The 56,755-nt window shown below is 71.5% G+C and carries 50 protein-coding genes and 2 tRNA genes; 34 read left to right on the top strand and 18 right to left on the bottom strand.

Annotated features, from left to right (window positions below; genetic code table 11):
• On the top strand, positions 1-1,589 hold a 1,589-nt coding region (locus LQ326_RS30545), incomplete at its 5' end, for a hypothetical protein (RefSeq protein WP_308402053.1).
• Here the strand turns inward: LQ326_RS30545 and LQ326_RS30550 are convergent.
• Both LQ326_RS30550 and LQ326_RS30555 read right to left on the bottom strand, forming a co-directional pair.
• Entirely contained in the window at positions 1,553-3,211 is a 1,659-nt protein-coding gene (locus LQ326_RS30550) for a serine/threonine-protein kinase (protein WP_234542282.1), read from the bottom strand. The genes LQ326_RS30545 and LQ326_RS30550 overlap by 37 nt on opposite strands.
• Positions 3,212-3,375: 164 nt before the next feature.
• Entirely contained in the window at positions 3,376-3,924 is a 549-nt protein-coding gene (locus LQ326_RS30555; RefSeq protein ID WP_181803462.1) for a helix-turn-helix domain-containing protein, read from the bottom strand.
• Positions 3,925-4,109: 185 nt separating this feature from the next.
• Between LQ326_RS30555 and LQ326_RS30560 the strand changes: the two genes are divergently transcribed.
• A tRNA-Ala gene (locus tag LQ326_RS30560) sits at positions 4,110-4,182 on the top strand.
• A 142-nt stretch (positions 4,183-4,324) separates the two neighbouring features.
• On the opposite strand, the gene LQ326_RS30565 is transcribed toward LQ326_RS30560, so the two are convergent.
• Entirely contained in the window at positions 4,325-5,026 is a 702-nt protein-coding gene (locus LQ326_RS30565) for a DUF5324 family protein (RefSeq protein WP_234542283.1), read from the bottom strand.
• Positions 5,027-5,314: 288 nt separating this feature from the next.
• On the opposite strand from LQ326_RS30565, the gene LQ326_RS30570 reads away from it, so the two are divergent.
• Both LQ326_RS30570 and LQ326_RS30575 read left to right on the top strand, forming a co-directional pair.
• A complete protein-coding gene (locus LQ326_RS30570) occupies positions 5,315-5,848 on the top strand; it encodes a peptidylprolyl isomerase (protein WP_234542284.1) in 534 nt (177 codons plus the stop codon).
• 98 nt (positions 5,849-5,946) lie between these two features.
• Entirely contained in the window at positions 5,947-6,846 is a 900-nt protein-coding gene (locus LQ326_RS30575; RefSeq protein ID WP_234542285.1) for a rhomboid family intramembrane serine protease, read from the top strand.
• Positions 6,847-7,099: 253 nt separating this feature from the next.
• On the opposite strand, the gene crgA is transcribed toward LQ326_RS30575, so the two are convergent.
• Positions 7,100-7,354 (bottom strand): cell division protein CrgA, encoded by a 255-nt coding sequence (gene crgA / locus LQ326_RS30580; protein WP_089100431.1) that lies wholly within the window; start codon positions 7,352-7,354, stop codon positions 7,100-7,102.
• Positions 7,355-7,507: 153 nt separating this feature from the next.
• On the opposite strand from crgA, the gene LQ326_RS30585 reads away from it, so the two are divergent.
• The 6 genes from LQ326_RS30585 to LQ326_RS30610 are packed head-to-tail and all read left to right on the top strand — an operon-like array spanning position 7,508 to position 11,695.
• On the top strand, positions 7,508-8,296 hold the full coding sequence (locus LQ326_RS30585; RefSeq protein WP_234542286.1) for a DUF881 domain-containing protein: 789 nt from the start codon (positions 7,508-7,510) through the stop codon (positions 8,294-8,296).
• A 27-nt stretch (positions 8,297-8,323) separates the two neighbouring features.
• A complete protein-coding gene (locus LQ326_RS30590) occupies positions 8,324-9,013 on the top strand; it encodes a class E sortase (RefSeq protein WP_234542287.1) in 690 nt (229 codons plus the stop codon).
• 52 nt (positions 9,014-9,065) lie between these two features.
• Complete coding sequence (locus LQ326_RS30595) at positions 9,066-9,227, top strand: hypothetical protein (protein WP_099930115.1); 162 nt, start codon at positions 9,066-9,068, stop codon at positions 9,225-9,227.
• On the top strand, positions 9,224-9,862 hold the full coding sequence (locus LQ326_RS30600) for an aminodeoxychorismate/anthranilate synthase component II (protein WP_181803456.1): 639 nt from the start codon (positions 9,224-9,226) through the stop codon (positions 9,860-9,862). Before LQ326_RS30595 ends, LQ326_RS30600 begins: the two co-directional genes overlap by 4 nt.
• Positions 9,859-10,926 carry a class E sortase gene (locus LQ326_RS30605; RefSeq protein ID WP_234542288.1) on the top strand — a complete coding sequence of 356 codons (1,068 nt, stop codon included), beginning with the start codon at positions 9,859-9,861 and terminating at the stop codon, positions 10,924-10,926. The genes LQ326_RS30600 and LQ326_RS30605 overlap by 4 nt, the downstream gene beginning before the upstream one ends.
• Before the next feature lie 19 nt (positions 10,927-10,945).
• Positions 10,946-11,695, top strand: coding sequence for a class E sortase (locus LQ326_RS30610; protein ID WP_234542289.1), 750 nt, complete (start codon positions 10,946-10,948; stop codon positions 11,693-11,695).
• Positions 11,696-11,785: 90 nt separating this feature from the next.
• Here LQ326_RS30610 and LQ326_RS30615 read toward each other — a convergent pair whose 3' ends face one another.
• The 7 genes from LQ326_RS30615 to LQ326_RS30645 form a co-directional block, all read right to left on the bottom strand.
• Positions 11,786-12,805: a restriction endonuclease gene (locus LQ326_RS30615; RefSeq protein ID WP_234542290.1), complete on the bottom strand. Its 1,020-nt coding sequence runs from the start codon at positions 12,803-12,805 to the stop codon at positions 11,786-11,788.
• Between the two features lie 228 nt (positions 12,806-13,033).
• Complete coding sequence (gene pknB / locus LQ326_RS30620) at positions 13,034-15,013, bottom strand: Stk1 family PASTA domain-containing Ser/Thr kinase (RefSeq protein WP_234542291.1); 1,980 nt, start codon at positions 15,011-15,013, stop codon at positions 13,034-13,036.
• Positions 15,014-15,182: 169 nt separating this feature from the next.
• A complete protein-coding gene (locus LQ326_RS30625; RefSeq protein ID WP_234542292.1) occupies positions 15,183-16,667 on the bottom strand; it encodes a peptidoglycan D,D-transpeptidase FtsI family protein in 1,485 nt (494 codons plus the stop codon).
• The gene (locus LQ326_RS30630; protein ID WP_234542293.1) at positions 16,664-18,106 is read right to left on the bottom strand and encodes an FtsW/RodA/SpoVE family cell cycle protein; all 1,443 of its coding nucleotides are present in this window, start codon (positions 18,104-18,106) and stop codon (positions 16,664-16,666) included. Before LQ326_RS30630 ends, LQ326_RS30625 begins: the two co-directional genes overlap by 4 nt.
• Before the next feature lie 27 nt (positions 18,107-18,133).
• Positions 18,134-19,711, bottom strand: a complete 1,578-nt coding sequence (locus LQ326_RS30635) for a Stp1/IreP family PP2C-type Ser/Thr phosphatase (protein WP_234542370.1) — start codon at positions 19,709-19,711, stop codon at positions 18,134-18,136.
• A gap of 98 nt (positions 19,712-19,809) precedes the next feature.
• Entirely contained in the window at positions 19,810-20,331 is a 522-nt protein-coding gene (locus LQ326_RS30640; RefSeq protein WP_234542294.1) for an FHA domain-containing protein FhaB/FipA, read from the bottom strand.
• Between the two features lie 10 nt (positions 20,332-20,341).
• Positions 20,342-21,211 (bottom strand): FHA domain-containing protein, encoded by an 870-nt coding sequence (locus LQ326_RS30645; RefSeq protein WP_234542295.1) that lies wholly within the window; start codon positions 21,209-21,211, stop codon positions 20,342-20,344.
• 413 nt (positions 21,212-21,624) lie between these two features.
• Between LQ326_RS30645 and LQ326_RS30650 the strand changes: the two genes are divergently transcribed.
• The 5 genes from LQ326_RS30650 to LQ326_RS30670 all read left to right on the top strand — a co-directional run bounded on the left by LQ326_RS30650 (position 21,625) and on the right by LQ326_RS30670 (position 24,888).
• Positions 21,625-21,708: transfer RNA gene (locus LQ326_RS30650), tRNA-Leu, on the top strand.
• Between the two features lie 387 nt (positions 21,709-22,095).
• On the top strand, positions 22,096-22,836 hold the full coding sequence (locus LQ326_RS30655) for an SDR family oxidoreductase (RefSeq protein WP_234542296.1): 741 nt from the start codon (positions 22,096-22,098) through the stop codon (positions 22,834-22,836).
• Positions 22,837-22,892: 56 nt separating this feature from the next.
• On the top strand, positions 22,893-23,792 hold the full coding sequence (locus LQ326_RS30660; RefSeq protein ID WP_234542297.1) for an SDR family oxidoreductase: 900 nt from the start codon (positions 22,893-22,895) through the stop codon (positions 23,790-23,792).
• A gap of 69 nt (positions 23,793-23,861) precedes the next feature.
• Positions 23,862-24,197 carry a YybH family protein gene (locus LQ326_RS30665; protein ID WP_234542298.1) on the top strand — a complete coding sequence of 112 codons (336 nt, stop codon included), beginning with the start codon at positions 23,862-23,864 and terminating at the stop codon, positions 24,195-24,197.
• A 64-nt stretch (positions 24,198-24,261) separates the two neighbouring features.
• A complete protein-coding gene (locus LQ326_RS30670) occupies positions 24,262-24,888 on the top strand; it encodes a TetR/AcrR family transcriptional regulator (RefSeq protein WP_234542299.1) in 627 nt (208 codons plus the stop codon).
• 95 nt (positions 24,889-24,983) lie between these two features.
• On the opposite strand, the gene LQ326_RS30675 is transcribed toward LQ326_RS30670, so the two are convergent.
• The gene (locus LQ326_RS30675; protein ID WP_234542300.1) at positions 24,984-25,880 is read right to left on the bottom strand and encodes a helix-turn-helix transcriptional regulator; all 897 of its coding nucleotides are present in this window, start codon (positions 25,878-25,880) and stop codon (positions 24,984-24,986) included.
• A gap of 130 nt (positions 25,881-26,010) precedes the next feature.
• Between LQ326_RS30675 and LQ326_RS30680 the strand changes: the two genes are divergently transcribed.
• The 5 genes from LQ326_RS30680 (at position 26,011) to LQ326_RS30700 (ending at position 30,764) form a co-directional block, all read left to right on the top strand.
• The gene (locus LQ326_RS30680) at positions 26,011-26,934 is read left to right on the top strand and encodes an SDR family NAD(P)-dependent oxidoreductase (RefSeq protein WP_234542301.1); all 924 of its coding nucleotides are present in this window, start codon (positions 26,011-26,013) and stop codon (positions 26,932-26,934) included.
• Positions 26,935-27,024: 90 nt separating this feature from the next.
• Entirely contained in the window at positions 27,025-27,900 is an 876-nt protein-coding gene (locus LQ326_RS30685; protein WP_234542302.1) for an NAD(P)-dependent oxidoreductase, read from the top strand.
• 84 nt (positions 27,901-27,984) lie between these two features.
• Positions 27,985-29,448, top strand: a complete 1,464-nt coding sequence (locus tag LQ326_RS30690; protein ID WP_234542303.1) for a DUF2252 domain-containing protein — start codon at positions 27,985-27,987, stop codon at positions 29,446-29,448.
• Between the two features lie 124 nt (positions 29,449-29,572).
• Positions 29,573-30,385 (top strand): hypothetical protein, encoded by an 813-nt coding sequence (locus tag LQ326_RS30695; RefSeq protein WP_234542304.1) that lies wholly within the window; start codon positions 29,573-29,575, stop codon positions 30,383-30,385.
• A 49-nt stretch (positions 30,386-30,434) separates the two neighbouring features.
• The gene (locus LQ326_RS30700) at positions 30,435-30,764 is read left to right on the top strand and encodes a rhodanese-like domain-containing protein (protein ID WP_234542371.1); all 330 of its coding nucleotides are present in this window, start codon (positions 30,435-30,437) and stop codon (positions 30,762-30,764) included.
• Positions 30,765-31,061: 297 nt separating this feature from the next.
• On the opposite strand, the gene LQ326_RS30705 is transcribed toward LQ326_RS30700, so the two are convergent.
• Complete coding sequence (locus LQ326_RS30705; RefSeq protein ID WP_234542305.1) at positions 31,062-32,207, bottom strand: acyl-CoA dehydrogenase family protein; 1,146 nt, start codon at positions 32,205-32,207, stop codon at positions 31,062-31,064.
• 160 nt (positions 32,208-32,367) lie between these two features.
• On the opposite strand from LQ326_RS30705, the gene pepN reads away from it, so the two are divergent.
• The 4 genes from pepN (at position 32,368) to LQ326_RS30725 (ending at position 37,954) form a co-directional block, all read left to right on the top strand.
• A complete protein-coding gene (gene pepN / locus LQ326_RS30710) occupies positions 32,368-34,803 on the top strand; it encodes an aminopeptidase N (protein WP_234542306.1) in 2,436 nt (811 codons plus the stop codon).
• 390 nt (positions 34,804-35,193) lie between these two features.
• Positions 35,194-36,015 (top strand): DUF5819 family protein, encoded by an 822-nt coding sequence (locus LQ326_RS30715; RefSeq protein ID WP_234542307.1) that lies wholly within the window; start codon positions 35,194-35,196, stop codon positions 36,013-36,015.
• Positions 36,012-37,223, top strand: a complete 1,212-nt coding sequence (locus LQ326_RS30720; protein WP_234542308.1) for an HTTM domain-containing protein — start codon at positions 36,012-36,014, stop codon at positions 37,221-37,223. Before LQ326_RS30715 ends, LQ326_RS30720 begins: the two co-directional genes overlap by 4 nt.
• A complete protein-coding gene (locus LQ326_RS30725) occupies positions 37,220-37,954 on the top strand; it encodes a TrmH family RNA methyltransferase (RefSeq protein WP_234542309.1) in 735 nt (244 codons plus the stop codon). The genes LQ326_RS30720 and LQ326_RS30725 overlap by 4 nt, the downstream gene beginning before the upstream one ends.
• A gap of 276 nt (positions 37,955-38,230) precedes the next feature.
• Here the strand turns inward: LQ326_RS30725 and paaN are convergent, their stop codons facing one another.
• Positions 38,231-39,937 (bottom strand): phenylacetic acid degradation protein PaaN, encoded by a 1,707-nt coding sequence (gene paaN / locus LQ326_RS30730; protein WP_234542310.1) that lies wholly within the window; start codon positions 39,935-39,937, stop codon positions 38,231-38,233.
• 148 nt (positions 39,938-40,085) lie between these two features.
• Here paaN and LQ326_RS30735 point away from each other — a divergent pair, with 148 nt between their 5' ends.
• Together LQ326_RS30735 and LQ326_RS30740 are read left to right on the top strand one after the other, a co-directional pair.
• Positions 40,086-41,600, top strand: coding sequence for a 3-hydroxyacyl-CoA dehydrogenase (locus LQ326_RS30735; RefSeq protein WP_234542311.1), 1,515 nt, complete (start codon positions 40,086-40,088; stop codon positions 41,598-41,600).
• Positions 41,597-42,184, top strand: coding sequence for a TetR/AcrR family transcriptional regulator (locus LQ326_RS30740; protein ID WP_234542312.1), 588 nt, complete (start codon positions 41,597-41,599; stop codon positions 42,182-42,184). The genes LQ326_RS30735 and LQ326_RS30740 overlap by 4 nt, the downstream gene beginning before the upstream one ends.
• A 1-nt stretch (position 42,185) precedes the next feature.
• Here LQ326_RS30740 and LQ326_RS30745 read toward each other — a convergent pair whose 3' ends face one another.
• Positions 42,186-42,686 (bottom strand): Lrp/AsnC family transcriptional regulator, encoded by a 501-nt coding sequence (locus tag LQ326_RS30745; protein WP_372496996.1) that lies wholly within the window; start codon positions 42,684-42,686, stop codon positions 42,186-42,188.
• Positions 42,687-42,859: 173 nt separating this feature from the next.
• Between LQ326_RS30745 and pdhA the strand changes: the two genes are divergently transcribed.
• From pdhA to LQ326_RS30775, 6 genes are all read left to right on the top strand, one after another.
• Entirely contained in the window at positions 42,860-44,005 is a 1,146-nt protein-coding gene (gene pdhA, locus LQ326_RS30750; protein WP_234542313.1) for a pyruvate dehydrogenase (acetyl-transferring) E1 component subunit alpha, read from the top strand.
• A complete protein-coding gene (locus LQ326_RS30755; protein WP_234542314.1) occupies positions 44,002-45,006 on the top strand; it encodes an alpha-ketoacid dehydrogenase subunit beta in 1,005 nt (334 codons plus the stop codon). Before pdhA ends, LQ326_RS30755 begins: the two co-directional genes overlap by 4 nt.
• Positions 45,006-46,346 carry a dihydrolipoamide acetyltransferase family protein gene (locus tag LQ326_RS30760; RefSeq protein WP_234542315.1) on the top strand — a complete coding sequence of 447 codons (1,341 nt, stop codon included), beginning with the start codon at positions 45,006-45,008 and terminating at the stop codon, positions 46,344-46,346. The genes LQ326_RS30755 and LQ326_RS30760 overlap by 1 nt, the downstream gene beginning before the upstream one ends.
• A gap of 196 nt (positions 46,347-46,542) precedes the next feature.
• The gene (locus LQ326_RS30765; protein WP_234542316.1) at positions 46,543-47,532 is read left to right on the top strand and encodes an NTP transferase domain-containing protein; all 990 of its coding nucleotides are present in this window, start codon (positions 46,543-46,545) and stop codon (positions 47,530-47,532) included.
• A complete protein-coding gene (locus tag LQ326_RS30770; RefSeq protein WP_234542317.1) occupies positions 47,529-48,899 on the top strand; it encodes a molybdopterin molybdotransferase MoeA in 1,371 nt (456 codons plus the stop codon). The genes LQ326_RS30765 and LQ326_RS30770 overlap by 4 nt, the downstream gene beginning before the upstream one ends.
• 138 nt (positions 48,900-49,037) lie before the next feature.
• The gene (locus tag LQ326_RS30775) at positions 49,038-50,018 is read left to right on the top strand and encodes an NAD(P)H-quinone oxidoreductase (protein WP_234542318.1); all 981 of its coding nucleotides are present in this window, start codon (positions 49,038-49,040) and stop codon (positions 50,016-50,018) included.
• Positions 50,019-50,237: 219 nt separating this feature from the next.
• Here LQ326_RS30775 and LQ326_RS30780 read toward each other — a convergent pair whose 3' ends face one another.
• Positions 50,238-50,921, bottom strand: coding sequence for a hypothetical protein (locus LQ326_RS30780; protein ID WP_234542319.1), 684 nt, complete (start codon positions 50,919-50,921; stop codon positions 50,238-50,240).
• Between the two features lie 190 nt (positions 50,922-51,111).
• Between LQ326_RS30780 and LQ326_RS30785 the strand changes: the two genes are divergently transcribed.
• Positions 51,112-51,651, top strand: coding sequence for a bacterial proteasome activator family protein (locus LQ326_RS30785; RefSeq protein ID WP_268207761.1), 540 nt, complete (start codon positions 51,112-51,114; stop codon positions 51,649-51,651).
• 106 nt (positions 51,652-51,757) lie between these two features.
• Here the strand turns inward: LQ326_RS30785 and LQ326_RS30790 are convergent, their stop codons facing one another.
• Positions 51,758-53,410 carry a protein kinase domain-containing protein gene (locus tag LQ326_RS30790; RefSeq protein WP_234542320.1) on the bottom strand — a complete coding sequence of 551 codons (1,653 nt, stop codon included), beginning with the start codon at positions 53,408-53,410 and terminating at the stop codon, positions 51,758-51,760.
• A 318-nt stretch (positions 53,411-53,728) separates the two neighbouring features.
• On the opposite strand from LQ326_RS30790, the gene LQ326_RS30795 reads away from it, so the two are divergent.
• Positions 53,729-55,309, top strand: coding sequence for a protein kinase domain-containing protein (locus LQ326_RS30795; protein WP_234542321.1), 1,581 nt, complete (start codon positions 53,729-53,731; stop codon positions 55,307-55,309).
• Positions 55,310-55,379: 70 nt separating this feature from the next.
• On the opposite strand, the gene LQ326_RS30800 is transcribed toward LQ326_RS30795, so the two are convergent.
• On the bottom strand, positions 55,380-56,426 hold the full coding sequence (locus tag LQ326_RS30800; protein ID WP_234542322.1) for a phosphotransferase: 1,047 nt from the start codon (positions 56,424-56,426) through the stop codon (positions 55,380-55,382).
• Between the last annotated feature and the right edge of the window lie 329 nt (positions 56,427-56,755).

A 56,755-nucleotide genomic window follows, 5' to 3' on the forward strand; every position in this document is an offset into this window, starting at 1 on the left:
GGGTGTTCGGGGTGTTCGGGGTGTTCGGGGTGTTCGGGGCGTTCGGGGTGTTCGGGGCGTTCGGGGTGTTCGGGGTGTTCGGGGCGTTCGGGGGGTTCTGGGAGTTCTGGGAGTTCTGGTGGCGTTCCGGGGGCGGGGGGCCGTGGTGCGAGGGAGGCGTTTCGGACGGTCGTACGGATCGCCGGGTGGCGCACGGGCGCGCGGGGCAGTATGGGGCCGGCCGGTCCGGGACCCGGGCGGCCGGCGGACGACGGCTGGGGGCGCGTGTGACACGGCGGTGGTGTACTACAGCGGCACGGCGGGGCCTCGGCGGGACGGCCGCCCTCGTACTGGCGGCGCTGCTGACGGTACTGTCGCCCGCCTCCGCCTCCGCGGCCGCCGCTGACAGCGGCAGCGGATACGCCTTCGCTCCCGACACCCGTACGGTCACCGGAGCCACGGGCTCCACGGACGCGGTACCCCTGGAGCCCGGCACGACCTACCGCAGCACCCTCCCGGACAAGGGCTCGCGGTACTTCCGCCTCGAACTCGCCGCCGACACCACGGCCTACGTCCCCGTCACCGCCGTTCCGCCCGCCGACGCCACCGTCTCCGCCAGCGACGGCATCGAGGTCTCGATCGAGGACGCCAACGGCACCGCCTGCGACTACGACACCGCCCGCTTCGGCGCCGGGCTCAGCCCCCGGCCGGTCACGGCGGTGGGCCGGCGGGACGCGGGCAAGGCGCTGTGCAAGGACGCCGGCACCTACTACGTCGTCGTCGAGCGGGCCGTGTCCGGCTCGACGACCACCTCTCCGGGCAGTTGGGACCTGGAGATCGCCCCCGTCACCGAACCGGCCCTGACCGAGGCAGGGGCCAGCACCGCCCCCGGGACCTGGAACTCCGCGTCACCCGAACCGCTCACCTCGGCCCCCCGCCACCGCACCGCGGGCGCCGGCTTCGCCACGGCCACCCCGCTGGACCAGGGCGTCTGGCAGACCGACATCACGCCCGGCCAGACCCTCTACTACGCCGTCCCGGTCGGCTGGGGCCAGCAGTTGCACGCCACCGTCGACCTCGGCAGCACCAGCGGCGACAGCCGCGGCTACGTCAGCGCCGCACTCAACCTCTCCCTCTACAACCCCGTCCGCGGCTACGTCGACGACGTCTCCCTCGGCTACGACGGCACCCAGAAGTCGTCCTCCCTCGACCCCCTGCCACCCGTGGCGTACGCCAACCGGTACGCCACGGGTGGCACGGAGGGCTCCGTCCGCTTCGCCGGCGCCTACTACCTCGTCGTCCACCTCACCGGGCAGACCGCGGACACCTTCGGGAAGGGGCCGTACGGCGTCACGCTCCGGGTCCGCGTCGACGGCACCCCGAACTCCGGCCCCGCGTACGCCGGTTCGCCGGTCCCGAAGGGCGTCTTCGACGTGTCCTCGGCTCGGGGAGGCCTCGGGGGCGCGGCCGGCGACGACGACACGGCGATGCGGGCGCTCGCGGCCGGCGGCATCGGCACGGGCACGGCCCTGCTGCTCGTCCTGGGCGGGTGGACCCTGACCGCCCGGCGCGCTCAGATGCGGGCCAACGCCCAGAAGCCGACGGCGTAACAGGCCAGCGCGAGAAGGACGATGGGCACGGCCGCCCTGGCGGGCGGACCTGGCCGAGGCGCTCGCCGCCGACGCCGGCCGTGGGTGCGGACCGACGGCGGCGGGGCCTGCGGATCCCGTGCGGTGTAGGTGGCGGTGGTGCCGGTGTCCGGCTGGGCCGGAGGCAGCGGCTGCGCGGGGGGCCACGGGGTGTGGGGCTGCGGCACGACCGGGACGGCCTGCTGCCGGGCGTACGGGGGATACGGCGATGCCGGCTCGGGCGGCACCGCGGCGGGAGCCGGGGGGACCGGCGCCTGGGGCGGCGGGAGCCGGAAACTGCCGGTCTCGGACATGGAGACGGGCGCCGACGAGGTTCCGCCGCTGGTGCCGCTGGTGCCGCTGGTGCCGCTGGTGCCGCTGGTGCGGCCGGTGCGGCCGGTGCCGTCGTCGGCGTCGGCGGCGGAGACCGCCGGGAACCCGTCGGCGCCACCGGTCCCGGGCCCCGGGGCCACCGGACCCGCACCTTGGCCCGCCATCGCCCCCGCCCCCGCCCCCGCCCCCGTCCCTGCCGTACCTGCGGATTCCCCCACCCATTCCCCGGCAGATTCCCCGGCCGGCTCCTGGCCCGGAGCAGCCCCGGCCGCCCGCACCCCCGTGGAAATCGCCGCGCTGCCCGCACTCGGCGTTCCCGCTCCCGGTGCCGGCCCCGCCCCCGGCGCACCGGGCTCTCCTGAGGTCCGCGTATCGACCCCGGAAGCCGCCCGCACCGGGCCCTCCGGCCCGAAACCCGGTGGCAGAGGCCCCAGTTGGTCGAAGATCTCGATCAAGTCGTGGTCGGCGTCCGTCTCCGGGAGGAGTTCCCTGGCCTGGGCGATGGCCTTGCGGGCTCCGACAGCCGTACGGAAGCGGGCCCGGGGGTCCGGCTGGAGGAGGCTGGCCACCACCTCCCAGAGCGGGTCCGGGATGCCCTTGGGCGCTCCCGGGGTGCCGTGTTCGGCGAAGTACTGGACGAGCGCCTTGGCGTCGGGCTTGGCGCCTTCCAGGAGATACAGGGCGACCAGGCCGACGGCGAACAGGTCGGCCGTGAAGTCGGGCTCGGCGCCCAGGAGTTGTTCAGGAGCGAGGTAACCCGGCGTACCGACCACGAGGTTGGTCTCGGTCAGCCGGGCCTCGCCGAGCCGCATGGCGATGCCGAAGTCGGACAGGCGCAGCCGGGGACGGCCGGTGCCGGTCGCCTCCAGCAGGATGTTCGCGGGCTTGATGTCCCGGTGGACCACGTCCTCGGCGTGCACCGCGGCGAGGCCGGAGAGCAACTGGTCGAGGAGCGTGCAGACGAACAGCGGGGGCAGGGGACCGTAGTCCCCGACGAGGTGGACCAGCGAGCCGCCGGCGACCAGGTCCATCGTGAACAGGACCTTGTCGTCGTCGGCGGCCCAGCTGGCCGGAGCCAGCACATGGGGGTGATCGATGCGCAGCGCCTGCTCCCGCACGAAGCGCAGCAGCGCGTGGGCGTCGCTCTGCTGGAGCACCTTGGCCGCCACATAGCGCCGCCGCCGGTGGTCCCAGGCACGCCAGACGGCGCCCACTCCGCCATGACCGATCGGGTCGGCCAGTTCGTACCGGCCCGCGAAGACCTCACCCATGACTGCCCGTACCCCTCCCCCTTGGGTCCCCCCTGCCACCCCCTTGCCTGTTACCCCCCTTGCTTCCCCCGGATGAGCGATACGACCCCTCTCGCGTGCCCCCGTCTGCCAGGGCCCTGCCCCGCCCGGTTCACCGGACCCCCTCCGGTGTGCCGGGCCGTGGCTCAGCTCTGGTGCGACTGGTAGTGCGTGACCGCGTCCGAGGTGCGGCCGGCACCGTAGACCCGGAGGAACTCCGCCAGCTCCGGGTGGGTCGGAGCGAGCGTGTCGGCCGCGTCGATGATGTCACCGGCGGCGGCCACCGACCGCAGCAGTGACTGGATCTCGCGGACCACCCGCTTGACCGTCGGAGCGCCCGAACCGCTCGTCGTCTGCGTGGTGTTGCTGAGCACCGAGCCCCCCTGGGACTTCTTGATCTCGTCCATGCGTTCGGTCGCCTCGGCCGCGCTCACGCTGCCGTCCGCGACCTGCTGTGCCAGGTCCTGCAGCAACTGCACCCGCTGGACCACGGCCGGGTTGCCGATCTTCGCCCGCTGGCCGCTCATCAGCTGCGACAGCATGGGCGCGGACAGCCCGAGGACCGCCGCGAGACGTGCCTGGTTGAGCCCCAGATCGTCGATGAGCTTACGGAAGAGCGCCCCCAACGGCTCTCCGTACCAGTTCCGCTGCAGCTCCCGCGCTCTGGCGGTGGCTTCCTGCTGTGCGGCGTCCATTGCGTCTCCCCATCGCTTCCCCAAAAAATCCACGGTTCGCTACAGCGAACCCCGTCGAGCATCTTACGGAGAGTGGTCATCTGCGGGGACCCCCAATCTTTTTGTGAGGTAAGGGGGGTGACCCGGTACTCTGGTCTGCGGCACCGACCGTGCGGACCTTTCGCTCGGCCGGCCGCTTCCCGTACGGGGCCTTAGCTCAGTTGGTAGAGCGCCGTCTTTGCATGGCGGATGTCAGGGGTTCGACTCCCCTAGGCTCCACAAAAAACCCCTCTGACCTGCGTAATCGCAGTCAGAGGGGTTACTTGTCCGCCCTAGCGGCCGTCTGGTTTCACGTGAAACGAGGCCGAGGGGCGAGAGGCGGTGGACCGAAGGCCCGCCCGGTTCAGCAGTTTTTTTCGTCTCAGCTGTTCTTCTCGTCCCGGGACCGGGAACCCTGCTCCTCCGCTTCCTTGGCCTGCACCTGCGGGTCAAGGGGCGAGCTGCCGTCCACCGAACTCAGACGGCCCGGATCCGGGACCTCCGTGGCGGCCGAAGGCTCCACCAGCCAGTCGGGGTTGGCCTGCTTGTCCCACCACTTCCAGGCGGCGAAGGCCGCGCCGGCCACCACACCGGCCGCGGCGATTGCCTTGAACGCACGGCCGCACGCCGAACGCCGCTGATTCCGGCGCGCCAGCCTCTCGATGTCCTCGGCCGACACATTGCCACGCAGCGCCGCCAGCACGGCAGCACCCCGGGCGGCGGCCTCCTCGCGGACCGGACCGGCCGCGGCCACCGCCTGCTCGATCCTCGGACGCGAGTAGTCGGCGGCCTGCCGGGCCGCCTTACGGGTCAGATCGGCGGCGTCGTGCGCGGCGTGGTCCACCATCGGCGGCACATGGGTGCGAGCCTGCTCCAAGCGCGGCACGAGGCGGGCGTCGTACTGGACGCGGGCCTGCTCGGCGGCCTGCGACACCACGGGCGCGAGCCGTACGCGTGCCTCCTGCGCGTAGTACGCGGCACGCTCCTTGGCCGTGTCGGCGTAGGGCGCCACCGCTTCCGCGGCGTGCCGCACGCTGTCCTTCGCCGAACTGGTCGCGGCGCGCACGCTGTTTTTGCGGGTCACGGGTTTCCTCCTCCTCGGTGGCGTACGGTATTTCGACTTTCCACCCTTTTACGGATCATGCCTGTCCGCGGGCCGAGCGGCGCGCGAAGAACGGCATACGGGTGCGAAAGGAGCCAAGAAGGGCCTGTCCACGACCATGCCACGGATCGCCACCGCGCGCCCCACAGGGCAGAGGGTTCCGCAAGCGATTCGTGAGGATCCGGCTCCGGAAACCCCTGGCGGCCGTCGTACCTGCCGTACCGTGCAAGGATCGGGGCACTGAAATTCGAGCACGACGGAAGGCGGACCGTGGCCGAGCAGCTCTACGCCACTCTGAAGACCAGCCTCGGTGACATCGAGGTCCGGCTCTTCCCGAACCACGCGCCCAAGACGGTCAGGAACTTCGTCGAACTGGCGCAGGGTGAGCGTGAGTGGACCCACCCCGCCACCGGCGCCGTCTCCACCGACCCGCTGTACGACGGCACGGTCTTCCACCGCGTGATCAGCGGCTTCATGATCCAGGGCGGCGACCCGCTCGGCACCGGCATCGGCGGCCCCGGCTACAAGTTCGAGGACGAGTTCCACCCCGACCTGCGCTTCGACCGCCCCTACCTGCTCGCCATGGCCAACGCCGGCCCCCGCACCAACGGCTCCCAGTTCTTCATCACGGTCAACCCCGCCCCCCACCTCAACCGCAAGCACACCATCTTCGGCGAGGTCGTCGACCCGGCCGGCCAGAAGGTCGTGGACAGCATCGCCGCCGTCCCCGTCAGCGGCCCCAACAAGCGGCCCGTGACCGACGTCGTCATCCAGACGATCGTCGTCGCCAGGCGCGCCGGCTGACCGGCCCGAAGACGAAGCACCCGAAGGGAACCAAACGCCCCGCTCGTCCGTAAGGATGGTCGGGGCGGAACACTGCCCACGACAAGCGAGGGGACCCCATGGAGGACCAGGCGACAGGCAGCGCGCGCGACGCCCACAGCCTGCCCAAGTGCTACCGGCACCCGGACCGGGAGACCGGCGTGCGCTGCACCCGCTGTGAACGCCCCATCTGCCCGGAGTGCATGGTCAGCGCCTCCGTCGGCTTCCAGTGCCCCGAATGCGTCCGCGGCACCACCGAAGGCCACAGCGGCCCGCCCCCCGCCGCCTCCCGGCCCCGCACCCTCGCCGGCGGCACCATGACCGCCGACCCCCGACTGCTGACCAAGATCCTGATCGGCGTCAACATCGCCGTCTTCGTCGCCCAGCTGTCCGTCGGAGACGACTTCACCAGCCGGTTCGAGCTGTTCGGCCAGGCCTGGATCACGCAGAACGGCGGGGTCGAGGGCGTCGCGCAGGGGCAGTACTACCGGCTGCTGACCGCGATGTTCCTGCACGACCCCTCGAACTACATGCACATTGCGTTCAACATGCTGAGCCTGTGGTGGATCGGCGGCCCCCTGGAGGCCGCCCTCGGCCGCGCCCGTTACCTGGCGCTGTACTTCGTCTCCGGTCTGGCCGGCAGCGCGCTCACCTATCTGCTCGCCAACCCCGCCAGCCCCTCGCTCGGCGCCTCCGGCGCGATCTTCGGCCTCTTCGGCGCGACCGCGGTCCTCATCCGCCGCCTCAACTACGACATGCGGCCGATCATCGCCCTGCTGGTGATCAACCTCATCTTCACCTTCAGCGGCGGCATCGCCTGGCAGGCCCACATCGGCGGCCTGGTCGCCGGTGTCATCACCGGCTACGCGATGGTGCACGCCCCGCGCGAGCGGCGGAACCTGATCCAGTACGGCACGTGTGCGCTGGTGCTGGTCGCGGCCGTGGTGATCACGGTCATCCGGACCGCTCAGCTCACCTGAGCCCGATCACGGCGGCGCACCGCACTGATACCGAACCGTTGTCCACAGTTCTGTGCGATCTTGTGCACAACGTGCGTGCACAACTGTGCCCCCTCCTACTCACCTGTGTTGCCGCAGGTCAGAGAGGGGGCGCAGTCGGTGTTGTGGTAGTCGTACCGGCGTCAACACTCGACGGGTTATCCACAGATCGTCGTCTTTTCCCCAGGTCCATGCACAGGCCTGTGGATAACTCAGCGGATAACCCTGGGCAGAGCTACTTCCACTGGGTGGAGACGCCGAAGCCGGCCGCGATGAAGCCGAAGCCCACGACGATGTTCCAGTTGTCGAGGCTGTCGATCGGCAGTGAACCGTCGGTCACATAGAAGACGACGATCCAGGCCAGTCCGATGAGGAACATGGCCAGCATCACCGGCGCGACCCAGCCGCGGCTGTTGAGCTTGATGGCGGTCGCCTGCTTCGCCGGGGGCGGCGTGTAGTCGGCCTTCTTGCGGATACGTGACTTCGGCACGAGGGTCTCTCCTGTCGATGCGCTGCGTGGCCGCGCAGGTAACTGGGTCGGGCTCGGGGCAGCGTACAAGGGGACAGATAAGGTCACGCTGAGCGCTCCCCCGGGCGTCCGTTAGCGTAGTGCTTCCGCGGCGCCGAAGGAGATAAGGGTACGTTGAGCAATTCTGCCGACTCCCAGGGGACCGGATCAACGGGTGCCGGCCCAGCCCGCAAGAACGGCTTCCGGCCGGTGCGGGTTCTCACCGTGGGCGTCTTCGCCCTCGCGGGACTCCTCTTCTTCACCAGCTTCAACACGGCCAAGGGCACCGACATCCGCTCGGACGACAACCTGCTGAAGCTCTCCGACCTGATCCAGGAGCGCAGCCGCAAGAACAAGGACCTGGACGAGTCGAACGCGAGCACCCGGGACCAGAACGAGAAGCTCGCCGAGCGCGACGACGGCTCCAGCAAGGCCCAGGACGACAAGCTCACCGGCCTGGAGAAGGACGCGGGCACCCAGAAGCTCACCGGCAAGGCGATCACCGTCACGCTCAACGACGCCCCGCCGAACGCCACGGCCAAGCTGCCCGGCTACCCCGAGCCGCAGCCGGACTACCTGGTCATCCACCAGCAGGACCTGCAGGCCGTGGTGAACGCCCTGTGGCAGGGCGGCGCCCAGGGCATCAAGGTCATGGACCAGCGGCTGATCTCCACCAGCGCCGTGCGCTGTGTCGGCAACACGCTGATCCTGCAGGGCCGGGTCTACTCACCGCCGTACAAGATCCAGGCGATCGGCGACCCGGCGAAGATGCAGAAGTCGCTCGCGGACTCCGAGGCCATCCAGAACTACATGGTGTACGTGAACGTGTACGGGCTCGGCTGGAAAGTGACCGAGGACGGGACGGTGACTCTGCCGGGCTACTCGGGCACAGTGGATCTGCACTACGCCAAGCCCGTGGGGTAAGCAGCTCGTCACTTTCTGGAGCCGCCGGTGCGCGTGATCGTCAGAACCGTCAGCGAGCTCTGCATCACCGTCGGCACGCTCATCGTGCTCTTCGTCGCGTACGTGCTGTTCTGGACCGGTGTGAAGGCCGACACCGTGATGCACGACCAGATCGACCAGCTGCAGCGGCAGTGGTCGGCGAAGGCCACGGTGCACCCCACCACCGCGCGGGCGACCGCCGCGGCCCCGGCCGAGCCCGCCGCGTACCACTACGGCAAGGCCTTCGCGATCATGTACATCCCCCGGTTCGGTTTCACGTGGAACAAACCGGTCCTGGAGGGCACCGGCACCGACGTGCTGAAGAAGGGCCTCGCCCACTACGCGCGGACCGCCGGGCTTGGCCAGGTGGGCAACTTCGCGGTCGCCGGCCACCGGCGCACCTACGGTGATCCGTTCCTCGACTTCCCGGAGCTGCGCGAGGGCGATGCGATCGTCCTGACGGACGGGACGACCTGGTTCACGTATCGGATCGACAAAGGCCCTTACAAAACAGTTCCGACGGACGTTGAAGTGATCGACCCTGTGCCACGTAAGTCGGGGTATACGCGCCCGGGCCGCTATCTCACGCTGACCACGTGCGATCCGGAGTGGGGGCACAGCCATCGGCTGATCGTCTGGGCGCACTTGGACTCCACACAGCCTGTGGAGTCAGGCAGACCCAAGGCGCTGCGCCGTTAGTCTGGTGCAGTACGGCGGGATTCTGGTGCCGTGGTGAGACGGAAGGGACGGCATGTACGGCTGGATCTGGCGGCATCTGCCGGGGAACGCGTGGGTGAAGGCGCTGATCTCACTCCTGCTGGTCCTGGCCGTGGTCTACGTCCTCTTCCAGTACGTCTTCCCCTGGGCCGAGCCGCTGCTGCCCTTCAACGATGTGACGGTGGACAACCAGTGAGCGCGCGGATTCTCGTCGTCGACAACTACGACAGCTTCGTCTTCAACCTGGTCCAGTACCTGTACCAGCTGGGTGCCGAGTGCGAGGTGCTGCGCAACGACGAGGTGTCGACGGCGCACGCCCAGGACGGCTTCGACGGCGTGCTGCTGTCGCCGGGTCCGGGAACGCCGGAGGAGGCCGGAGTCTGCGTGGACATGGTGCGGCACTGTGCCGCGACCGGTGTCCCGGTCTTCGGCGTCTGTCTCGGCATGCAGTCGATGCAGGTGGCGTACGGCGGTGTGGTGGACCGGGCGCCGGAGTTGCTGCACGGCAAGACCTCGCTGGTCGAGCACGGCGGCAAGGGTGTCTTCGCGGGGCTGCCCTCGCCTTTCACGGCGACCCGGTACCACTCGCTCGCCGCCGAGCCGGCGACGGTCCCGGCCGAGCTGGAGGTGACCGCCCGTACCCGCGACGGGATCATCATGGGGCTCAGGCACCGTGAACTCCCGGTGGAGGGCGTGCAGTTCCATCCCGAGTCGGTGCTGACCGAGCACGGACACCGGATGCTGGCCAACTGGCTGGTCGAGTGCGGTGACGAGGGGGCCGTGGGGCGGTCGGCGGGGCTCGCCCCGGTGGTGGGCAGGGCCTCGGCGTGACCGCGCTGCGCCCCGAGCACGAGACCGGTGCCTCGTACGGGGATCAGCCGTACGGGGGGTCGAGCGCGCTCGGGGAGACGGCGTTTCTCCCGCCGGTCGACGATCGGACGGCGTATGTGCCGCCGATCGACGAGGAGACCGTGGCGCTGCGGATCCCCGACCCGCCGCCCATATCGGCTTCTGCGGGCACGGCAGCCCCTTCTGGCACCGGACGGGCCCTGGGCGGCCGAGCGGCCCGCAGAAGGGCCGCCAAGCGGCGCGGTGGGCGGCACGGTGGCGCACCGGAGGCGGTGTCCCCGGAGGCGGTGTCGGAGGCGGTGTCTCAGGGGAGCGGCGCTCCGGGGCGGTCGCTCTCCCGGGTCGAGGCCCGGCGGCAGGCACGGTTGCGCAAGCCGAGCCCGGCCGTCGTGGCGAGCCGGGCGATAGGTGAGGTGTTCATCACCACCGGCGTGCTGATGCTGCTGTTCGTCACCTACCAGTTGTGGTGGACGAACGTCCGCGCCCATGCCCAGGCCGGCAAGGAGGCCAGCAGCCTCCAGCAGGACTGGGCGAGCGGCAAGCGCGCCCCCGGTGTGTTCGAGCCCGGTCAGGGCTTCGCCATCCTGCACATCCCCAAGCTGGACGTGGTGGCGCCGATCGCCGAGGGCGTCAGCAACGCCAAGGTCCTCGACAAGGGCATGGTGGGGCACTACGGCGAGGGTCCGCTGAAGACCGCGATGCCGCAGGACAGGACCGGCAACTTCGGTCTGGCCGCGCACCGCAACACGCACGGCGAGCCGTTCCGGTACATCAACAAGCTGGTGGCCGGTGACGCGGTGGTCGTCGAGACGCAGGACGAGTACTACGTGTACAAGGTGACGTCGATGCTGCCGGTGACGTCGCCGAGCAATGTGAGCGTGCTGGACCCGGTCCCGAAGGGATCCGGCTTCACCGGGCCGGGCCGCTACATCACTCTCACCACCTGCACGCCGGAGTTCACCAGCAAGTACCGGTTGATCGTGTGGGGCAAGATGGTCGAGGAACGCCCGCGCAGCAAGGGCAAGCCAGACGCGCTCGTCGAGTAAGGGCAGAGGCAGAGGAACAGTGGCAGCGACCGCCGACGACACCGAACAGCAGACCGACGCGCCGGACGCGGCGTCCGTACCGGGGCGGCGGCCGATCGGCCGGATCGCGATGGCGGTCAGCGTTCTGGGTGAACTCCTGATCACGGCGGGTCTGGTGCTCGGCCTGTTCGTCGTCTACTCGCTGTGGTGGACGAACGTCGTCGCGGACCGCAAGGCCGACCGGGAGGGCGAGAAGGTCCGGGACACCTGGGCTCGGCAGGACACCGGCCCGGGCGCGCTGAACACGAAGAACGGCATCGGCTTCCTGCACGTGCCGTCGATGAAGAACGGCGAGGTCCTGGTCGAGAAGGGCACGTCGACGGACGTCCTGAACAACGGCGTGGCCGGCTACTACACGGACCCGGCCAAGGCCATGCTCCCCACCACCGGCAAGACCGGCAACTTCACCCTCGCCGCCCACCGCGACGGCCATGGCGCGAAGTTCCACAACATCGACAAGGTGAAGGTGGGCGACCCGGTCGTCTTCGAGACCCGGGACGACTGGTACGTCTACAAGGTCTACGACATCCTCCCCGAGACCTCGAAGTACAACGTCAAGGTCCTCTCCCAGATCCCCAAGGAGTCCGGCAAGACCAAGCCGGGCCACTACATCACCCTGACGACGTGCACGCCGGTGTACACGAGCCGCTACCGGTACGTCGTGTGGGGTGAGCTGGTGCGGGTGCAGAAGGTGGACGGCAAGCGGACGCTGCCGAAGGAACTGGGCTGACTGAGCTCCTTGCGGGAGCTCAGGCGCCTAGCATGACGAAGGCCCGAAGCCGCAACCATCTCTTGCGGCTTCGGGCCTTGTGGCGCAGGTTTACCTCAGGCCCTTGAGAGGCGCTCCCGCGCTCCATGCCTCCAAGTCGTGGCGGTCCACCATGACGACCCCGCTCAGTTTGGCGATGGCCTGGGCTTCGGTGCTGAAGTTGCACGTGGCCACGAAGAGGGCGATATCCACTCGATCGACTGCTCGTGCGGCGCCGGCGAACTTCTGCATGTCGGCGCTGCGGATGGATCGTCGGCTCGTGTGGTTCTTGCACTGTACGGCCACGGTGCGTCCCTCGGCGGTGCGTGCCGTGATGTCGATGCCCCGGTCTTTGTGTGCCTGTCGCACGACGACGTCCATGCAGCCGTCGCGGCGCAGGAGATCGGCGACGTGTCGTTCGAGTGCCTGCCAGGTCATGCCTTTGAGTTCCGCGGAGACTTCTGGGGCGCGTCCTTCCTCCAGGAAGCTGACGCGCCGGTGGTGCTGGCACAGCCTTCGTTCCACGTGCTCGATGTCCTGTCGGAGTTCGATGAGCTCGTGGCGGTGTTCGCCGGCTGAGGCGATGAGGGCGTTGAACATCGGGACGACGGTCTTGCCGAGGATGTGGGTGATGCGCCGGTCGATGCGGTCGTTGAGATCCGAGGGCTCGGCCGGGGCGGAGTTTTCCACAGGCTGTGTCCGGGCCAGGTACTCCATATCGAGTAGGTACACACGCACCTGACGTGCGACTTCGCTGTCTCGGAGCAGCATGGCGACGTTGAGGACGGCTCGACGGGAGAGGAGGGCGAGGGACCTTGTGCGTGACTGGATCCCACTGAGTTCCTTGAAGGAAGTCAGTTCTGAACCTGTCAACACGCGGTAGCCGCTGGCTTCGAGTTCTTCCCGGTGATCATGGATCAGAGATGAGATGGCGGTGAGCCCTACCTCGAAGTACGCCGCCACCATCGCCGTAGTCACATGCATCCCGTCCGGCAGCAGCGACAGTGCCTTCACCCTGTCGAGCACGTCCGTCCGGTCCAGCACACTGTCGCGCAGGCTCTTCGATTCCAGCAGCGCCGATTCGTTGATCACGTTCTGCCCCTTCGTTCGTGGCGTGGCCGTACGACCAGGGAAGAGCTCCGATACCCCACCCCACCGAATCAACGAGTCGTCACATATGAAGGCACGATCGACACAGGAGCAGATGTTCACAGGCGGCGTGTCCTGCGCGGGAGTATGAAGCACTCGGCCCCGCCGAGCCGAAGCCTGGCGGGGCCGAGGAGAGGTTGGCGCCCCCCTTTTGCCGTGGCGCGCGGGATGTCAGCCGGTGGCACCGCCGAAGAAATTGGTGCCGCCGTTGTTGCCGTTGCCGCCGCCCACCGTGGTGAGGGTGATCTGCGTGCTGCCGGGGTCGGTGACGCCGGTGTTGGGCTGTGGGTCCTCGTTGGTGACCAGGGCGTTGTCGCCGGAGTCGCCGTTGATCTGGATGTTGGTGAAGCCGGCCGCCTGCAGGATCTGCCTGGCCTGCTTGACGGTCTGGCCCCGCACCTCCGGCACGGCGGTCTGCTGCTGGGCCTTGCCGATCTGGATGTTCACCGTGGAGTTCTTGTCGACCTGAGTGCCCTTTTGCGGGTCGGTCGAGATGACCTTGCCGACCAGGTTCGGGTCAGTGGTGTCGACCTCGGTGCAGTTGCCGGTCAGGTTGTTGGCCGTCATCTGCGCCTTGGCCGCGTCACAGGTCTGGCCGGTGACGTCGGGGACCGTGGACTTCTCCTGGGCCTTGGCGACGGTGAGGGTGATCGTGGAGCCCTTCTGGACTTCCGCGCCGAGGGACGGATTCTGGTCCAGGACGGTGCCCGGGTCCTCACCGGAGACCTGCTGCTTCGTCTTGACGACGAAGTTGTACTTGTCGCCCTCAAGCGTGGTCTTGGCGTCGTCGATGTTCTGGCCGACGACGCTCGGTACGACGACCTTCGGGGCACCCGTGGAGACCACCAGGTTGACCGTGGAGTCCTTCTTGACCTCGGTCTTGTAGGTCGGGTCCTGGGAGCAGACGCTGCCCTTGGGCTGGTTGTCGCAGGTCTTCTGCGTGAAGGCCAGCTTGAGGCCGATGTTGTCGGCCATCTGGGTGGCCGTCGCCTTGGTCTGCCCGACGAAGTTCGGGGTGCTGACCGTGTCGTTCCCGGCCCCGCCCCCGCCGAACGCCCACTTCCCGATCAGGATCGCGCCGACGAGCACCAGGATGCCCGCGACCACGAGCAGGATCGTGGAGGTGTTGTTCTTCTTCGGCTGCTGGCGGCGGCGGTCCGGGCGTTCGTCGTAGCCGTAGCCGCCGTCGTCGGGGTTCATCGGGGGGAGCATGGTGGTGGCGCCGGCGTCGGAGCGCAGGGCCGTGGTCGGCATGTCGTCCGGGTAGCCGCCGTAGCCGACGGAGCCCATCGCCGCGGTGGCCGCGACGGGCTGGCCGTCCAGGCACGCCTCGATGTCGGCGCGCATCTCGTCGGCCGACTGGTAGCGGTAGTTCGGGTCCTTGACCAGGGCCTTGAGGACGATCGCGTCCATCTCCGGCGTGATCTCGTGGTCGAAGACCGAGGGCGGCTGGGGTTCCTCGCGGACGTGCTGGTAGGCCACGGCGACGGGAGAGTCGCCGACGAACGGCGGGCGTACCGTCAGCAGCTCGTACAGCAGGCAACCGGTCGAATAGAGATCGGACCGCGCGTCGACCTGCTCGCCCTTGGCCTGCTCCGGGGAGAGGTACTGGGCGGTGCCGATGACGGCCGCCGTCTGGGTCATGGTCATGCCGGCGTCGCCCATGGCGCGGGCGATGCCGAAGTCCATGACCTTGACCTGACCGTTGCGCGTCAGCATGACGTTCGCCGGTTTGATGTCCCGGTGGACGATGCCGCTGCGGTGGGCGTACTCCAGGCCCTGGAGGATGCCGATGGTCATCTCCATCGACCGCTCGGGCAGGAGCTTGCGGCCGGAATGGAGGAGTTCGCGCAGCGTCGAGCCGTCCACGTACTCCATGACGATGTACGGGATCGAGACCCCGTCGATGTAGTCCTCGCCCGTGTCGTAGACCGCGACGATCGCGGGATGGTTGAGCGAGGCGGCCGACTGGGCCTCCCGGCGGAACCGGGCCTGGAAGGACGGGTCACGCGCGAGGTCCGCGCGCAGCGTCTTCACCGCCACCGTGCGGCCGAGCCGCGTGTCATGCGCGAGGTAGACCTCCGCCATGCCACCACGGCCGAGCACGTGGCCCAGCTCGTACCGGCCGCCGAGGCGACGCGGCTCTTCCATAGTTCCCTACCAGCCCTCTCCGTCGGTCCCGACCGGCACGGTTGTGCGGTCGGAGGCTGCCGTCCGGGCCTACCGTACCCGGCTGTGTTTGTGTGACCTGGCCAAGCCCGTAACCCGATACCGGACCGGTATCGCAACGTGCACCGATGTGAAAGGGACGTGAGCGGGGTCACTTCTTGGAGTTGATGACTGCCTCCATCACGCTCTTCGCGATCGGGGCCGCGAGGCCACCGCCGGAGATGTCGTCACGGTTGGCCTGGTCGTCCTCGATCACGACGGCGACAGCGACCGGCTTGCTGCCGTCGGGGAGCTTGGCGTACGAGATGAACCAGGCGTAGGGGTTCGCGCTGTTCTCCACGCCGTGCTGGGCGGTACCGGTCTTGCCGCCGACGGTGACGCCGTTGATCTGCGCGTTCTTGCCCGTGCCGTCCTGGACGACGGTCTCCATCATGGACTGGAGGATCTGGGCGTTGGCGGAGCTGAGCGGCTGGCTCATCTCCTCGGGGTCGGTCTGCGAGACCGTGTCGAGGTTCGACGACTGCAGCTTGTCGATCATGTACGGCTTCATCAGCTTGCCGTCGTTGGCGACCGCGGAGGCGACCATGGCCATCTGGAGCGGGGTCGCGGCGGTGTTGAACTGGCCGATCGAGGACAGCGCGGTCTGCGACTGGTTCATGTTGTCGGAGAAGACCGAGGCGCTGGAGCGGACCGGGGTGAACTGCTCGGAGTCGAAGCCGAACTTCTTGGCCTCGGCGAGCATCTTGTCGTTGCCGAGGTCGGCACCGATCTTGCCGAAGACGGTGTTGCAGGAGTAGCGCAGCGCGATCCGCATGGTCGCGTTCTTGCAGGGGATGCTGCCCTCGTTCTTCAGCTCGGTGGTGGTGCCGGGCATGACGTAGGGCAGCGGGGAGTCGGTGTTCTCGTCGGCCGACTTGTACAGCCCGTTCTCCAGGGCGGCCGCGGCGGTGACCACCTTGAAGGTGGAGCCCGGCGGGTAGGTCTCGCGCAGCGCCCGGTTCAGCATCGGGTCGTTCGGGTTGTATTTCTTCTGCAGCTTCTTCCAGGCCTCGGCGTCGGTGTTCGAGGTGCCGGCGAAGGCGGAGGGGTCGTACGACGGGTAGGAGGCGAGGGCCAGGATCTTGCCCGTGGAGGGTTCCAGGGCGACGACCGCGCCCTTGCCGCCCTGTGCCTTCAGGCCGTTGTACGCGGCCTTCTGCGCGGCCGCGCTGAGGGTGGTGACGACGTTGCCGCCCTGCTTCTGCTTGCCCGTGATCATGTCGAGGGTGTTGCGGAAGAAGAGCCGGTCGTCGTTGCCGGTGAGGATGCCGTCTTCCAGGGACTCCAGCTGGTTGGCGCCGAAGGCCTGGGAGGCGTATCCGGTGACCGGTGACCACATGGGGCCGTTCTTGTACGTGCGCTTGTACTTCAGGTCGTTGAGACCGGAGGAGCGGGGCGCGGTGGAGCCGGTGATCGGGTTGCCGTCGACGATTATGTCGCCGCGCGGGGTGGAGTAGCGGGCGATCGTGACGCGGCGGTTGGCGGGGTCCTCGCGGAGGGTGTCGGCCTTGACGTACTGGAGCCAGTTGTCGCGCAGCAGGAGGCTGAGGACCAGGAGGCCGCAGAAGATCGCGATCCGGCGCAGGGGCTTGTTCATGAGGGGCGGACCACCTGGGTCATCTCGGCGTCGGGGTTGCCGGCGGGAGCCGGGGCCGGGCGGCGGGCGGTGTCGCTGATGCGGATCAGGATGCCGATGAGCGCCCAGTTGGCGATCACGGAGGAACCGCCGTACGCGAGGAACGGCATCGTCATACCGGTCAGCGGGATGAGCCCCATCACACCGCCGGCGACGACGAAGACCTGGAGGGCGAAGGCGCCGGACAGGCCGACGGCGAGCAGCTTTCCGAAGGGGTCCCGGGCGGCGAGGGCGGTGCGTACGCCGCGCTCCGCGATCAGCCCGTAGATCAGCAGGATCGCCATGATGCCGGCCAGGCCCAGCTCCTCGCCGAAGGTGGCGAGGATGAAGTCGGAGTTGGCGGCGAACCGGATCAGCTCGGAGTGGCCCTGGCCCCAGCCGGTGCCGAGGGTGCCGCCGGAACCGAAGGCCCACAGGGCCTGCATGGACTGCTCGGAGTGGCCGATGACGCCCTGCTGGCTGAGCGTGTACTCCTTCATCGGGTTGAGCCAGGCCTGGACGCGCTGTTGGACGTGCGGTTCGAAGCTGGCCACGCCGACGGCGCCGGCCGCGGACATCAGCAGACCGAAGACGATCCAGCTGGTCCGCTCGGTGGCGACGTACAGCATGATGACGAACATTCCGAAGAACAGCAGCGAGGTACCGAGGTCGGTCTCGAAGACCAGGATGAGGATCGAGAGCATCCAGACGGCGATGATCGGGCCGAGGTCGCGGCCGCGTGGCAGGTACAGGCCCATGAAGCGGCGGCTGGCGAGCGCGAGCGCGTCGCGCTTCACCATCAGGTAGCCGGCGAAGAAGATCGCGAGGACGATCTTGGCGAACTCACCGGGCTGGATGGTGAAGCTGCCGACCTTGATCCAGATCTTGGCGCCGTAGGTGAGGTCGGCGCCGAGGCCCGGGACCAGGGGGAGCAGCAGCAGGACCAGCGCACCGGCCATCGAGATGTACGTGTAGCGCTGCAGGACGCGGTGGTCCTTGAGGAAGACCAGCGCGGCGACGAACAGGGCGATGCCCATCGCGGTGTACAGCAGCTGGTTGGTCGCCTTGCCGCCGGCCACGTTGAGCTGCTGCAGCAGCTTGGACTGGTCGAGTCTCCAGATGGCGACGAGGCCGAGCCCGTTGAGCAGGGTGGCCAGCGGCAGCAGCAGCGGGTCCGCGTACGGGGCGAACTTGCGGACGGCGAGGTGGGCGACGCCGGCCAGCAGGCCGAGGCCCAGGCCGTAGCTCAGCAGTCCGGCGGGGACCTTGTCGTTGATGGCCAGGCCCACGTTGGCGTAGGCGAACACCGGGATGGCGACGGCGAACACCAGCAGCGCGAGCTCGGTGTTGCGCCGGCTCGGGGTGCCGATGGAGCCGATCGTGGACGTGTGGTTCGTCGACGTGTTGGTAGTACTGCTCATCGTGTGACGGGGCCTCTCACGGCTTTCCTACTGCTTACCGCACAGCGAGACGACCTTCTGCTCATCCTCCGAGAGGGTGGGGCCGGGGCTGGGGGTCGCTGAGGGGGACGGGGACGGTGACGCCGTGGCGGACGCCGACTTCGAAGGGCTTGGCGAGGCCTTGGACGTGAGAGAGGTCTTGGTGGTTCCCGTGGTACCTCCGGCCTCGCCCTGGCCGGTCTTGGAGCTGGTCTTGGAGCCCGTCCTGGACTCGGCGGCGGTGCGCTCCGACTCCTTCTTGCAGGCGGAGGCCTGCACGGCCAGCTCCTGGACCTTGGACCGGGCGTCCTCGAGACCGCCCTCGGCGATGGTGGCCTTGACCTGCTTCTGCTGGTAGGGCGGCAGGTACTTGAGTTCGATCTCGGGGTGGTCGGTCTCCACCTTCGACAGCGACACCCAGGCCAGGTCCTGGCTGATGCCCTGGTACAGCGCGATGTGCTCGCCGTTGGCGCCGACGTAGTACTGGGTCTGCGTCCAGCGGTAGCCGCCGTACAGGCCCCCGCCGATGACGGCGAGGGCGAGCACGCTGTAGAAGGATCTCTTCAGCCAGGTGCGCCCCTTGCGGGGCTTGACGAAGTCGTCGTCGGTGTAGTCGCCGAAGCTGCCGGCCGGGACGTAGCCGGTGGTGTCGCCGGAGCCGGGCGGGCCGAACTCGCCGCCGCCACCGTGCCGGGGCCCCTGGCGGCCGAGGCTTGCGGCGCGGCCGGCCGGGGTCTGCATGAAGCCGTTGTCGTGCAGGTGCTGCTGGTTCTCGGCGACGGCGCCGACCACGACCGGGGTGTCGGAGAGCTGGCCGGCGAGGGTGTCGCCGGTGTCCAGGTCGAGGACGTCCGCGATGATGACGGTGATGTTGTCGGGGCCGCCGCCGCGCAGCGCGAGCTGGATCAGCTCCTGCACGGTCTCCTGCGGCCCCTGATAGCTGGCGAGGGTCTCTTCCAGGGTCTGGTGGGAGACGACCCCGGAGAGCCCGTCGGAGCAGATCAGGTACCGGTCGCCGGCGCGCACCTCGCGGATCGACAGGTCCGGTTCGACGTGGTCGCCGCTGCCGAGCGCGCGCATGAGCAGTGAGCGCTGCGGGTGGGTGGTGGCTTCCTCTTCGGTGATGCGGCCCTCGTCGACGAGCCGCTGCACCCAGGTGTGGTCCTGGGTGATCTGGGTGAGCACGCCGTCGCGGAGCAGGTACGCGCGGGAGTCGCCGACGTGTACGAGGCCGAGGCGCTGTCCGGTCCACAGCAGGGCGGTGAGGGTGGTCCCCATGCCCTCCAGCTGCGGGTCCTCCTCCACCATGGCGCGCAGCTGGTCGTTGGCGCGCTGCACGGCGTGGCTGAGGGAGGTGAGGATGTCGGAGCCGGGCACGTCGTCGTCGAGCGTGACGAGGGTGGAGATCACCTCGGAGGAGGCCACCTCGCCGGCGGCCTGGCCGCCCATGCCGTCGGCGATGGCGAGCAGGCGCGGACCGGCGTAACCGGAGTCCTCGTTGCCCTCCCGGATCATGCCCTTGTGCGATCCGGCGGCGAAGCGCAGTGACAGACTCATGCGCACCTCGCCCGTCGGCTCCGGGTACATCCGCACGGTGCCCACCCTCCGGTCGGGAGCGCGCCGGGGACCGGCGTCCGGTCCGCCGCTGCGTGCTCGCTCCGCTCGCGCCTATCCATGATGTAGCACTACTTCCGCAGCTCGATGACGGTTTTGCCGATGCGGATCGGCGCGCCCAGCGGGATCGGCGTGGGAGTCGTCAGCCGGGACCGGTCCAGGTAGGTGCCGTTGGTCGAGCCGAGGTCCTCGACGATCCACTGGCCGTCGCGGTCCGGGTAGATCCTGGCATGACGGCTGGAGGCGTAGTCGTCGTCCAGCACGATCGTCGAGTCGTGGGCGCGGCCGAGGGTGATGGTCTGGCCCTGGAGGGCGACCGTCGTACCGGTGAGGGTGCCCTCGGAGACGACCAGTTTGGTGGGGGCGTTGCGGCGGCGGCCGCCGGCGGCGGGCTGCTGGCCGCGCTGCTGCGGGGGCGCGGCCTGCTGGCGGGCGGCGGGCTGCTGGCGGCGGCCTTCTTCCCTACGCGATCCGCGCTGGGTGACGCGCGTACCGAACAGGTCGCTGCGGATGACCTGCACGGCCACGATCACGAACAGCCACAGTACGGCCAGGAAACCCAGCCGCATGACCGTGAGGGTCAGCTCTGACATTGCCCCCGCTTCACCCTTCGGCTTGCCGGTAAATGATGGTGGTGCTGCCCACGACGATCCGCGAGCCGTCGCGGAGCGTAGCGCGGGTGGTGTGCTGCCCGTCCACCACGATGCCGTTGGTGGACCCGAGATCCTGGATCGTCGAGGGCGAACCGGTCCGGATCTCGCAGTGCCGGCGGGACACGCCGGGGTCGTCGATCCGCACGTCGGCCTCGGTGCTGCGGCCCAGCACCAGCGTCGCGCGGGAGATCTGGTGGCGGGCGCCGTTGATCTCGATCCAGTAGCGGGTGCGGGAGCCGGGCGCGGAGGCGCCGACGGGGCCCGAGGGCGGCCGCGGGGCGGCCGGCTGGGCCGGCTGCGGGTAGCCGTAGCCGCCGGGGCGGGCGCCGGGCGGCGGGGCGCTCGGCATCGGCGGGGCGGCCGCGCTCTGCTGCGGGTGGCCGTAGCCGCCCGGACGCTGCGGGGCGCCGCTCGCGGGGGCACGATCGGGGGCCTGCTGGTTGCTGGAGGAGGCGAGCGTACGGCTGCGCACCCGGTACAGGCCGGTGTCGAGGTCGTCGGCCTTCTCCAGGTGGACCTTGATCGGCCCCATGAAGGTGTAGCGCTGCTGCTTGGCGTAGTCGCGGACCATCCCGGCCAGCTCGTCGCCGAGCTGCCCGGAGTAGGGGCTGAGCCGCTCGAAGTCGGGCGCGCTCAGCTCCACGATGAAGTCGTTGGGTACGACGGTCCGGTCCCGGTTCCAGATGGTCGCGTTGTTGTCGCACTCGCGCTGCAGCGCGCCGGCGATCTCTACGGGCTGGACCTCGGACTTGAACACCTTGGCGAAGGTGCCGTTGACCAGACCTTCGAGACGCTGCTCGAACTTCTTCAGGACTCCCACAGGGCACCTCCTCTGTCGCCTTGCCCGTACTGCCTGCCGTTGCCGTGGCCGTTACCGCTCACCGATCGTATCTACGCGCCCGGCAAACAGCCGGTTCCCCCAGCGGCCCCCTTCGAACTCCTCGGCGTGCTTCTCCCGGCCGGGATCGGCGCTCCTTCTGCCATGGATCGTAGAGGTGGCCCACGACCAGTGTCCCGCACCTGACTGTGGACCCGATCCGTCTCCTGGACAGATGGGCTCTACCGGTACGAGGTTGATACGTGATGGCCGACTGCTCGGTACGTGATCGCCAGGTGAGCGCTGCCCCGCGACAAGGGATGTGAACCCAACCGGCCCCACGTGCTAATGTTCTCGATGTCGGAAGGCGCCGCCCCAAGGGAAACAAGGGGTCGAAGCCGGAAGACACACCCAATGCGCGGGTGGCGGAATAGGCAGACGCGCTGGATTCAGGTTCCAGTGCCCGCAAGGGCGTGGGGGTTCAACTCCCCCCTCGCGCACAGAGAAACCAGCGAAGCGGGTCTCTGCAGGTGACGGAAGTCACCGCAGGGGCCCGCTTCTCGTTGTCCGGCGGTCGTGCAGTGGCTGTCCGGCGGCTGTGAGGCATCGCACAGCCTTGTCGACACCTGTCAAAGGCCCCTCCTCGTGAGCTATCTCACGGGCGGGGCCTGTCTTTTTGCGGTGCCGCTGTGCTGGACCGGATTGGTCTTCCGCTCTGCGGGTCTGCCGGCGGCGCGGTGTGCCGACCGGGCCGCCGTACTCCAGGGCCTGCCCGGGGCCGGTCTCGCGCCCGCTCGGAAAAATCTCGCCCACTCATATGGACGGCTCGTTCATTACTTGCTTATATGTATGAGTCGTTCATTTGATGGACCGGGAGGAGAACAACCATGAGTACCCCCATCACCCACCGCGTCGCGCTGGTCACCGGCGGCTCGGGCGGCATCGGACGTGCCGTGGCCGAGCGGCTCGCCCAGGACGGTCTCGCGGTCGCCGTGCAGTACGCGGGCAACAGGGCCAGGGCCGAGGAGACCGTGTCCGCGATCACCGCGGCCGGTGGCAGGGCCCTGGCAGTGGGCGGCGACGTCGCCGACGAGAGCGCGATGAGCGCGGCGTTCGACGCGGTCGAGGCGGCCTTCGGCGGCGTCGACGTGGTCGTGAACACCGCAGGCATCATGATCCTGGGCCCGATCGCGACGTTCGACCTCGCCGACCTGGACCGGATGCACCGCACGAACATCCGTGGCACTTTCGTCGTCTCCCAGCAGGCGGCGCGGAAGGTTCGCCCGGGTGGCGCGATCGTCAACTTCTCGACCTCGGTGGTCCGCACCCAGCTGCCGGCCTACGGCGCCTACGTCGCCAGCAAGGCCGCGGTCGAGGGCCTGACCCTCACCCTGGCCCGTGAGCTGCGCGGCCGGGACATCACCGTCAACGCCGTCGCCCCCGGCCCCACCGCCACACCGCTGTTCCTGGACGGCAAGGACGACGCCGCCATCGCGAACTTCGCCAAGGCGACCCCGCTCGAGCGGCTGGGCCGGCCCGAGGACATCGCCGAGGTCGTCTCCTTCCTCGCCGGCCCTGCGCGCTGGGTCAACGGACAGACCCTCTACGCCAACGGCGGCCTCGCCTGACAGTGCCGCCCCCGCGCCATCCCGCCTTGCCGCCCCTGCTGAAAGGAACCACGTCCATGTCCACCACCGGCAACGTCGTCGTCATCACCGGCGCCTCCAGCGGTTTCGGGGCGCTGACCGCCCGCGCGCTGGCCGACGCCGGCCACACGGTCTACGCCGGCATGCGCCGGACCACCGGCCGTAACGCGCCCCAGGTCCAGGCCGCCGCCGACTACGCCCACGAGCACGACGTCGACCTGCGCTCCATCGAGCTCGATGTGAATTCCCAGGACTCGGTCGACACCGCCATCGCGCGGATCGAGGCAGCGCACGGCCGGATCGACGTGCTGGTCCACAACGCCGGGCACATGGTGACGGGGCCGGCCGAGGCGTTCACCCCCGACCAGCTCGCCGAGCTCTACAACGTGAACGTGCTGTCCACCCAGCGCGTCAACCGCGCCGCACTGCCGGGCATGCGCAGGCGTGGCCGAGGACTGGTGGTCTGGGTCTCCAGCACCAGCGTCAAAGGCGGCACCCCGCCCTACCTCGCCCCCTATTTCGCCGCCAAGGCCGGCATGGACTCCCTCGCGGTGTCCTACGCCGGCGAACTCGCCCGCTGGGGCGTGGAGACCTCGATCATCGTTCCCGGCTCGTTCACCAGCGGCACCAACCACTTCGCCCACTCCGGCCGCCCCGATGACACCGCCGTCGAGGCCGAGTACGAGACCAGGTACGGCGGCCTGATGGACCAGGTGGCGGCCAAGCTCGCCGCTCTCGCCCCCGAGGGCGCGTCCGCGTCGCTGGTCTCCGACGAGATCGCCCGCGTCATCGCCCTGCCCGCCGGAGAGCGCCCCTTCCGCGTCCACATCGACCCCGCCGACGACGGATCCGAGGAGGTCTCCGAGGTCGCCGACCGCATCCGCCGTGAATTCCTCACCCGCGTCGACCTCGCCGACCTGCTCACCGTCCGGCGCTGACACCCCGGGCCCGGGACGGCCGAGGACGTCGGCCCTCCCGTCCCGGCCTCCACACCACCGAGGCAATCCATGACCGCCATCGAAACCCCGGCCGCCGTCCAGACGTTCATCGAGGCGACCAACCGCGGCGACGCCGAGGCATTCGCCGCCGCGTTCACTCACGACGCGTACCTCGACGACTGGGGCCGCCGTTACCACGGCCGCGACGGCGTGCGCGCCTGGGACCGCACCGACAACATCGGCGTCCAGGCGCACTTCGAGCTGGACGCGATCGAGCCCGGCCCGTCCCCGCACACCTACGTCGCGACCCTGACAGTGACCGGCAACGGTCACAACGGCACCGGCCCCATGACCTTCGGCCTGCGCGACGGGCTGATCGCGAGCCTGCGGATCACCCCGCCGTGACACCGGCCGCGGGGGAGACTGGCATCATTCCCGGCGCATTGCCGGCAACCGAGCAGGAGCACACGTGGCGAACAAGGCGAACGGCCCGGCCGCCAAGGAAGGCAACGCCCGCGGACGAGGGCGCCGCCCCGCGGACGAGGTCCGGGCAGACGTCCTGCGCACCGCCGGCGACCTGCTGCTCACCGAAGGCATCGCCGACCTCACCTTCGAACGCATCGCCAGGGCATCGGGCGTCAGCAAGACCACCCTGTACAAATGGTGGCCCTCCAAAGGAGCGCTGGCCCTGGACGGCTATTTCCACGCCGTTGAGCAGACGCTCGCCTTCCCCGACACCGGAGACATCCGCGCCGACCTGCTCACCCAACTCCGTTCCTTCGCCGACGTGATGACCCACACTCCGGGCGGCCGCGTGCTGACGGAGCTGATCGGCGAGTCACAGACCGACGAGGACCTGGCCACCGCATACCGGAAGCTGTACTCCTCGCACCGGCGCCGGCTGGCGGCGGAGCGCCTCCACAGGGCTCAGGAAGTCGGCCAGATCCGCACCGGCATCGACGTGCAGGTCCTCGTCGACCAGCTCTGGGGCGCGGTCTACCACCGACTGCTCATCCCCGACGAACCTGTCACCGACGACTTCGTCGTCGCGCTCGTGAACAACCTCCTGGACGGAGTCCGCCCGACCCCGGGGTAGGGCCGTCGGATTGCGGTGACCGCGGTCCGGCGCGCGAGGCGGGCGCCGGGGCCGCCTGCCGTGCAGGGGAGGCGTCCGGGATTCCGGGAGGAGGCCTACCGGGTCGTGGGATGTCCGGGGCCGCGGGGGTGGTCGGTCGCGGCGGGTGTACCGCCGGCCTGCTGGTCGGGGGCGTTCATGCTGGCGAGCAGGCGCAGGCGTTCTTCGGAGGCGCTGCCCGGCTGTGCGTGGTAGGTGATCAGGGTCTGTCCGCCGGTGCCCGGGAGCAGCAGCTTTTCGTAGTGCAGTTCCAGGGGGCCGACCTGCGGGTGCCGGAGCAGGCTGATGCCGGTGGTCTTCTGCTTGACGTCCTGCCGGGCCCAGAGGGTACGGAAGCGTTCGCTGCGCACGGAGAGTTCGCCGACGATCTCGACCAGGCGCGGGTCCTCGATGTCCGCGCCGACGACCGAGCGCAGGTAGGGGACGAGCCGGGCGGTCATGTCCTCCCAGTCCTGGTGGAGCTCCCGCATCTCCGGTTCCAGGAACGCGGCGAGTATGGAGTTGTGCCCCGGCGCGTTGAACGGTGAGAGGGCGATGGCGAGGCTGTTGGCGGCCAGGACGTCCAGGTACGTGCCGTGGACGTACGCCGGGGTCAGCGGCCAGGAGTCGATGAGCGTGCGGATGCCGTCGCCGACCTTCTCCGGCTTGCGGGGCCGTCGGCGGCGCGGGCTCCTGAGGGCGGCGATCTCCAGCAGGTAGGCCGTCGCCTCCTCGTCCAGCCGCAGCGCGCGGGCGATGCTGCGCAGGACCTGCTCCGAGGGGTTGCGGTCGCGGCCCTGTTCCAGGCGGTTGTAGTAGTCGGAACTGATCCCGGCGAGGAAGGCGACCTCCTCGCGGCGCAGGCCCGGGACGCGCCGGTTGCCCGTGTCCCGGGCGTCCTCGGGCCGGACCAGTTCCCGGCGGGCGCGCAGGTACCGGCCGAGTGCGTTCGCGTCTCCAGCGGCTGCTGCCATGGTGCCAGCGTACGGACGCTTCCTGGTTCCCGGGTGGCCCTGCCGGTCCCAGTCCCGACCCGTCCTGGTGCGTCCCCGGGTGCTCGGCGCAGCCTGGCAGCACAGACGAGCGACCGAAGGAATGCGTCATATGTCCAGCATCTTCACCACCCCGTTCAACCGTGCCAGCACCGCCTCGGAAGTGATCGAAGGGGTGGACCTGTCCGGCAGGCGGGCGATCGTGACGGGGGCCAACTCGGGCATCGGCGTCGAGACCGCCCGCGCTCTGGCGGCCCACGGCGCCGAGGTCACGCTCGCCGTACGCCGCCCGGAGGCGGGCGAGCAGGTCGCGGCCGGCCTGCGCGGGGCCACCGGGAACGACGCGGTCCACGTCGCCCGCCTGGACGTGGCCGACCTGGACTCGGTGCGGGCGTTCACCGCCGCCTGGCAGGGCCCGCTGCACATCCTGGTGAACAACGCCGGCATCATGATGCCGCCGGAGCTGGAGCGGGGCACCGGCGGGCACGAGCAGCAGTTCGCCACCAACTACCTGGGGCACTTCGCCCTGGCCCTGGGGCTGCACCGCGCTCTCGCCGGTGGCGACGGGGCACGCCTGGTCTCGGTCTCCTCCACCGGCCATCTCTACTCGCCCGTGGTCTTCGACGACATCGACTTCCGCTTCCGTCCGTACGACGCGCTCGCCGCCTACGGCCAGTCCAAGACCGCCGGGGTCCTGCTCGCCGTCGAGGCGCAGCGGCGCTGGTCCGGGGACGGAATCACGGCCAACGCGCTGCACCCGGGTGCCATCGCCACCAACCTCCAGCGGCACATCGGGGGCCTGCGGACTCCCGAGCCCTACCGCAAGACGGTAGAGCAGGGTGCCGCGACCACCGTGTTCCTCGCCGCTTCCCCGCTGGCCGAAGGGGTCGGCGGGCGTTACTTCGAGGACGTCAACGAGGCGCCGCTCGTCCACGCCCGGCCCACCGAACCGGGCGTCCCCGGCGTGGCCCCGTACGCGCTGGACCCGGAGAACGCCGAGCGCCTGTGGGAGCTGGCGAGCGACGTCCTCCGCTGAACGGCGAAAGGCCCCGGCCGGCCGTTTCGGCGCAGGGCGCCGGTCTTCCGTTCCCCATCCGAGGCATCAGGTTCAACGAAGGAACATGCAATGACGACGATCAGCAGGGTCGGTTTCATCGGCCTCGGTGACCAGGGCGGGCCCATGGCGGAGGCCGTCGGCGAGCGCGGCTTCGAGCTGCACGTGTGGGCGCGGCGCCCGGCATCGCTCGCGGCGGTGGAGGGGGTCCCGCACACCGTGCACGGCGGCGTGGCGGAACTGGCGGCGTCCGCCGGGCTGATCGGGCTGTGCCTGCGCGACGACGCGGACCTCTGGGATGTGCTGGACGGCCAGGGGCTGCTGGCCGCCGTCGCCCCCGGGACGATCATCGTCAACCATGGCACCGGCGACCCGGCCGAGGCGGTCCGGCTCGGCGATCACGTGGCCCGGGCCGGAGGTGTCTACCTCGACGCACCCGTCAGTGGCGGCAGCCCCGGCGCCCGTGCCCGCACCCTCACCACCTTCGCCGGGGGATCCGAGGACGCGTTCCAGGCGGCCCGTCCCGTGTTCGACGCTTTCAGCGACACCGTCACGCTGATGGGACCGGTCGGCGCGGGCCAGTTCGCCAAGCTGTTCAACAACGCGCTGACCATCACCAACATGAAGAACGCCGAGGACGTCCTCGGTCTGGCCGCGCGGGCCGGCCTGGACCTCACCGCGCTGATCGACGTGATCAACGCCAGCAGCGGCGGAAGTGCCGCGCTGCGCTCCCTCGGCAGGGACATCACCCCGGAACTGGCCGAGCACGTGCACCCGCTCATGGAGAAGGACATGCGCCACTTCGCCGACGCGGTGCGCGCCGGCGGCGCGGGCGACCCCTCCGAGGTGCTCCGGCGCGGTCTGGCCGGCGCTGCGGGCCTGGCCGGTACCGCCCGCATGGTCGCCCGGGCCCGGCAGGCCGCGGCGCGCGCGGGAGATGCCGTGTGACCTGCACGCTCCCCCCGGCCGCCCCGGAGTTGTCCACAGGGTCTGACGGGCTTCGGCCCCCACCTGTACCGTCTCCACGAGTTGATGTTGGTGCGCGTGCGTGCGCGGAGTACGGGGGAGGCGGTCGACGTGACCGGACCGGAAGAGCTGACGGCGCAGGGCGGGCGCAAGCTGCCCACGCCCAGGGGCTTTGCGCGGTGGCCCTCGAAGGGCTCCCCCAAGGAGGAGGGCAAGGCGCTGCGTTCGGCGGTACCGCGCCGCAGCCACGCCGCCCTGGACCTGGACGGCTCCCGCCCCGACGCGGTCCGCGCGGTCGAGGAGTCCAACCGGGACCGCATCCCCGAGCTGGTCCCGATAAGGGTCGGCAGGATGGCGGCCGGCCCCTTCGCGTTCCTGCGCGGCTCGGCCGGCCTGATGGCGCACGACCTGGCCCGCACCCCGATGACCAGGATCGCCACCCAGATCTGCGGCGACGCCCACGCGGCCAACTTCGGCCTGTACGGCGACCCGAAGGGCGACCTCGTCATCGACCTGAACGACTTCGACGAGACGGTGCTCGGCCCCTGGGAGTGGGACCTCAAGCGGCTCGCCGCCTCCCTGGTGCTGGCCGGCCGGGAGGCGGGCGCCGACGAGGACACCTGCCGCAAGGCCGCGGGCGACGCGGCCGGCGCCTACCGCCACACCATGCGCCTGCTGGCCAGACTCCCGGTGCTGGACGCGTGGAACGCGATCGCCGACGAGGAACTGGTCTCCCATTCCGACGCCCACGACATGCTCGGCACCTTGCGCCGGGTCTCGGAGAAGGCCCGCGCCAACACCAGCGGCCGGTTCGCGGCCCGCTCCACCGAGCCCACCGAGGACGGCGGCCGCCGCTTCGTCGACGCCCTCCCGGTGCTGCGCCGGGTCCCGGACGCGGAGGCGGAGGCGGTCGCCGCGGCCCTGGAGCACTACGTCACCACGCTCTCCGAGGACCGCCACCCGCTGCTCGCCCGGCACGCCCCGCACGACGTCGCCTTCCGGATCGTCGGCACCGGCAGTGTCGGCACCCGGTCCTACGTGGTCCTCCTCCTCGACCACCGCGGCGAGCCGCTGATCCTCCAGGTCAAGGAGGCCCGCCCGTCCGCGCTCGTCCCCCATCTCGCCACGGCCGGTTTCGAGACGCCGGCCGTCGACCACGAGGGCCGCCGGGTGGTCCTCGGGCAGAAGCGGATGCAGGTGGTCAGCGACATCCTGCTCGGCTGGACCACGGTGGACGGCCGTCCCTTCCAGGTCCGCCAGTTCCGCAACCGCAAGGGCAGCGTCGACCCGGCCGCCCTCGCCCCCGACCAGATCGACGACTACGGCAGGATGACCGGCGCCCTGCTGGCCCGCGCCCACTCGCACAGCGCCGACCCGCGCCTGATCGCCGGCTACTGCGGCAAGAACGAGGAACTGGACGAGGCGATCGCCGCGTTCGCGGTGGCCTACGCCGACCGCACGGAGGCGGACCACGCGGAACTGGCGGCCGCGGTGCGGGCGGGCCGGATAGCGGCGGAGCTCGGGGTGTGACCCGCGTTACCTCCGGGCTCCGGCTTCGGGCTCGGGCTTCGGGCTTCGAGCTTCGGGCTCCGGCTTCGGGCTCGCCGAGTGGGTCCCGGCCACCGTCGGCGGCGACAGGCCCTAGGCTGGTCGGGTGACGACCCCGGAAGCTGAGCAGTCCCAGGCACCGCGGCCCGAGGAACGGCTGGAGCGGGCCGTGCGGGCCGCCGAGCAGGCGTTGATCGAGTACGAGATCGCGGTCGAGACCTTCCGCGTCGAGGTGGAGAATTTCTCCCGCCTGCACGAACAGAAGCTCGGCCCCCTCTATCTGCGCATCGAGGAACTCGACGCGCGGATCGCCGAGGCCAAGGCCGCCCGCACCGGCGACCCCGAGGACATCCGCGCCGCCGAGGAGGCCCGGGCCCGGGTCCTGCCCATCCCCGGCGTCGAGGAGCTGATGCACGGCTGGATGGACGGCGACGGCCTGTTCCCGGAGGCCGTCGCGATGCTCACCGAGCAGGAGGTCCGGCCTCCGCAGCGGGTCCGCCCCAGCGAGGAGGCCCGCCGGCTCTACCGCGAGCTGGCCCGCAAGGCCCACCCCGACCTGGTGCAGGACGAGGCCGAGCAGGAGCGGCGCGAGGAGTTCCTCAGCCGGGTCAACGCGGCCTACGCCCGCGGCGACGAGGCGCTGCTGCGGGAGCTGGCCGAGGAGTGGGCGGCCGGCCCGGTCCCCCCGGAGCGCAGGCCGAGCCGCGCCGAGGAGCTCTACGCCCGCCTCGAATGGCTCTCCGAGCGCAAGGAACTGCTCGCCCTGGTCGCCAAGGAACTGGAGAACGGCCCCATCGCCGGCCTCCTCCGGCTGGCCCCGGACGACCCCGACGGCCTCCTCGACGAGATCGCCGAGCGGCTCCAGCAGGACGTCACCGAACGCGAGGCGCAACTGGCGGCCCTGCTGACCCAGGAGTAGCGCTCCGCCCCCGTCGGGTAGCGTCGGGGACATGAACTTCGCAGCGCGTGTGCCCACGGTCGGGGTCGAGGACCTCAAGGACGGCGATTTCGTGCTGGACGTCCGCGAGGACGACGAGTGGCAGGCGGGCCACGCCGCCGGCGCCCTGCACATCCCGATGAGCGAGCTCGTGGCCCGCTACGGCGAGCTCACCGAGGCGGCCCCCCAGGACGCCCGCGTCCACGTCATCTGCCGCTCCGGCGGCCGCTCGGCCCAGGTCACGATGTACCTGGCCCAACAGGGCGTCGACGCGGTGAACGTGGACGGCGGCATGCAGGTATGGCAGGCAGCGGGCCGCGAGGTCGTCACTGACGGGGGAGAACCGGGCTTCGTCGTCTGAGGGGAACCTGACAGCGCCGGCGCTGAAACGCCCCCTTCGGGGGCGCGGGGAACTGCGCGGCCGGCCCCCACCGGGCCGCGGGTTCCGCATCACCGAGCGCACCCCGCTTTTCCTGCTTTCCTTGTCCTTTCCGCTAGTGCTGCGACCGGAAAGGTTCACCGGCTCGCGACGCCCGGCACGGCACCTCGCCGCGTTGTCGCATCACCCGAGTACATCCAGTACGCGGGCGATGCTCCGCCTTGCGATGCACCGCACCGGACGCCGCGAGCTTTCCGGCAAACCTTCCCGGCCACAGCACTAGCCCAACGGGTGCGCGGCCAGCAGATCCCCCAACTCCTCCTCATACGCCCCGGCTCCCCCGAGCGCCAGCTCGATCTGCTTGGCCCAAGCGTGGTACCGGTGCAGCACGTACTCGGTGTCGGCCCCGAACCCCCCGTGCAGATGCTGGGCGGTCTGCACCACCCGCCGCACCCCCTCGGCCGCCCACACCTTCGCCACCGCCACATCCCCGGCCGCCGGCAGTGCCCCGGCCGCCCCCGACGCGATCCGCCACGCCGCCTGCCACAGCGTCGCCTCCATGGCCCGCAGGTCGATGTACCGGTCGGCGGCCTGCACGGCGACCGCCTGGAACGTGGCGATCGGATACCCGAACTGCTCCCGCTTCCCCGCGTACTCGCTGGTCAAGCGCAGCACCCGCTCACCCAGCCCGAGCGCCAGCGCGCACGTCCCGGTCACCAGCAGTTCCCGCAGCCACTCCCAGGCCTCCTCCGCCACCACCACGTCCCGCCCGGCGACCCGCGCCGACTCCAGCCGCAGCTCCCCGAACCGTTCCCCACTGGTCGACACCTGTTCGGTGACCGCGAGCCCGGCCGTGGCCCCCTCGCCTCCCGGCGCCACCAGCGCCAGCACGCTCCGGTCCGCCTCCGTGCGCGCCGGTACGACGACGAGATCGGCGTCGTACACCCACGGCACCGCCGTCTGCATCCCGTCCAGCACCCAGCCGTCACCGTCCCGCCGCGCGGTCACCGCCAGCTCCGCCGGGTCGTGCCCGGTGCGCCCGCTCGCGGCGACGGTCAGCACCAGCTCGCCTCGCCCCGCCCGCGCCGCCAGCCGGTCCCGCAACTGCGCCGCCCCATACCTCTGTACGGCCGCGAGCGCCGCGCTGTGCTCCAGCAACGGCACCCTGGCCAGTACCTTCGCCGACTCCCGCAGCACCAGGCACAGCGCGATGGCGTCCAGCCCGGCCCCGCCGTACTCCTCGCCCAGCAGCAGGCTCAGCAGATCCGCGCCCGCCAGCCTGTCCCACAGTTCCCGGTCGAAGCCCTCGGCCACGGCACCGGTGGTCAGCGCCGGGCTCGGCACCCCGTCCGGCGCCACCCCCGCGAACACCCCGCGCGCCGCCTCGGCCGCCGCCAACTGCTCCTCGGTGAAGGTGAAGTCCACGGTCCTGTCCTCCCGGCGGTCCCGCTGATCTGACGGTCCGTCAAGATAGAACAGGTTCTAGAAGAAGGGAACCTGAAAACCGCTGCGATCACCAGCTCCTCCCGTCATAGGCTGACGGCCGCTGTCCGCCAATGGGGGACGGACACACAAGGGAGGACACATGGGGATCCGCAGCCTGACCCGTACCGAGGCCGAACGCCGGGCCGCACTGATCACGGTCGAGCGGTACGACGTCGACATCGACCTCACGGCCCTGCCCGCCGGGCCGGAGATCCGCTGCGTCTCCACGGTGACCTTCACCTGTTCCGAACCGGGCGCCGAGACGTTCGTCGACTGCGCGGCCGAGGTCCGCGCGGCCACCCTGAACGGCACCCCCCTCACCCCCTCCGGTGACGGCCGGATCCCGCTGCCCGGCCTGGCCGCGCACAACGTGCTGCGCGTCGAGAGCGTCCAGGCCGACACGGCCACCGGCGAGGGCGTGCACAAGGCCACCGACCCCGCCGACGGCGAGGTCTACGTCTGGACGAGCTTCGAACCCGACGAGGCCCGCTTCGTCTGGGCCTGCTTCGACCAGCCCGACCTCAAGGCCCCACACGCCTTCACGGTCACGGCCCCGGCCGCCTGGACCGTCCTCAGCAACTCCGGTGACCCGCGGATCGAGGAGCAGGGCGCCGCCCGCCGCTGGAGCTTCCCGGACACCCCGCCGCTGTCCGTGTACAACACCGTCGTCAACGCCGGCCCCTTCCACGGGATCCGCCGCGAGGCCGACGGCCACGACCTCGGCATCTACGCCCGCCGCTCGCTCGCCGAGGTCCTCGAACGCGACGCCGACGAGATCTTCACCCTCACCCGCCAGGGCCTCGCCTTCTACGCCGAGGCCTTCGCGATGCCGTTCCCGCAGCGCAAGTACGACCAGGTCTTCATGCCCGAGTTCGGCGGCGCGATGGAGAACTACGGCTGTGTGACCTGGTCGGACGGCTTCCTGCGGCGGGCCACGCCGACGCCCGCCGAGCGCGAGCTGCTCGCGGTGGTGCTGCTGCACGAGATGGCGCACATGTGGTTCGGCAACATCGTCACCATGCGCTGGTGGGACGACCTCTGGCTGAACGAGGCCTTCGCCGAGTTCGCCTGCCACTGGGCCGCCGAGGGCGCCACCCGCTACACCGACGCGTGGGCCGGCCACCTCCTCGGCGGCAAGGTCAGGGCGTACCTCTCCGACCAGGGCCCCGTCTCGCACCCGATCCACCAGCCCATCCACGACGTCGCCCAGGCCGCGTCGATCTTCGACAACATCACCTACCCCAAGGGCGCCTCCGTCCTCCTGCAGCTGATGACCTACGTCGGCGAGGACCGCTTCCGCACCGGCATGGCCGCCTACTTCGCCCGCCACGCCTGGGGCACCACCACCCTCCAGGACCTGATCGACGCCCTCGCCGAGGCCAGCGGCCGCGACCTCGCGGCCTGGCGCAAGGCCTGGCTGGAGACCGCCGGCACCGACCGCTTCACCCTGCAGCACGACGGCGACGCGGTCACCCTGGTCGCCGACGGCGACCCGCGCCCCCAGGTTCTGGCGGTCGGCGCGTACGACCGCGCCGACGACGGCCTGCGACGCACCGCGCTGGTCCGCGTGGAGGTGACCGAGGGCCGTACCCCCGTCACCGGTCTTCCCGCCACGTCCGACCTCCTCCTGATCAACGACGACGACCTCACCTTCGCCACCACCCGCCCGGACCCCGCCACCCGGGACACCCTCTTCCGCGCGGCGGCCCAACTGCCCACGGCCATCTCCCGGGGCGCGGCCGCCGCCACCGTCTGGGACATGCTCACGGCCGGCGAGGCCACGGCCGCCGAGGCCGGACGCTGCCTCACCGCGGTCCTCGCGGCCGAGACCTCCGACGCCGTGATCGAGCCCTACCTCACGCTCGTCATCAACATCGCCGAACTCTGGGCGCCCGCCGCGGAACGCCCCGCCCTGGCACAGGCCGTGGCCGCGACCTGCCGATGGCTCGCCGCCGATCCGGGCCGCCGCCAGGTCGCCCTGCGCGGCCTCGCCCGCACCGCGTCCGGCGCCGAGGACCTGGCCTGGCTCCGCGAGCAGGCCGGCGACGACGTCGACCTGCACTGGCGCGCCCTCGTCCGCGAAGCCGAACTCGGCGGCGACATCACCGCCCGGTCCGCCGCCCTGCTCGAACGCGACCCCGACCCCGACGCCTGGGTGCGCGCCCTCACGGTCCGCGCCGCCCTGCCCGACCCGGCCGCGAAGGACGAGGTCTGGCAGCGGCTGGCCGTGGACCGCGAGGTGCCCGTCCACGCGGTCGCCCCGGTGGCGGCCGCCTTCTGGCGCCCCGGCCAGGACGCCCCGCTCGCCCCCTACGCCGAGCGCTACCTGGCCGCCGTCCCCCAGCTGCACCAGGGCGGCATGATCCCGGCGATGACCTACGCCTCCCGCCTCTTCCCGCCGTACGCCGTCGATGCCGCGTACATCGAGAAAGCCCGGCGGACGGCCCGGGAAGCGGCCCCCGTGGTCCGCAACACCCTCCTGGAACGCGCGGACGCCGTCCGCCGCATGCTGCACGCCCGGAGCGCGACCGCCTGACCCGGACGCCGTCCCGGCGTCTCGTGGTCTCCCCCTCCCGTCCGATCGTTCGGTTCCGGCCATTCCCATGGTGGCCGGGCCCGCCCGAGCGATCAACCCCTGTGGAAAAAGCCGGCCGCGACCTGTGGAAAACTCGCGGGAGAGCGACCGGGGCCGGGCCCGGGTGCCTTATGACCTGGGGTGATCTCGGGCCCAGGGCCCCGATGCCCCGCTCCGGAGGGGCCGCCGGCCCTCCCGGAGTGGCGATGACCACGCCGTCGGCCTCGCCCGCGGGGCTGCGCCCGGCGGCCGGTGCTGAGTACCGTTCCGTGCGAGTGCCGGGCAGCGGCACACCGGGCGGTCGCGGATCGGCCGCCCGGCCGGCGTGACGGGATCGGGGAACGGGGCGGCATGGACGACGCGTACGACGAGGGCGCGGACGCCCGGCACGGGCCGGACAGCCCGAGCGGGACGCGTCCGGAGCCGGAGTCCGCCCCACCGGCCCCGCCACCGGCTCCGGTCCCCCCGGTCTCTGCGGTCTCTGCGGTCTCTGCGGTCTCTCCGGCAGGGGCACCCGCCCTCCCTCGCACCGGCGTCGCCGCCCTCTCGCCCCGCTACCAGGTGGGCGCGGCCCTCGCCCTCGCCCTGGTCGCCGTCGCCGCCTGCGTGCACCTGGGGATGGTGTTCCTGAGCGTGGCGCCGGCGAACACGGTGACCAAGCAGCACGGCAAGGCGATCGAGGAGTGGGTGTACCCGGAGTTCGAACAGAACTGGAAGCTCTTCGCCCCGAACCCGCTGCAGCAGAACATCGCCGTGCAGGTGCGCGCCGACGTGCTCATGCCGGGCGGCACCACGACCACGACCGGCTGGAACGATCTGTCCGCACAGGACGGCAGGGCCATAGACGGCAGCCTGCTGCCCAGCCACACCGTGCAGAACGAGCTGCGCCGGGCCCTGGACTTCTTCACGACCACGCACGGCACCGACAACCGCCCGATCGGCCTGCGCGGCTCCCTGTCCGAGCAGTACCTGCGCCGGATCGTCGTGATGCGCATGTACGCGGGGGACGCCACGAGCCAGAAGGGCACCATCGAGCGGGTCCAGGTGCGCTCCAGCACCACGAACGTGCCGCCACCGGACTGGAGCGGTGAGAAGGTCTCCGACATGCCCGTCTACCGGGTGCTGCCCTGGTGGACGGTCACGGCGGACGAGGCGAACGGCGGTGTGCGGTGAACCGTCTCGCGCTGTGCCTGTCCCGTGCCATCGCCCAGGTCACCGGGGCGGCCCTCGGCCCGTACCAGACGGCCGTCGTCCGCATCGGCTTCGCCGGCACCTGGCTGCTGTTCCTGCTGCGCGAGTACCCGCACCGCCAGGAGCTGTACGGCCCCGACGCCCCGTGGAGCTTCGGCCTCGCCCAGCAGCTGACCGCCGACAACCACGCCTTCACGGCGCTGCTGTCCTCCCACGGCCAGGCGTTCTTCGAGATCTGCTACTTCCTCGCCGTGCTCGCCGGCGCCCTGCTCGTGCTGGGCTGGCGCACCCGCGCCACGTCCCTGCTGTTCATGATCGGGGTGCTGTCCCTGCAGAACCGCAGCGTCTTCGTGGGCGACGGCGGCGACAACGTGCTGCACCTGATGTCCATCTACCTGGTGTTCACGCGCTGCGGCCAGGTGTGGTCCCTGGACGCGCGCCGGGCGGCCCGCACGAGTGCCGCACGCGCGCGTGGCGAGCGAGTGGCCCCCGACCGGGCGGGCCCCGCCCTGTGGGCGGCATCGGGTCTCGTCCTGCTGGTGGCGGCCCTCACCGGCCGCACCGGCGGCGGCTGGCTGGTCCCGGCCCTGATGTGGGCGACCTGGGCGGGCGCCGCCCTGTGGTGGGCGGCCGGCCGTTGGGCACGCACGCCCGAGCCCCGGATCCTGCTCGATGTCATCGCCAACATCCTGCACAACGGCGCCCTGTTCGTGATCATGGCCGAGGCCTGCCTGATCTACGCCACCGCCGGCTGGTACAAGATCCAGGGCTCCCGCTGGCAGGACGGCACCGCCGTCTACTACCCGCTCCACCTGGACTACTTCTCGCCCTGGCCGGCCCTCGCCGACCTGATGTCCGCCAACGGGACGCTGGTGATGCTGGTGACCTACGGGACGGTCATCGTGCAGGTCGCCTTCCCGTTCACGCTGTTCAACCGGCGGGTGAAGAACGTGCTGCTGGCCGCGATGATGACCGAGCACGCGGTGATCGCGGTCGTCCTCGGTCTGCCCTTCTTCTCGCTGGCGATGATCGCGGCGGACTCCGTCTTCCTCCCGACGTCCTTCCTGCACCGGCTCGGCGGCTGGGCGGCACGCGCGCGTGAGCGCGTGTTCCGCCGGAGCGGTCCCGAGCTGCCGGTGCAGCGCTTGCCCGAGGCCGACGAGCAGCCACGCGTAGGCTTCGGGGCATGACCGACCCCCTGGACCACTGGGCGCGGCTGGCCGGCTCCGCCGTCCTCCTCGACGGCTTCCACGCCCTCAAGCACGCGCTGCGCTTCGGCGCACAGGTGCCGGTGGCGGTCACGGCGGACCGGGCGGCGGCGCTGACCCTGGCGCGGGAGCTGGCCCCGGACGTGGCCGAGGCGCTGGCCGCGCTGCTGACGGAGGTGCCGTCGCGGACGTACGCGTCCCTCGTCCCGCGCCCGCACCCCACGGCCGTGGCCGCCCTGGCCGTACGGCCGTCCCGCGAGGCCGGCCTGCGTGAGCTGGCCCGGCTCCCGCGCACCGCCCCGATCGTGGTCCTCGACGAGCCGCGCAACCTGGGCAACGCGGGCGCGGTGATCCGCCTGGCGGCCGGCTTCGGGGCGACGGGAGTCATCACGACCGGGACCCTCGACCCCTGGCATCCGACGGTCGTCCGCGGCGGCGCGGGCCTCCACTTCGCCACGGCCGTGGAGCGGATGACCGTGGCGGAGCTGCCGCGGGGCCCGCTGTACGCCCTGGATCCGGAGGGCGAGGACATCAGGGGGACGAAGCTCCCCGACGACGCGATCCTCGCGTTCGGCTCGGAGCGGACCGGGTTGTCGGGCGAGCTGCGCACACGTGCCGACCATCTCCTACGGCTGCCGATGCGCCCGCAGGTGAGCAGCTACAACCTGGCGACGAGCGTGGCGATGACCTTGTACCACTGGAGTGCCCTGTAAGGGGGCCGGGCCGAGACGCCCCCGTCAGGGGCGCGGGGCTGTATCGCATGTGCGGCTGCCGCCGCGCGGGCGCGACCAGCCCCGACGGCGCCGCACCGACCCCACAACCGTCAGCCGCGACGGCGGCACCGCCCGGCTCGGCACCGCCGGCCAACGCCGTCGTGGCCGAGCGCCGTTGCGGCGGCCAAGGGGATGGCGGCGACCGGCGCATCGGTGACAGCCAGGCCAGGAACCGCTGCCTGCCACGGACATCGGCCGGTCGCGCGCTCCGCGCGCCTACGCCTCCCTGCGCACCTCGATCACCCGGAACCGGTTCGCCACGAACGCCCCGTCGCACAGCGCGGCGTTGGCCGCCGGGTTGCCGCCCGAGCCGTGGAAGTCGGAGAAGGCGGCCGTCTGGTTGACGTACACCCCGCCCACGAGGTTCAGCGACAGCTGGGCCGCCTCCTCCAGGCAGACCTCCTCCACGGCCCGCTCCACCTCCGCGTCGACCGTGTACGCCCCGACCGTCATCGCGCCCTTCTCACGGACCGTCCGCCGCAGCAGCTCCACCGCGTCGGCGGCGGAGTCGACGGCGACGGCGAAGGACACCGGGCCGAAGCACTCGCTCATGTAGGCGGCCTCGTCGTCCGCCCCCTCCCAGTATTTCCGTGCCCCGTCCAGCTTCACGATCACCGGCGTCCGCACGACCGCGCCCGGGAACTCCGGGTTGGCGACCTCGCGGGAGGCGAGGGCGACCTCGCCGAGCTCCGCGGCGGCCTCCAGGCGGGCCTTGACGTCGGGGTTGACGATCGCGCCGAGCAGCGCGTTCGCCCGGGCGTCGTCGCCGAGCAGGCCGTCGACGGCGCGGGCGATGTCGGCGACCACCTCGTCGTACGTCTTGGGGCCCGCGTCGGTTCGGATGCCGTCGCGGGGAATCAGCAGGTTCTGCGGGGTCGTGCACATCTGGCCGCTGTAGAGGGAGAGCGAGAAGGCGAGGTTGGAGAGCATCCCCTGGTAGTTGTCGGTCGACTCGACCAGGACCGTGTTGACGCCGGCCTTCTCCGTGTAGACCTGCGCCTGCCGGGCGTTGGCCTCCAGCCAGTCGCCGAAGGCGGTCGAGCCGGTGTAGTCGATGATCCGGATCTCCGGGCGGGTCGCGAGCGTCTTGGCGATGCCCTCGCCGGGGCGCTCGGTCGTCAGCGCCACCAGGTTCGGGTCGAAGCCGGCCTCGGTGAGGACCTGGCGGGCGACCTGCACGGTGAGGGCGAGCGGCAGCACCGCGCGCGGGTGCGGCTTCACCAGGACCGCGTTGCCGGTGGCGAGGGAGGCGAACAGGCCCGGGTAGCCGTTCCAGGTCGGGAACGTGTTGCAGCCGATGACCAGCGCGATGCCGCGCGGGACCGGCTTGAAGGTCTTCGTCAGCGCGAGCGGGTCGCGCTTGCCCTGCGGCTTGGTCCACTCGGCGGTGTCGGGGGTGCGGACCTGCTCCGCGTAGGCGTAGGCCACCGCCTCCAGACCGCGGTCCTGGGCGTGCGGGCCGCCCGCCTGGAACGCCATCATGAAGGCCTGGCCGCTGGTGTGCATGACCGCGTGCGCGAACTCGTGCGTCCGGTCGCTGATCCGCTTGAGGATCTCAAGGCACACCAGCGCCCGCGCCTCGGCGCCCGCGTCGCGCCAGGCGGGCTGCCCGGCCCGCATCGCGGGCAGCAGTGTGTCGACGTCCGCGTGCGGGTAGGTCACGCCCAGCTCGATGCCGTACGGGGAGACCTCGCCGCCGGTCCAGTCGTCGGTGCCGGGCTGGCCGAGGTCGACGCGGGTGCCGAGGAGGGCGTCGAAGGCGGCCTTGCCGGCCGCCGCGTCCAGGCTGCCGTGTTCCCCGTACGCCTTGGGGTGCTCAGGGTGGGGGGACCAGTACGCGCGCGTGCGGATCGCCTCCAGCGCCTGGTCAAGCGTGGAGCGGTGCTTGGCGATCAGATCGTGCGCGGTGAGTTCGGCGGTCATGCGGGACCAACTCCTCGTCTGATGAGCTCCCCTCGAAGCTCATGACCTGGGCGGAAACGGCCGGACAGGGTTAGAGTAACCGAACGATCGGTCGGGACAAGGGGGCCTGCCGCATCTGTGGAAAACCCCGTGCGGGAGGATCGCGCACATGACAGCACTCGACCTCAGCAGCACCGTGGGAGTCGTCGGCACCGGCACCATGGGCCAGGGCATCGCCCAGGTCGCACTCGTCGCGGGCCATCCCGTACGGCTGTACGACACCGTCCCCGGGCGGGCCGTGGAGGCGGCCGCCGCGATCGGCGCCCGCCTCGACCGGCTCGTCGAGAAGGACCGGATGACGGCCGCCGCCCGGGACGCCGCCCGCGCGCGGCTGCTGCCCGCCGGCGATCTCACGGAGTTCGCCGACTGCTCGCTGGTCGTGGAGGCCGTCCTGGAGCGGCTGGAGGCCAAGCAGGAGCTGTTCCGGGCCCTGGAGGACATCGTCGGCGAGGACTGTCTGCTCGCCACCAACACCTCCTCCCTGTCGGTGACGGCCATCGGCGGCGCCCTGCGCGGCGCCTCCCGCCTGGTCGGCCTGCATTTCTTCAACCCGGCCCCGCTGCTGCCGCTGGTGGAGGTCGTCTCCGGGTTCGCCACCGACGTCACGTCGGCCACGTGCGCGTACGAGACCGCACGCTCCTGGGGCAAGACCCCGGTCGCCTGCGCGGACACCCCCGGCTTCATCGTCAACCGCATCGCCCGGCCCTTCTACGCCGAGGCGTTCGCCGTCTACGAGGCGCAGGCCGCGGACGCGGCCACCATCGACGCGGTGCTGCGCGAGAGCGGCGGCTTCCGGATGGGCGCCTTCGAACTGACCGACCTGATCGGCCAGGACGTCAACGAGTCCGTCACGCACTCCGTGTGGCAGGCCTTCTTCCAGGACGTCCGCTTCACGCCTTCCCTGGCCCAGCGCCGGCTGGTCGAGTCCGGCAGGCTCGGCCGCAAGACCGGGCACGGCTGGTACGACTACGCCGACGGCGCCGAGGCCGCCGAGCCGCACACCGCCGAGCCCGCCGACCGGCCCGCCTACGTCGTCGCCGAGGGCGGCCTGGGCCCCGCGGCCGAGCTGCTCGCGATGATCCGCGAGGCCGGCATCCAGGTCCGCGAGGAGGACGAGGACCACGGCACCCGGCTGGTCCTGCCGAGCGGCGGCCAGCTCGCCCTCGCCGACGGCCAGACCTCGGTGGAGTTCCGGGACGTCGTCTACTTCGACCTCGCCCTCGACTACCGCCGCGCCACCCGGATCGCCCTGTCCGCCGGACACGACACCCTGCCCAGGACCCTCAGCGAGGCCATCGGCCTCTTCCAGGCGCTCGGCAAGCAGGTCAGCGTCATCGGCGACGTCCCCGGAATGATCGTCGCCCGTACGGTCGCCCGGATCGTGGACCTCGCGCACGACGCCGTCGCCAAGGGCGTCGCCACCGAGGAGGACATCGACACCGCGATGCGCCTGGGCGTCAACTACCCGCTCGGCCCCTTCGAGTGGAGCCGTCGCCTCGGCCGTGACTTCGCCTACGACCTCCTCGACGACCTGCACCTGCGCGATCCGAGCGGCCGCTACGCGCCGTCCCTCGCGCTCTACCGCCACGCCTACGCCACCGAGAAGCGGGAGGGCGCGTCATGACGACCGCCAAGCGTGACACCTACACCCCCGAGACCCTGCTCTCGGTGGCCGTCCGGGTCTTCAACGAGCGCGGCTACGACGGCACCTCCATGGAGCACCTCTCCAAGGCCGCCGGCATCTCCAAGTCCTCGATCTACCACCACGTCTCCGGCAAGGAGGAGTTGCTGCGCCGCGCGGTCAGCCGGGCCCTGGACGGCCTGTTCGCGATCCTCGACGAGGAGCACGCGCGCGTGGGCCCCGCCGCCGACCGCCTGGAGCACGTCGTACGGCGCATGGTCGAGGTGCTGATCACCGAACTGCCGTACGTGACGCTGCTGCTGCGGGTGCGCGGCAACACCGGCACCGAGCGGTGGGCGCTGGAGCGGCGCCGTGACTTCGACCACCGGGTGGCCGACCTGCTCAAGGCGGCCGCCGCCGAGGGGGACATACGCGGTGACGTGGAGGTGCGCCTCGCGACCCGGCTGGTCTTCGGCATGGTCAACTCCATAGTGGAGTGGTACCGCCCGGACGGGCGCGGCGCGAGCGCGCCCGAGGTCGCGGACGCGGTCGCCCGGCTTGCCTTCTCGGGCCTGCGCGCCCACTGACTCAGCCCTGCGGCTCCAGGTCCTCCTCCTCGAACACCAGCGACGTGCGGGTGCTGAGCACCTCGGGGATGGCCTGGAGCCGGGTCAGCACCAGCTCGCGCAGCGCCCGGTTGTCGGGGGTGTGCACCAGAAGCAGCACGTCGAAGTCCCCGCCCACCAGGGCGATGTGGGAGGCGCCGGGCAGCTGACGCAACTGCTCGCGGACCGTGCGCCAGCTGTTCTGGACGATCTTCAGCGTGATGTAGGCCGAGGTGCCCTGGCCGGCCCGCTCATGGTCCACGCGGGCGCCGAAACCGCGGATCACCCCGTCCTCGACGAGCCGGTTGATACGCGCGTAGGCGTTGGCGCGCGAGACGTGGACGCGTTCGGCGACCGACCGTATCGACGCCCGGCCGTCCGCCTGGAGGATCTGCAGGATGTCCTGATCGATGGCGTCCAGCGGGCGCGCGGGCGGCAGTGCGGCGTGATCCCGCGGGCCCTCGGCCATTTGTTCAGGTGCCATGTCCCCCCGCCTCTCTACCATGGACGTACTGCGTTCATTCCAGGTTGTGGAGAACCGTTTGTCCACAGCCTGAAGCCGCCTGTAGCCAAAATGTGCCGACGACCGAACAATCGGTAGGTGAGACGGGTCACAGGTCCCGTCTCCCGTAGCCACCCCCACAAGGAGGTGCCGTCATGACGGTCATGGAGCAGCGCGGCGCGTATCGCCCGGCGCCGCCGCCCGCCTGGCAGCCCCGGACGGACCCCGCGCCGCTGCTGCCCGACGAGCGCCCGTACCGCGTCCTCGGGACGGAGGCGGCCGCCAAGGCCGATCCGGAGCTGCTGCGCCGGCTGTACGCCCAGCTCGTGCGCGGCCGCAGGTACAACGCCCAGGCCACCGCCCTCACCAAACAGGGCCGCCTCGCCGTCTACCCCTCCAGCACCGGCCAGGAGGCCTGCGAGGTGGCCGCCGCGCTCGCCCTCGAGGAGCGCGACTGGCTCTTCCCCAGCTACCGGGACACCCTCGCGGTGATCGCCCGTGGCGTGGACCCCGTCGAGGCGCTCACCCTGCTGCGCGGCGACTGGCACACCGGCTACGACCCCTACGCCCACCGCGTGGCCCCCCTCTCCACCCCCCTCGCCACCCAGCTCCCGCACGCCGTCGGCCTCGCCCACGCGGCCCGCCTCAAGGGCGACGACGTGGTCGCCCTTGCCATGGTCGGCGACGGCGGCACCAGCGAGGGCGACTTCCACGAGGCCCTGAACTTCGCCGCCGTCTGGCAGGCCCCGGTCGTCTTCCTGGTCCAGAACAACGGCTTCGCCATCTCCGTCCCGCTCGCCAAGCAGACCGCCGCCCCCTCCCTGGCCCACAAGGCCGTCGGATACGGCGTGCCGGGCCGCCTGGTCGACGGCAACGACGCGGCCGCCGTGCACGAGGTCCTCACCGACGCCGTACGGCACGCGCGCGAAGGCGGCGGCCCGACCCTGGTCGAGGCGGTGACCTACCGGATCGACGCCCACACCAACGCCGACGACGCCACCCGCTACCGCGGTGACACCGAGATCGACGCCTGGCGCGACCACGACCCGGTCCTGCTCCTCGAGCGCGAGCTGACCGACCGCGGACTCCTCGACGAGGACACCGTCCGACGTGCCCGCGAGGACGCCGAGACCATGGCCGCCGACCTGCGCGCACGCATGAACCGCGACCCCGAACTCGACCCCATGCACCTGTTCGACCAGGTGTACGCCGAGACCACCTCGCAACTGCGCGAACAGCGCGCCCTGCTCCGTGCCGAGCTGGCGGCCGAGCGGCAGGACCAGGAGGGCGGAGCGCGATGACGACCGTCGCCGTCAAGCCCGCCACCATGGCCCAGGCCCTCACGCGCGCGCTGCGCGACGCCATGGCCGCCGACCCCGCCGTGCACGTCATGGGCGAGGACGTCGGCACCCTCGGCGGGGTCTTCCGGGTCACCGACGGCCTCGCCAAGGAGTTCGGCGAGACCCGCTGCACCGACACCCCGCTCGCCGAGGCCGGCATCCTCGGCACCGCCGTCGGCATGGCCATGTACGGACTGCGCCCGGTCGTGGAGATGCAGTTCGACGCGTTCGCCTACCCCGCGTTCGAGCAGCTCATCAGCCACGTCTCCCGGATGCGCAACCGCACCCGCGGCCGGATGCCCCTCCCGATCACCGTCCGTGTCCCCTACGGCGGCGGCATCGGCGGCGTCGAGCACCACAGCGACTCCTCCGAGGCCTACTACATGGCCACCCCCGGCCTCCACGTCGTCACCCCCGCGACCGTCGCCGACGCCTACGGCCTGCTGCGCCGGGCCATCGCCTCCGACGACCCGGTCGTCTTCCTCGAACCCAAGCGCCTGTACTGGTCCAAGGACACCTGGAACCCCGAGCAGCCGACGGACGTTGAACCCATCGGCCGCGCGGTGGTGCGCCGAACCGGGCGCAGCGCCACGCTCATCACCTACGGTCCGTCCGTACCGGTCTGCCTCGAAGCCGCCGAGGCCGCCCAGGCGGAGGGCTGGGACCTGGAAGTCGTCGACCTGCGCTCCCTGGTGCCGTTCGACGACGACACGGTCTGCGCGTCGGTACGGCGCACCGGGCGCGCGGTCGTCGTACACGAGTCGGGCGGGTTCGGCGGCCCGGGCGGGGAGATCGCGGCACGCGTGACCGAGCGCTGCTTCCATCATCTGGAGGCGCCGGTGCTGCGCGTGGCCGGGTTCGACATTCCCTACCCGCCGCCGATGCTGGAGCGCCACCACCTGCCCGGCGTCGACCGCATCCTGGACGCGGTGGCGCGTCTGCAATGGGAGGCCGAGGGCTGATGGCACAGGTGCTGGAGTTCAAACTGCCCGACCTCGGGGAGGGGCTGACCGAGGCGGTGATCGTCACCTGGCTGGTCCAGGTCGGCGAGGTCGTCGCGATCGACCAGCCGGTCGTCGAGGTCGAGACGGCGAAGGCGATGGTCGAGGTCCCCTGCCCCTACGGCGGTGTGGTCACCGCCCGCTTCGGCGAGGAGGGCACCGAACTGCCCGTCGGCGCCCCGCTCCTGACGGTCGCCGTCGGCGAGGCAGCCACGGTCCCCGAGGCGGAGGGCTCCGGCAACGTCCTGGTGGGATACGGCACGGGGGCGCCTCCGGCGCGCCGCCGCCGGATCCGCAACGCCGCCCCGGAGCGGGCGGGCGGCACGGCCGGCCCGGTCACTGCCCCGGAACCGGTGCCGCAGGCCGCCGTCACGGCGACGGCGCCCCACGCGCACGTGCCCGCACCCGCCACCACGCTCACCGACGGCCCCGTCCCGGTGATCTCCCCCCTGGTCCGCCGCCTCGCCCGGGACAACAACCTGGACCTGCGCGGGCTGTCCGGCTCGGGCCCCGACGGCCTGATCCTGCGGGCCGACGTCGAGGACGCCCTGCGGGTCAGCGCGGCCCGCGCCGCCACCCTCAGGACCCCGCCCGCCGCCTCGACCGCTCCCGCCGGCACCCGCACGCCACTCAAGGGCATCCGGGGCGCGGTCGCCGACAAGCTCTCCCGCAGCCGCCGGGAGATCCCCGACGCGACGTGCTGGGTGGACGCCGACGCGACCGAACTGATGCGCGCGCGCACCGTGATGAACGCGGCGCCGGGCCCGAGGATCTCCCTCCTCGCGCTCCTCGCCCGGATCTGCACCGCCGCCCTGGCCCGCCACCCCGAGCTGAACTCCTACGTCGACGTCGAGGCCCGCGAGATCGTCCGACTCGACCACGTCCACCTCGGCTTCGCCGCCCAGACCGACCGCGGCCTGGTCGTCCCCGTCGTCAAGGACGCCCACACCCGCGACGCCGAGTCCCTGACGGCCGAGTTCGCCCGCCTGACCGAGGCGGCCCACGCCGGCAGCCTCACCCCCGCCGAACTCACCGGCGGCACCTTCACCCTGAACAACTACGGCGTCTTCGGCGTCGACGGCTCCACCCCGATCATCAACCACCCCGAGGCGGCGATGCTGGGCGTGGGCCGCATCACTCCCAAGCCCTGGGTCCACGAGGGCGAGTTGGCGGTCCGCCAGGTGGTGCAACTGTCACTCACCTTCGACCACCGGGTCTGCGACGGCGGCACGGCGGGCGGATTCCTCCGCTACGTGGCCGACTGCGTGGAACAGCCATCGGTACTTCTCAGGACACTCTGACCGCAGCGCGCCCCTTCAGGCGCGCGGGGCTGTGTCAATGTGCGGCTCCGCCGCGGGGGCGCGGCAAGCCACGATGCACCCGTACTCGCCCGTGTGCCCACGGCCTCGTCCCCTTGGGCGCACATCCGCAACCACACCCCGCAGATCCCACGCCCCGTCGGTTCCCCGTGATCAGAACGCCCCCCATACTCGAAAGGTGACCGCCACCGACCCACCCCCCTACGACGCGATCGTGCTGGCCGGCGGCGCCGCCCGGCGCCTCGGCGGGGCCGACAAGCCCGCCGTCCGGGTAGGCGGCCGCCCCCTGCTGGACCGCGTCCTCGCGGCCTGCGCCGGCGCACGGCGGACCGTCGTCGTGGCGGCCCCCCGCCCCACCTCCCGCCCGGTCCGCTGGACCCGCGAGGACCCTCCGGGCGGCGGCCCGGTCGCCGCCCTCCACGCCGGCCTGCGCCACACCACCGCCGCCCGCGCGGTCGTCCTCTCCGCAGACCTGCCGTTCCTCGAAGAGGCCACCGTGGAACGTCTGTTGTCGGCCCTGCACGCGGCCGGCACGGACGGCGCGCTGCTCACCGACGCCGACGGCCGGGACCAGCCCCTCGTCGCGGCCTACCGCACCACCGCACTCCGGCACGCCCTCGCGGCCCTCGCCGGGGGCAACAGCGACGACAACAGCGACAACAGCCACGACAGCGGCAACAGCCACGACAGCGACGACAACGGCAGCGGCCTCACCGGCCTCCCCCTGCGGCGTCTCACCGCCGCACTGAACCTCACCCGCGTCCCGGACCCCCTCGCGTCCTTCGACTGCGACACCTGGGACGACATCGCCGACGCCAGGGCACGGATCAGGGAGCATGGGCACGTGTTGGATGAATGGATCTCCGCAGTCAAGGACGAACTGGGCATCGACCTGGACGTCGACACCCGCGTCCTGCTCGACCTGGCCCGGGACGCCGCGCACGGCGTGGCCCGCCCCGCCGCCCCGCTGACCACCTTCCTCGTCGGCTACGCCGCCGCACAGGCCAGGGGCGGCCCCGAGGCGGTCGCCGAGGCGGCCCACAAGGCGGCCGCGCTGGCCCTGCGCTGGGCGGAGGAGGCGAACCCTTCCCCCGGGGCCGCCGCCGACGGGCCGGGCCCCGACAGACCGGGCCCCGGCACCACCCCCGCCCCCGGGCCCGGCCGGTGACCGCCCCCGGCACCCGGGCAGGCACACCCGCCCGCGCGGACACCGACGACGATCTCGACGTCGAGGAGGCGCTCGCCCTCGTGAGAGAGCCCAGGGAGCCCAGGCAGGACGCGACTCCCACCCCCGGCGCCGAGCACGCCCACGGCGGACCATCGGCGCACCGCCACCGCGCCACCCCCTGGCCGCAGGCCCGCGAGACCGCCGCCCGCGCCGCCCGGTCCGGCGGCCGCCGTGCCCCCGTCTCCGTAACCCTGGCCGACGCCCTCGGCCTGGCCCTCGCCGCCCCGCTGGCCGCCCTCACCGACCTGCCCCCCTTCGACACCTCCGCCATGGACGGCTGGGCGGTCGCCGGACCCGGCCCCTGGGACGTGCGCGAGGAGGGCGCGCTGGCCGGGCACGCGCAGCCCGAGCCGCTCACCGACGGCGAGGCGGTCCGTATCGCCACCGGCGCCCGCGTCCCGGCGGACACCACCGCGGTGCTGCGCAGCGAGCACGGCCGTCTCGACGGCCAGGGCCGGCTGCACCCCACCCGCGAGGTGGTGCACGGCCAGGACATCCGCCCGCGCGGCCAGGAATGCCGCAGCGGCGACCAGTTGCTGCCCGTCGGCACCCTCGCCACCCCGGCCGTTCTCGGCCTCGCCGCGGCCGCCGGCTACGACACCGTCACCGCCGTCCCCCGCCCCCGAGCCGAAGTCCTGGTCCTCGGCGACGAGTTGCTCACCGAAGGCCTCCCGCACGACGGGCTCGTCCGGGACGCGCTCGGCCCGATGCTGCCGCCCTGGCTGCGCGCGCTCGGCGCCGAGGTCACCGCCGTACGACGGCTCGGCGACGACGCCAAGGCCCTTCGGAAGGCGATCACCTCCTCGACGGCCGACCTCGTCGTCACCACGGGCGGCACCGCCTCCGGCCCGGTCGACCACGTCCACCCGACCCTGGAGCGCATCGGCGCCCAACTCCTCGTCGACGGCGTCAAGGTGCGCCCCGGCCACCCCATGCTGCTGGCCCGCACCAAGGAGAACCAGCACCTCGTCGGCCTCCCCGGCAACCCCCTTGCCGCCGTCTCCGGCCTGCTCACCCTCGCCGAACCCCTGCTGCGCACCCTCGCCGCCCGCCCGGCCCCCGAGCCGTACGCGCTGCCGCTGGCGGAAGCGGCGCACGGCCACCCGTACGACACCCGGCTCATCCCGGTCGTCCTGCGGGGGGACGCCGCGACGCCGCTCCACTACAACGGCCCGGCCATGCTCCGCGGCATCGCCGCCGCCGACGCGCTCGCGGTCGTACCACCGGGCGGAGCACAGCAGGGTGCGGAGACGGAGCTCCTCGACCTGCCGTGGGCGGCCGCGGGCATCGAGGTGTTTTTCACCTGACGGCTCCCGGCCGCGGGCGGCGTCCAGCCACACGAACGGGTGAGCGACGAGGCTGTTCCGGACCCGGCGATCGCTGAGTTCTCCTCTCTCCGGAGGAGATCTGGAGGATTTTCCGGAGGAAGCAGTAGCGTCGGCCGCATGTACGCGATCACGATTCCCGAACCTGGTGGGCCCGAGGCGCTGGTGTGGGACGAGGTTCCCGATCCCGTGCCCGGCGAGGGCGAAGTGCTGGTCGAGGTGGTGGCCAGCGCCGTCAACCGTGCCGACATCCTGCAGCGGCAGGGCAACTACAGCCCGCCGCCGGGCGCCTCCCCGTACCCCGGTCTGGAGTGCTCCGGGCGGATCGCCGCGATCGGTCCCGCGGTCTCCGGCTGGTCGGTCGGCGACGAGGTGTGCGCACTGCTCGCGGGCGGCGGCTACGCCGAGAAGGTCGCCGTGCCGGCCGGGCAACTGCTGCCGGTGCCCGAGGGCCTGGACCTGAAGCAGGCCGCCGCGCTGCCCGAGGTGGCCTGCACGGTCTGGTCGAACGTCTTCATGATCGCCCACCTGCGCCCCGGTGAGACCCTCCTCGTGCACGGCGGCTCCAGCGGCATCGGCACCATGGCGATCCAGCTGGGCAAGGCGGTCGGCGCCAAGGTCGCGGTCACCGCGGGCACGAAGGAGAAGCTGGACTTCTGCGCCGGACTGGGCGCGGACATCCTCGTCAACTACCGCGAGCAGGACTTCGTCGCCGAGGTGAAGGAGGCCACCGGCGGCGCGGGTGCCGACGTCATCCTGGACAACATGGGCGCCAAGTACCTGGACCGCAACGTGCAGGCGCTCGCGGTCAACGGGCGGCTCGCGATCATCGGTATGCAGGGCGGCGTCAAGGGCGAGCTGAACATCGGCGCGCTGCTCGGCAAGCGGGCCGCGATCAGCGCGACCTCGCTGCGCGCCCGGCCGCTCGCCGAGAAGGCGGCCATCGTCGCCGCGGTGCGCGAGCACGTGTGGCCGCTGATCGCCCAGGGGCATGTCCGCCCGGTCGTCGACCGGGAACTGCCGATGGCCGAGGCGGCGCAGGCCCAGCGGGTGGTCGAGGCCAGCGAGCACATCGGCAAGGTCCTGCTGGTCGCCGGGTAGCGCCGTAGGGGCTGTCCGGCGGATCATGCCGCAGACGCGGGGGCCGGCACGCCCACCTGCGGCGTTGTCGTCGGTCGCCGACGTCCCCCAGCCTTCGGCCGGGAGGTGCCCCCACCGCGTCGACTCCCTCCTCCGCCTTGCAGTTGAACGCACCAGCCCCCGCTCACCCCGGTCGACAGTCACCCTTGCTTTCCTGCGACCTGATCCGCCGGACAGCCCCTATCCCCGCCGTACCCGCAGGCCGGCGAAGGCGAGGCCGAGCCCCACGCCGATCAGGACCAGGCCGCTGCCGAGCGGCAGGATGTCCCGCACGGGCTCGGTGTCGTCCTCCTGGCCCGGGCCCATGGCCTGGCCGGCGTCGGGGTGCGGCTGGGGCGCGCTGGGCGCCAGGACGGCTTCCCGGGACGGCGGTGCGGAGGAGGTGGCCGCTGGGCTCCCGGCGCCGCTCACCGCGGACTCCGTCGCCGTCGCCTCGTCGGAGTCGTCGGAGTCGTCGGAGAAATCGGGGTCGTCGGAGTCATCGGGATCGGCGGGGTCGGCGGGGGCGGCGGCATGGGCCGCAGCGGAGGAGTCGCCGGGAGTCGAGGAGACGCCGGGATCGGCCGAGTCGTCCGGGTCGTCGGCGACCTGGCCCTCGACCTTCGTCGCCGGTCCCTGGGGCCGCCCCGGTCGCGTCATTCCCTCGCCGGCCAGCGTGCCGGCCAGGGACGGTTCGGGGGTGGCCGAGGCGCTGGCGGAGTCCGAGGGCAGCGGCTCGGGGGCGTGCGCGACGGCCGTGCCGCACGGCAGCAGAACCGCCGCGAGGACGAGCAGCAGGCGGGCGAGCAGCGGACGGGCGGGAGTGAGCCGTACCGGGCCGGGCGGCCGGGTATCGGCGCGGGGGAGCCGCAGCCTTGGAGTCACGTCGGTGACCTCCTGGAGGACAGTCGTCGTCAGGGCCGACGATCACCAGCCTCACATTCGATGACATACCGGGCATTTCTTGTTCGGCCGATGGGTCTACCGCCGTGGTGCGGGGTGTTTCAGAACGGTGGATCGGCCGCGCCGGGGGGCACCACGCTGGTGAGGTGCACGGGTGCGAGAGAATGACGGCATGGAGATGCCGAGGAACGAACGGTCGCCCGAGAATCCGCAGATCCTGGTCGTGGGCCAGGACGGGATGGCACTCGGCGGCGGCAACGGGGACGAGGACTCCCGCGAGATCCCGGTGACGGAGATGGTGGAACAGCCCGCCAAGGTCATGCGGATCGGCAGCATGATCAAGCAGCTCCTGGAGGAGGTGCGCGCCGCTCCCCTCGACGAGGCCAGCCGGGTCCGGCTGAAGGAGATCCACGCCAGCTCCGTGAAGGAGCTGGAGGACGGTCTGGCCCCCGAGCTGGTGGAGGAGCTGGAGCGGCTCTCTCTGCCGTTCACCGAGAACACGACCCCCTCGGACGCCGAACTGCGCATCGCGCAGGCCCAGCTGGTGGGCTGGCTGGAGGGGCTGTTCCACGGGATCCAGACCACCCTGTTCGCCCAGCAGATGGCCGCCCGCGCCCAGCTCGAGCAGATGCGGCGCGCGCTGCCGCCGGGCGTCGGCGACCAGGGCGAGGAGCACGGCCCGGCCGGCCGCTCCGGTGGACCGTACCTCTAGACACTCCCTGGACCCTGGATCACCCCGAGACGGCGAAGGGCCCGGCGTACCACCGCCGGGCCCTTCCTACTGCCTTCTTCCCGCGTGCCACGCGCCGTGCCGCGCGTCAGCCGGTCGGCGGGTTGCCCGTCGACACCTTGAGCTCGATGGTCGGCACGTGCCTCGGGTCGACGTCGGTGCCGGAGGACGGGAACTGCTCCATGACCGTGCCGTCGCCGTAGGTGTTCTCGTCCACGGAGACGATCTTCATCTGCCATCCGGCGGCCTGGAAGCACTCCTTGACCGACCTGATGTACTTGAACTTGAAGTCCGGGATCTGGATCTTGGCCGGGTCGTCGTAGGACTCCTGCGGTTCGGTGCACTCGGTCTTCTCGATGGTCTTCGAGGTGTCGGGCCCGCGGTAGCCGGAGGCGTGCGAGGCCGCGGCGCTCGCGGTTCCGCCACCGCCGCTGCCGCCACCGCCGGCGTTGTCGTCCCCGCCGCCGTTGTTCAGTGCCAGGGCGACGACCAGGCCGATCACCGCGACCAGTGACACCGCGATCGACCCGATGACCACCGGCCGGTTGCTCTTCCCGCCGCCGGAAGGGGCCGGGGGCGTGAGGTTGTACGGCGGCGGGGTCGACGGCGGCTGCTGGGCGTACCCGGCCGGCGTCTGGTAGCCCGCCTGCTGCGGATAGCCGTACGCCGGAGCGGGAGCCGGAGCGCCGTACGGGTTCGGCGTCGGCTGGTACGGCGTCCGCACCGGCCCGGGAGGCGCCGGCGTCGCCTGGCCGACCGGCGGGAACACCGCGGAGCCGACTCCGGCACCGCTCTGCGTCGGCGCGCTGCCCGGGACGATGCTCGGCGCGGCGGGCTGGAGCGAGGCGGCGATCCGCAGGCACTCGTCGCGCATGGACTCGGCGGTCGGGAAGCGCTCGTTCGGGTTCTTCTTCAGCGCGCGGGCGACCAGCGCGTCCACGCCCGGGGGAAGGGCGCGGTTGATCGAGGAGGGGGCGACCGGCTCCTCCTGGACATGCGCGTAGGCGATGGCCAGCGGCGAGTCGGCGTCGAACGGCAGCCGCCCGGTGACCAGCTGGAACAGCATGATGCCGACCGAGTAGAGGTCGGAGCGGGCGTCCACGCCGCGGCCCAGTGCCTGCTCCGGGGAGAGGTACTGCGGGGTGCCGACGACCATGCCGGTCTGGGTCATCGAGGTGACCCCGGACTGCATGGCGCGGGCGATGCCGAAGTCCATCACCTTGACGACCCCGCGCTTGGTCATCATCACGTTGCCGGGCTTGATGTCGCGGTGGACCAGCCCCATCTCATGGCTGATCTCCAGCGCGGCCAGCACGTCGGCGGTGATCCGCAGCGCCTTGTCGGCGGGCATCGCGCCGTACTGCCGTACGTCCTCCTCCAGCACCGATCCGAGCGGGCGCCCCTCGACGTACTCCATGACGATGTACGGCACGGTCGGACCGGACCCCGCGGCGGAGTCGCTGACGGGCAGCGTGTCCTCGCCCGTGTCGAAGACGGAGACGATGTTGGTGTGCGTGAGCTTGGCCACTGCCTGGGCCTCGCGGCGGAAGCGCTCGCGGAAGGCCTGTTCCCGGCCGAGCTCGGTGTGCAGGGTCTTGATCGCGACCTGCCGGTCCAGGACGGTGTCGTACGCCAGGTGCACGGCGGCCATGCCGCCCTCGCCGAGCAGGTCGCGCAGTTGGTAGCGGCCACCGGCCAGCGCCCGCCCCGCGTAACGGCCATGTGTGCCGTCCTGGCTCATTTTCCCCGTCCCCCGCCCGGCATTCAGGCACCCTTGTTGATCGAATGTCCCATTCCCGGCCAAGTCTGCCCGAGGGCACCGACACGTCAAGCGCGGTGCCCGTTCCGTGACCGTACGCGAAAGAAGACCCGCGCAAGCGTTACGGCGGCCGTACCTCAGGTACACAGAATTTGCACGGCGGCGCGTGGTACGGGTTTGATGGCCGGTCCGTCCATGGACCGGAACCCGGACCGACGGGTCGCGCGGAGGCTGTAGCGTGGCCGACGGAGACCGTGACAACACCGCGCGCACCGCGGGCAGAAACGACGGCGAGGACCGATGGCACAGACGCACAGCGCCCAGGGCCCGTCCGACCCCGAGGCGACTGGCGGCGGCATGTCAGACGCGCCGGAGATGTGGGGCAACCAGGGCCTGGTCGGCGACGGCCGGTACCGGCTGACCCACCGGCTCGGGCGGGGCGGCATGGCCGAGGTGTTCGCGGCCGAGGACGTCCGGCTCGGCCGGACCGTGGCAGTGAAGCTGCTCCGGGCCGATCTCGCCGAGGACCCGGTCTCCAAGGCCCGCTTCACGCGCGAGGCACAGTCGGTCGCCGGGCTCAACCACCACGCGATCGTGGCGGTGTACGACTCCGGCGAGGACGTGGTCGGCGGCCAGTCCGTGCCGTACATCGTGATGGAGCTGGTCGAGGGCCGCACCATCCGCGACCTGCTGATCAACGCCGAGGCGCCGGGCCCCGAGCAGGCCCTGATCATCGTCTCCGGGGTGCTGGAGGCGCTGGCCTACTCGCACCAGCACGGCATCGTGCACCGCGACATCAAACCGGCCAACGTGATCATCACGCACAACGGCGCCGTCAAGGTGATGGACTTCGGCATCGCCCGCGCCCTGCACGGCGCGTCCACGACGATGACGCAGACCGGCATGGTCATGGGCACGCCCCAGTACCTCTCCCCGGAACAGGCGCTCGGCAAGGCCGTCGACCACCGCTCCGACCTGTACGCCACCGGCTGCCTGCTCTACGAACTCCTCGCCCTGCGGCCGCCCTTCACCGGCGAGACCCCGCTGTCGGTGGTCTACCAGCACGTCCAGGACATTCCGGTGCCGCCGTCCCAGACCTCCGAGGGCGCCGCCCCGCCGGAGCTGGACGGCCTGGTCATGCGCTCGCTGGCCAAGGAGCCCGACGACCGCTTCCAGACCGCCGAGGAGATGCGCGGCCTGGTCCAGTACGGCCTGCAGATGCTGTACGACCAGGGCGCGCACACCGGCACCTGGAACACCGGCCCGGTCACCGTGCACGACGGCCGGTACACCCCGGCGGCCGGTTTCGCCGGTACGACCGTGATGCCGCACCCGACGACCGGCGCCGGGACCACGCAGATCCCGCAGCCGATCCTGCCGGGCGGCTACGGCGGCGACGACGGCGGCTTCGAGGGGCACGGCAACCGGGGCAGCGGCCGCGGCAAGCTGTGGATCCTCGCCGTCCTCGCGGTGATCGCCATCGCGGCGGGCGTCGCGCTGGCGCTGAACAAGGGCGGGGGCGGCGACGGCGGCACCGGTGCCTCGCCGTCCCCGACCGCCTCGCAGACCACCAAGGGCGAGACGCCCAGCTCCAGCCCGTCGGACGAGGCCACCTCCTCGGCCACCAACACGGAGACCGGTAACAGCGGCTCGAGCACCGGGAACAACGGCGGCTACACGCCGTCGCCGACCCCGACCTACAGCCAGACCCAGCAGCAGAGCAGCGAGCCGACCAACCAGCCGAGCGACACGGCGAGTGCCTCGCAGCCGACCGACACCGCCAGCTCGCCGGACGCGCCGCCCTCCGACACGACGGGCACGGGCGGCACCGGCGGGACCGCCGCCGGCTCGATCGCCGGCACCGGCGTGGGCGGCGGTTGAAGGACACCGACACCCTTCGGCTGAGCGGCCGCCGCCGGCCGCCGCCGGTCGCTTGTCGGCCGTTACCGCGTCACTGGACGAAGGCGTCGCACACCGCGTCGTACTCCCTGGTCCACCACACGGCGAGTGCCGAGGCGGCCGGGAACTGGGGGTCCGCACGGGTGTCGCCGCGCTCGTAGTGCCAGCGCAGCATCCAGAAGTCGTTGAGCCGCTCCCACCACACGCGGTGCACGGCCGCCGCCAGCTCCGAGGGCGTGGCCCCGGCAGCGCGCCGGTACGCCCGCGCGTACGCCCGCACCTTCCGCAGGTCGAGCGCCCCCGCCGGACGCACGAAGAAGATCACGGCGGCGCGTACGGCCTCCTCCGCCCGGGGCTGCACGCCGAGCCGGTCCCAGTCGACGATCGCGGCCGGGGCGTCGTCGTCCGTGTAGAGCAGGTTGAACGGGTGGAAATCGCCGTGCACCCAGCCCACCGAGGCACCGCGCGGGGGGCGCCTCGCGGTGTGCTGCTCCAGGAGCGCACGGCGTTCGAGCAGCCGGTGGCGGGCGAGTTCGTCGAAGGCGTCGGCGGGGCGGCGCCGGTCGACGTGGGCGAGCAGGTCGTCGATGAGCGCGAAGGTGTCGGCGGGGTCGGCGCTCTCGACGGGATGGGGACCGGTGGCCGGGCGGGTGCGCCCCTTGGGCGGCATCACGCGCTCCAGGCAGGCGTGCACGGCGCCGAGGAGTGCCCCGAGCCGCGCGCACTCCCCGCGCGTGAGCTGTCCGCCGTGCCGGTGCCGGCCGTCGATCCAGGGGTGCAGCGCGTAGGCGTGGCCGCCGACGACGGCGACCGTACGGCCGTCGCGGTCGGCGAGGGCCGGGGCGACCGGGACACCGAGGGCGGCCAGCCGCAGGGTGGCCAGATGACGTCGCTCGATGGCGGCCGGGTCGGCGGTGTCGGGGTCGAAATGGTGCTTGAGGAAGTACCGGCCGCGGGTGGTGCAGAGGCGGTAGCCGCGGTTGAGCAGGCCCTGTTCGACCGGCTCGCAGGCGAGCGCGGAACCGGCGGCGTACAGCCGGAGCAGGGCGCCCAGAGGGGGCGCGTGAGATACGAGGGGGGGTACACATAAGCGCGGCACGCGCCAGATGGTAGGGCAAGTATACCAGCTGTGAGCTGGGCGTTGTCACAGGAAGTCGCCGACGGTCGCGTTCGGTCACGCGATGGGTCATGGCGAATGCAAGTGCGAAAGATGCGCCCCGGAGACCGGGTGCGGGGCATAGGGTCGGGGCGCCGCGCGCCGTGTCCGGCGCGCAGACTGGACCCCGTGATGTCTTCCCGTGACCCCGGGCGGCGGGATAACGTGCCGTTGCTCCGGCCTCCTGCAAGGCTCTGACCAGCGACCTTCCGACCCGCGTCGACTTACTTGGAAATCCAAGCAAAAAATACTTGGATTTCCAAGCAAAAACG

Origin of the sequence: Streptomyces shenzhenensis, assembly GCF_021462265.1 — a bacterium.
In the GTDB taxonomy this organism is placed as follows: domain Bacteria; phylum Actinomycetota; class Actinomycetes; order Streptomycetales; family Streptomycetaceae; genus Streptomyces; species Streptomyces shenzhenensis.

What these genes read in the sequence shown, in the direction of transcription:
- LQ326_RS30755 (WP_234542314.1), top strand. Translation starts at nt 44,002, where the DNA reads ATGACGACCGTCGCCGTCAAGCCCGCCACCATGGCCCAGGCCCTCACG.
- LQ326_RS30625 (WP_234542292.1), bottom strand. Translation starts at nt 16,667, where the DNA reads ATGAACAAGCCCCTGCGCCGGATCGCGATCTTCTGCGGCCTCCTGGTC.
- LQ326_RS30555 (WP_181803462.1), bottom strand. Translation starts at nt 3,924, where the DNA reads ATGGACGCCGCACAGCAGGAAGCCACCGCCAGAGCGCGGGAGCTGCAG.
- LQ326_RS30790 (WP_234542320.1), bottom strand. Translation starts at nt 53,410, where the DNA reads ATGAGCCAGGACGGCACACATGGCCGTTACGCGGGGCGGGCGCTGGCC.
- paaN (WP_234542310.1), bottom strand. Translation starts at nt 39,937, where the DNA reads ATGACCGCCGAACTCACCGCGCACGATCTGATCGCCAAGCACCGCTCC.
- LQ326_RS30685 (WP_234542302.1), top strand. Translation starts at nt 27,025, where the DNA reads ATGACGACGATCAGCAGGGTCGGTTTCATCGGCCTCGGTGACCAGGGC.
- LQ326_RS30550 (WP_234542282.1), bottom strand. Translation starts at nt 3,211, where the DNA reads ATGGGTGAGGTCTTCGCGGGCCGGTACGAACTGGCCGACCCGATCGGT.
- LQ326_RS30575 (WP_234542285.1), top strand. Translation starts at nt 5,947, where the DNA reads ATGGAGGACCAGGCGACAGGCAGCGCGCGCGACGCCCACAGCCTGCCC.
- LQ326_RS30690 (WP_234542303.1), top strand. Translation starts at nt 27,985, where the DNA reads ATGTTGGTGCGCGTGCGTGCGCGGAGTACGGGGGAGGCGGTCGACGTG.
- LQ326_RS30760 (WP_234542315.1), top strand. Translation starts at nt 45,006, where the DNA reads ATGGCACAGGTGCTGGAGTTCAAACTGCCCGACCTCGGGGAGGGGCTG.
- LQ326_RS30665 (WP_234542298.1), top strand. Translation starts at nt 23,862, where the DNA reads ATGACCGCCATCGAAACCCCGGCCGCCGTCCAGACGTTCATCGAGGCG.
- LQ326_RS30660 (WP_234542297.1), top strand. Translation starts at nt 22,893, where the DNA reads ATGTCCACCACCGGCAACGTCGTCGTCATCACCGGCGCCTCCAGCGGT.
- LQ326_RS30640 (WP_234542294.1), bottom strand. Translation starts at nt 20,331, where the DNA reads ATGTCAGAGCTGACCCTCACGGTCATGCGGCTGGGTTTCCTGGCCGTA.
- LQ326_RS30715 (WP_234542307.1), top strand. Translation starts at nt 35,194, where the DNA reads ATGGACGACGCGTACGACGAGGGCGCGGACGCCCGGCACGGGCCGGAC.
- LQ326_RS30725 (WP_234542309.1), top strand. Translation starts at nt 37,220, where the DNA reads ATGACCGACCCCCTGGACCACTGGGCGCGGCTGGCCGGCTCCGCCGTC.
- LQ326_RS30675 (WP_234542300.1), bottom strand. Translation starts at nt 25,880, where the DNA reads ATGGCAGCAGCCGCTGGAGACGCGAACGCACTCGGCCGGTACCTGCGC.
- LQ326_RS30785 (WP_268207761.1), top strand. Translation starts at nt 51,112, where the DNA reads ATGGAGATGCCGAGGAACGAACGGTCGCCCGAGAATCCGCAGATCCTG.
- LQ326_RS30735 (WP_234542311.1), top strand. Translation starts at nt 40,086, where the DNA reads ATGACAGCACTCGACCTCAGCAGCACCGTGGGAGTCGTCGGCACCGGC.
- pdhA (WP_234542313.1), top strand. Translation starts at nt 42,860, where the DNA reads ATGACGGTCATGGAGCAGCGCGGCGCGTATCGCCCGGCGCCGCCGCCC.
- LQ326_RS30655 (WP_234542296.1), top strand. Translation starts at nt 22,096, where the DNA reads ATGAGTACCCCCATCACCCACCGCGTCGCGCTGGTCACCGGCGGCTCG.
- pepN (WP_234542306.1), top strand. Translation starts at nt 32,368, where the DNA reads ATGGGGATCCGCAGCCTGACCCGTACCGAGGCCGAACGCCGGGCCGCA.
- LQ326_RS30595 (WP_099930115.1), top strand. Translation starts at nt 9,066, where the DNA reads ATGTACGGCTGGATCTGGCGGCATCTGCCGGGGAACGCGTGGGTGAAG.
- LQ326_RS30630 (WP_234542293.1), bottom strand. Translation starts at nt 18,106, where the DNA reads ATGAGCAGTACTACCAACACGTCGACGAACCACACGTCCACGATCGGC.
- LQ326_RS30740 (WP_234542312.1), top strand. Translation starts at nt 41,597, where the DNA reads ATGACGACCGCCAAGCGTGACACCTACACCCCCGAGACCCTGCTCTCG.
- LQ326_RS30680 (WP_234542301.1), top strand. Translation starts at nt 26,011, where the DNA reads ATGTCCAGCATCTTCACCACCCCGTTCAACCGTGCCAGCACCGCCTCG.
- LQ326_RS30795 (WP_234542321.1), top strand. Translation starts at nt 53,729, where the DNA reads ATGGCACAGACGCACAGCGCCCAGGGCCCGTCCGACCCCGAGGCGACT.
- LQ326_RS30775 (WP_234542318.1), top strand. Translation starts at nt 49,038, where the DNA reads ATGTACGCGATCACGATTCCCGAACCTGGTGGGCCCGAGGCGCTGGTG.
- pknB (WP_234542291.1), bottom strand. Translation starts at nt 15,013, where the DNA reads ATGGAAGAGCCGCGTCGCCTCGGCGGCCGGTACGAGCTGGGCCACGTG.
- LQ326_RS30635 (WP_234542370.1), bottom strand. Translation starts at nt 19,711, where the DNA reads ATGTACCCGGAGCCGACGGGCGAGGTGCGCATGAGTCTGTCACTGCGC.
- LQ326_RS30745 (WP_372496996.1), bottom strand. Translation starts at nt 42,686, where the DNA reads ATGGCACCTGAACAAATGGCCGAGGGCCCGCGGGATCACGCCGCACTG.